Below are 55924 nucleotides of genomic sequence, written 5' to 3'. Positions count from 1 at the left end.
GAGATGGCGGCCGCGACGACGGCGGGGTACACGGAGGCGCGGCTGCACGCGGCCGGCGAGCTGCAGCAGCGGCGTACGCGGCTGGTCGATCTGCTCATCGCGGATCCGCCGGCTTCCGCCGCGGCCATCAGCGATCTCGCGCACACGGCGCAGTGGCCCGTACCGCGCACGCTGGCCGTGGTCGTCATCGACGACGGCGCGCGGGCCGGCGCGTCGCGACCCATCGTGCCGCCGGAGTTCCTGGCGCGGTTCGACGTACGGCCGGCCGTGCTGGTGGTGCCCGATCCGGAGGGTCCCGGGCGGGCGCGTGCGGTCGCCGGGGCGCTGCACGGGTTACGCGCCGTCATGGGGCCGAGCGTCGCGCTCCAGGAGGGCGCGAGGTCGCTGCGGTGGGCGGCCGAGGCGCTGGACCTGGCCCGGCGGGGTGTGCTGCCGGACACGGAGATGGTGCACTGCCGGGACCATCTGGCGACGCTGCTGCTGTTCCGCGACGAGGCTCTGGTGGAGGCGATGGCGGACCGGCATCTGCGCCCCTTGGACGCCATCCGCCCGCCCCAGCGTCAACGGCTCGCGGAGACACTCCTCAGCTGGCTCCAGTGCGGCCACAACGCCAGCGAGGTCGCCACGCGCCTCGCCGTGCACCCCCAGACGGTCCGCTACCGCATGCGCCAGCTCGACGAGCTGTTCGGCGACCGGCTGCATGACCCCACCACCCAGTTCGAGATGCAGCTGGCCCTGCGGGCGCTCAACCTCCGGCGGGCGGCGGAGTCGACATGACCGTTCCCGTGACGTGACCCATGAGCTCGCGGAGATTTCCTGGACAGGCGTCCATGTATGGTGGACACCTGTCCAGGAACATCTCTGAAGGAGCTCCCCACCATGCAAACGCTCGCGAACGTGCTGGTCGGCCTTGTCGCCGCCCTGCACGCGTACATCCTGGTTCTGGAGATGTTCCTGTGGGAGCGGAAGCCGGGGCGCGGGCTGCACGGGTTCGACCCGGAGATGGCGCGGGCCACGGCCGCGCTGGCCGCCAACCAGGGGCTCTACAACGGGTTTCTCGCGGCCGGCCTCGTATGGGGGCTGGTCGCCGATGAACCGACGGGGTTCCGCGCGCAGGTCTTCTTCCTGGTGTGCGTGATCGTCGCGGGCGTGTACGGGACGGTCACCGCGAACCGTCGCATCCTGTTCGCGCAGGCCCTGCCCGGCGCCCTCGCCCTCGCCGCCGTCCTCGCCGCACAGTGACCGCCGACCCCCGAGCCGAACGCACCCGGGCCAAACTGCGCCGGGCCCTCCTCGACGAGTGCGCCCGGCGCCCGCTCGCGGAGGTCAGCGTCGCGGCGCTGGTGCGCGGGGCCGGGGTCGGCCGGGCCACGTTCTATCTGCACTACGCCGACCTGGAGGCGCTGGCCGTCGACGCCTGCGCCGATGTCGTACGCGACGCCGTGGACGCCCTGCACGCGTGGCGGGGCAGGCCCGACCCCAGGTCGGCGCCGGCCGCCCTGCTCGCGTTCTTCGAAGGCCTGCCCCCGCACGCCCCGCTCTACCGCGCCCTGTTGAGCCCGGGCGGCGGCGGGCCGCTCGGCCGCGTACTGCACCAGGATCTGCGCGCCCGCAGCCTCGCCGAGCGGGAACTCGTCGGCGCGCCGGAGGCCCCGCTCATCGCCTCCGCCGTCGCCGCGACCTTCGCGGGCGTCCTCGCCGACTGGCTGCACGGGCTCGTCGAGGCCACGCCGGAGGAGATCGCCCACAAGGTGTGGCGCCTGCTCGTGGCCCTGCACGCCGCCCGGTAGCACATCGGTCGCGGCCCGGCCTAGCCGAACGTGAGTACCGGCTTGATCGTCTTGCCCGCCTTCATGTCCCGTACCGCCTGGTCGATTTCCGCGAACGGGTAGTAGCCGATCAGGCGGTCCAGCGGGAGGCGGCCGTCGCGGACGAGTTGGACCAGGGCGGGGATGCCGGTCTGGGTCTCGGTGTCGCCGAGGGTCAGGCCGACCACGCGCCGGCCGGGGAGCAACGCGTTGACGTCCAGGGCCACTTCGGTCCCGAAGGGCGGGGCGCCGACGACGACCAGGGTGCCGCGCGCGGCCAGCATGTCGGCTCCCTTGCGCAGTACGGCGACGTTGCCGGTGGTCTCCACGACGCCGTCGGCGCCCTGGCCGCCGGTGAGCTCCAGTACCGCCTCGGCGATATCGGCCTCCCCGGCGTTCACGGTGTGCGTGGCGCCCAACTCCCGGGCCAGCTCCAGGCGTTCGCCGACCTTGTCGATGGCGATGACCGTGGTCGCGGGGGTGAGGCGCGCGGCCATCACGGCGGACAGGCCGACGGCTCCGGCGCCGAGGACGACGAGAGTGCTGCCCGACTCGGGCTTGAGGACGTTCCAGACGGCGCCGACGCCGGTCTGTACGCCGCAGCCGAGCGGCGCGAGGGACTCCAGCGGCACGTCCTTGTCGACCTTGACGAGGCTGCGCTCGTCCACCAGCGCCCGCTCGGCGAAGGAGGACTGGCCGAAGAAGTGGCCCCCGATCGGGTTCCCGTCACGGCTGATCGTGGACGAGCCGTCGGCGCGACCGCCGCCGAGGAGGTTCAGCGGCAGCCAGGTGGCGCAGTACGCCGGGTGGCCGTCACGGCAGTTGCGGCAGGAGCCGCAGGAGGTGAAGGACAGCACGACGTGGTCGCCGGGCTCGACTCCGGTGACGTCCGCGCCGACCGCCTCGACGATGCCGGCTCCCTCGTGCCCCAGAACTCCGGGCAGCGGGAACGGCAGTCCGCCGCTCGCGACGCCGAGGTCCGTGTGGCACAGGCCCGCGGCCACGATGCGGACGAGGGCTTCATTGGCGCGGGGCTCGTCGAGCTCGACGTCGGCGAGGGCGAAGGGCGCTCCCCCGGACTCGACCACGGCTGCGCGAGTGGTGGTGGGCATAGTGCTAACTCCTTGCTTGATGGTGAGCCGCGGGAGAGCGACGGGGTCCAGAGCCGGTCGAGAGCCGAGACTGATGCTGATGCTGATGGACGCTCGGTCGAGCTCAGTCGAGCGAGATGACGACCGACTTGACCTTGGTGTAGGAGGCCAGCGCCTCGGGCCCGTACTCGCGGCCGAAGCCGGATGCCTTGACCCCGCCGAACGGCACCGCGGGGTCGAGCATCGCCCAGTCGTTGACCCATACGATGCCCGCCTGGAGCCGGTCGGCGACGCGGTGAGCGCGGGCCAGGTCGGTGGTCTGGAGGCCCGAAGCCAGGCCGTACGGAGTCGAGTTGGCCAGTTCGACGGCCTCGTCCTCGGAGTCGAAGGGCTGCACGGTGAGGACCGGCCCGAAGATCTCCTCCTGGACCACGCGGGAGTCGTTGGCCAGGCCCGCGATGACCGTGGGCTGGTAGTAGAAGCCCCCGTTCAGGTCCAGACGCTCGCCGCCGCAGACGACACGGCCGCCCTCCTTGCGGGCCAGGGCGACGTACTCCTCGACCTTGCGTACGTGCTTCTCGCCCGCCATCGGCCCGATGACGGTCCCCGGGTCCCGGGGATCGCCGATCGGTACACCGGGGACCGCGTCGGCGAGGATGCCCACCACCGTGTCGTAGAGGGGACGCGCGACGAGGAGTCGCGGGCCGCCCATGCAGAACTGGCCGGTGTTGAAGACGAAGCCCTTGATGACGGCGCCGACCGCCTTCTCCAGGTCGGCGTCCTCGAAGACGATGTTGGCCGCGTTGCCGCCCAGCTCCATCGTGACCGACTTGAGCGCCTCGCCGGCCACGCTCGCGGCGTGCCTGCCGATCGCGGTCGACCCGGTGAAGGCGACCTTGTCGACGCCGGGATTCCTGAGGAGCGCCTCGCCGGCGACCGGACCGGCACCGGTGACGACGTTGATGACGCCGTCCGGGACACCGGCCTTCTGGAGCAGCCGGGCCATGTAGAGGGCGCTCAGCGGGGTGTCGTCGGCGGGCTTGTGCACCACGACGTTGCCGGCCGCGAGGGCGGGGGCGAGCTTCGAGCTGGAAAGGATCAGCGGGAAGTTGAACGGCGTGATCGCCGCGACCACACCGATCGGCCCGCGCCGCGTGTACGCGTGGGCGTTCAACGGAGTGTCGCGGGTGGCCCCGTCCAGGGTCTGGGCGAGCGCCGCGCAGTACTCGTACTCGTCGGCGGCGGTCAGCACGTCCACCGGGAGGCACAGCGAGATCGGCTTGCCGACGTCGAGGCTCTCCAGAGCAGCGATCTCGTCGGCGTTCTCCCGGATCAGCTCCGAGACGCGGTGCAGCACCCGGCCGCGCTCACGTCCGCTCAGCTTCGCCCACGGGCCGTTGTCGAACGCCTCGCGGGCGGCGCGGACGGCCGCGTCGACGTCGGAGGCGGATGCCTCCGCGACGGTCGTGACCACCTCTCCGGTGGACGGATCGATCACGTCCGTACGCGCTCCGTCGGCCGCCTCGCGCCACTGTCCACCGATGAACAGCTGCCCGGGCCCGCCCTCAAAGGTGGTCGTCATTGCCCACTCCTCAGCCTTGCCAGTCTTGATCGCCAAGTTTTCAACCAACAGGATTCCTGTTGGTTCGCAGTCTCATTACAGACAGGTTTCCTGTCAATGCCCTAGGCTGAACCCATGGTCGTCACCAAGGCACCCCCGTCGCTCCTGTACATGGTCAAGCAGGTGGAACTCGTCGTCCGCTCACACCTTGACGACTTGCTGAAACCGGCGGGCATCACAGCTCTGCAATACACCTCGCTCACCGTCCTGGAGCGGCACGACGGCCTGTCCGCGGCACAGCTCGCACGTGACTCGTTCGTGACCGCGCAGTCCGTGGCCGATGTGGTCCGGGCCCTGGAGAACCGCGGCCTCGTGCGCCGCGAGCGCAATCCGCACAACCGCCGCGAGCTCCTGATCCTCCTCACCGAGTCTGGCCGCGATCTGCTCGCACAGCACGCCGAGGCCGTACAGGAACTCGAGGAGCGCATGGTCCGGGACCTCACCGCGCACCAGACCGACCAGTTCCGGCAGGCACTGTCGAAGGCGTGGCAGGCACTGTCCTAGGGCCGCCCTGCGGGCCCGGCAGCTGCCGCTCCGCGGGGCCCAGCAGTCGCCGCCCCGCGGGCCCGGCAGGCACTGTGCCGCGAGGCGGCCACGCGCTGCCCTGAAATCCGGTAGGCGACACGCCCCGCAAATCGAAGACATATGTCAATCGAACATGCTGAAATTCACTCCATCGAGGGTAACTTGCTGGGTGGGGAACGGTTTAGCGGCCTCCAGCGCCACAGTGCCGCGTCTACGCTCGCAGAACGACGTCACCCTGGCCCCCGGTGACCTTGTTGGAGGTGATGTCGTCGTGGGCGACGATTCCACGCCCCTCTCTCCTCACCTGCGCGTCCGCCAGGACCGCGGGCACACAGTGCTGGAGTTCCACGGCGAGATCGACATCCTCGCGGCGCTGGACATCATCCCGGTCCTGGACGCGGCGACGGGGCGTGCGGCCGCCCAGGTCGTGCTCGACCTGCGGAACATCGACTTCTTCGACTGCTCGGGCCTGCGCCTGCTGTACCGGGCCCGCCGCCGGGTCCTCGCGCAGGGCGGACAGCTGCACCTCGTATGCACCCATCCGCTGACCCTGCGCATTCTCAGCGTGACCGGGCTCGACGGGGTCATGCCTGCGCTGTCGAGCATGGACGAGGTCCTCGGACAGCACGAAACCACCTCGGGGTCCTTATGACGGCCCCAGGGGCTGATCAAGGATCTCGCCCCCGGGGCCACTCGGAGACACCGCCCTGCGGCTTGCTCGAGGAGCTTGCCCGGGGCTATTTGAGGATCTTGGTGACCTGACCGGCACCGACCGTCCTGCCGCCCTCCCGGATCGCGAACTTCAGCCCCTCCTCCATCGCGATCGGCTGGATCAGCTGGACGTGCATGGTCGTGTTGTCACCCGGCATGACCATCTCGGTGCCCTTGGGCAGCGTCACCACTCCCGTGACGTCCGTGGTGCGGAAGTAGAACTGCGGCCGGTAGTTGTGGAAGAAGGGCGTGTGCCGACCGCCCTCGTCCTTCGACAGGATGTACGCCCTCGCCTCGAACTCGGTGTGCGGGGTCACCGAGCCCGGCCGGATGACGACCTGCCCACGCTGGACGTCCTCGCGCTTCACCCCGCGCAGCAGCAGCCCGACGTTCTCCCCGGCCCGGCCCTCGTCGAGCAGTTTGCGGAACATCTCGATGCCCGTGACCGTCGTCTTCGTCTTCTCGTCGTGGATGCCGATGATGTCGACCTCCTGATTGACCTTCAGCACGCCGCGCTCGATGCGGCCGGTGACGACCGTGCCGCGGCCCGTGATGGTGAAGACGTCCTCGATCGGCATCAGGAACGGCCGGTCGACATCGCGTGCGGGCTCGGGGACGAACTCGTCGACGGCCGCGAGGAGTTCGAGCACCGACCCGGTCCACCGCTCGTCGCCTTCGAGGGCCTTGAGCGCGGAGACCCTGACGACCGGGACGTCGTCACCCGGGAACTCGTACTCGGTGAGCAGCTCGCGCACTTCGAGCTCGACGAGTTCGAGGATCTCCTCGTCGTCGACCATGTCGGTCTTGTTCAGGGCGACGACGATGTACGGGACGCCGACCTGGCGCGCGAGCAGAACGTGCTCCTTGGTCTGCGGCATCGGGCCGTCGGTCGCGGCGACCACCAGGATGGCGCCGTCCATCTGCGCCGCACCGGTGATCATGTTCTTGATGTAGTCCGCGTGCCCCGGGCAGTCGACGTGCGCGTAGTGCCGCCGCTCCGTCTGGTACTCGACATGCGCGATCGAGATCGTGATGCCGCGCTGGCGCTCCTCGGGTGCCTTGTCGATCTGCTCGAACGGCGTGTACGGATTGAGGTCGGGGAACCGGTCGTGCAAGACCTTCGTCACGGCCGCCGTGAGGGTCGTCTTGCCGTGGTCGATGTGACCGATCGTGCCGATGTTGACATGCGGCTTGGTCCGCTCGAACTTCGCCTTGGCCACTGCGAGCCCTCCTGATCACGGGGGTGACATGAGCGTGGTCCGCTTGGTCGTGTCGCTGGTTCTGTTCGCTTCGTCTCGCCAGGTCTGTCTCGCTAGGTCTATTCGGTACTGCCGTTCGCCCGCCGTGTCCACGGCCGGGAAACCGAGGTTGCGCCGCGGCGGGGAAAATCCGTTGCGGCCCACCGCTGCGAGCGCGCCATGAAGGGCTCGTACCCCCTTCCCGACTTCAGGAGCACGGAATGCGCCGAGTCCTCGGAACCCTTCGCCCCCATCGGACGACAGTTCTCGAGGACTCGACCACACATGCGTTCCCTGAACACCGCGCACACTCCGCGCAGCTCGAACACCCTGAACGTCGGCATCCTGACTCACGTCGACGCGGGTAGGACCAGACTCACCGAGCGGCTGCTCTTCGACGCCGGCGTCATCGACCGGCTCGGCAGCGAGGACGCCGGCGACACCCGCACGGACGACGGCGCGATCGAGCGGCGGCGCGGGATCACCATCCGCTCGGCCGTCGCCGCCTTCACTGTCGGCGGCGTCCAGATCAACCTCATCGACACTCCCGGGCACTTCGACGCCATCGCGGAGGTCGAACGCGCCTGGAGGTCCTCGACGGCGCGGTGCTGCTGCTGCCCGCCGTGGAGGGTGCGCGGACCCAGACCCGCGTTCCGACGAGGACGCTCCGGCAGCTTCGGCTGAACAACTGCAGACCGCCGAACCCCACGTCCCCCAAAGGCCCCAGCATCGCCCTAAATCGCCCAACAAAGCGGTCTGACAAGGGATTTGAAGGGCATTAGATAAGGGGAAGGAGGACGTTCCACATGACGACGTCCCTGAAGCGCCTGCCCGGATGGGCGAAGGTCTTGAGTGCGGTCGTGCTGGTTCTGGTGGTGCTCCTCGCCGGGCTGCGCCTGAGCCTGCTGCCCGGGCTGCGCGACGTGTTCCGCGAGGACACCTACGACCGGTCGGGACCCACACTCCTCAAGTCCATCCAGGACATCAGCCGTTACGACGCCGCCTCGGGCAACTTCCAGGTGGTGGTGGATCTCGAGAAGGACACCCAGTACCTGCCGGACGCGGTTCGCGGCACCCGCACCCTGTACGTGGGCGCGGGCACCGTGGACGCCTATGTCGACCTCGGAAAGATCGGCGAGAAGGACGTGACGGTCAACGACGACCGCACGTCGGCCACGCTCAGGCTCCCCCACGCCGCACTGGGCAAGCCCGCGCTCGACCCCGACCAGTCCTACGCCGTTTCCAAGCAGCGCGGCCTCCTCGACCGGCTCGGCGACATCTTCTCCGACAACCCGAACGACGAGCGCGCGGTCCAGCGGCTCGCCGCACGCCACATAGGCGACGCCGCGAAAGACAGTCAACTGACCGCCCGCGCCGAGGAGAACACCACCAGCATGCTCAAAGGACTGCTGGGCTCCCTGGGCTTCAAGAACGTACAGGTGACGTACGGGACCTGAGCCTCGACCGGCTCGAGCGACGTCACCGCCCACCTCGCCTCACCCGACTCACCACCTCACCCCAACCTCACCAACCTCACCAACCTCACCAACCTCACCCGGCGATGATGCCGGGAAGCGCCAGCGCTCCGAGCAGGGCGGCGCCCGCGAGCAGCCATGCCACGTAGTCGCCGATGTGCCCGGACTGGAGCCGCCGCAGCGGTCCGGTCCAGGCCTCGCCGAGCAGGCTCTTCGCTCGGGTGACGGCCAGCGCGGCGAGGACCACGGCCAGGAGTGTCGACGTGAGGCCGAGAAGCACTCCGGCCGTGGTCCAGTGGGGCGAGGTGAACGCCCCGCCGGATCCGGCCTCGCTCACCGAGTGGTCGACCACGGTGGCGAAGCCGGGGGCCACGCCGACGGCGAGCGCGGCGGCGAGCAGCACCGCGGGCACGGCCGTCATGGTGTCCGGTACGCGCGTCAGCCGCCGCCGGGTCTCGGGGCGTTCGCCGGCGCCGGTCGTCTCGTAGTGCTCTTCGGAGACGTCCTCCTCCGGTTTCGGCCCGAGGCCGAGGAACACCCGCGCGCCGACCCGCAGCACCGCACCCGCCGTCACCGTCGACACGGCCACGAACAGCACGGTCAGGGCAGGCCCCACCGCTTCCTCGGTGAGCGCCTTGCCCAGCCCGGTCCCGAACGGAGGCAGTCCGGCGAGCCCCAGCGCACCCACTCCGAAGAGCACCGCGACCCCGCGCGTCTTCCGGGCGCGCCCGTGCAGCGCGTGTTCGTCGACGCTGCCGTACCGGTCGAGGAGGATGCCCGTACAGGCAAAGAGGGCGGCCTTCACTCCGGCGTGGCCGAGGATGTAGAGCGCGACGCCGCCGTCGCCCTCCGGCTTGAGCACGCCGATTCCGATGAGGAACAGCCCTACGTGGGCGACCGTCGAGTACGCCAGCAGCCGCTTGATGTGCCGCTGGCACCAGCACAGCACGGCCCCGACCACGCCGGTCAGTGCGCCGAGCACCACCAGCGCGCGCTCCAGGTCCGCCGCCGGGATGCCGCCCGGCCCCGCGAAGACGTCCCCGTACACGCGCCAGACCCCGTAGACACCGAGTTCGACCATCACGCCGGACAGCAGCATGCACACCGGTGTCGGTGCGACCGCGTGCGCGTCCGGCAGCCAGAAGTGGAAGGGCACGGCGGCGGCCTTGACCAGCAGCCCGGTCAGGACGAGCACGAAGGCGGTGAGGACCAGCGCGTCGGGCGGGCCGTGCTCGTCGAGCCGCCGCCCGATCTGCGACATGGCGAGCTCGCCGGTGCGTGCGTACAGCAGCACGATGCCCATCAACATGGCATAGGCGCCGAGGGAGTTGACCACACCGAACGTCAGCGCGCCCTGTACCGCCCTGGCCTCCTCGACCCGGTGTCCCGTCAGCGCGTACGCCACGACGCTCATCAGCTCGAAGAAGACGAACGCGTTGAAGAGGTCCCCGGCGATCGCGAAGCCGCACATGCCTCCCTGGAAGAGCAGCATCAGGGCCGGGAAGGAGCCCGCGTGGCGGCGCGGCGGCTCGTCGAAGTAGCGCCAGGAGTACGCGAGTGCCGCCAGCGTCAGCAGGGAGGCGAGCGCGGCCATCCCGAGCCCCGGCCCGTCCCCGATCAGCATGATCCCCACGCTGACGCCGTCGCGGGGCACCCAGTCGCCGACCCACTCGACCATGGGCGGCGAGGACTGGAGCGCGAGAAAGATGGCGAGGCCCGCCGTGGCCCCGGAGACGACGCAGCCCGCCGTCTCGGCCACCGGGCGCGGGAGCCGGCGGCCTCCGGCGACGAGGAGGGCGGCGCCCAGCAGCGGTACGACGACGAGCAGCGGCAGCAGATGGTTCGGGTGGTCCATCAGCCACGCAGCTCGGAGAGTTCGTCCGGGTCGACCGTGCCGTGGCGTTTGGCGACCTGTAGAACGAGGGCGAGCAGCAGGGCCGTGACGGTGGCGCCGACGACCACGTCGGTGAGGGCCAGCGCCTGCACGACCGGGTCCACGACGGGCCGCGAGCCGGGTTCGATGTCGGAGTAGACCGGGGCGGTGGCGCCGTCGCGGTAGCCCACTGCCAGCAGCAGGACGTAGGTGGCCGCCTGGCAGACCGTCAGGCAGCCGACTGCGTGGATCAGGTTCCTGCTGGTGGCGAGGCCGTAGCAGCCGACGAGGAAGATCCACGCGGCGATCAGGTAGGGCAGTACGGACATCACGGTCGGCTCACTCCCCGCTCTCGGTTCTCGGCCCTCTCGACGGGCGGCTCACTTCCCGCTCTCCTCGATCTCGACGGCCTGGTCCAGGAATCGGGCGAGCAGCACGACGGCCGCGCAGGCGACCTCCATGCCGATGGCCGCGTTCAGCAGCGGGACGGCTCCGCCGGACGACAGCGTGTTGAACGTGCCGTGCGGGAGCAGCGTGTTGGCGAGGAACGCCGTCCCGGCCAGCACGCCCGCAAGCCCCAGCACGAGGTACGCGGACACGCCGAGCGCGTCGCCGACCTCGTACAGGCCGACCGGCCGGATGCGCTCCAGGGCGCCGTAGTCGGCGCCGAGATACAGCAGGTGCAGGGCGGTCGCCGCGACCACACCGCCCTGGAAGCCGCCGCCGGCGCTGAGTTGTCCGTGGGCGATGACGTAGAGGCCGGTGAGGAGGGCGACGGGGAGGGTGAGGAGCGCGTAGCGCCGTACCTGAGGGGCGACATGGGCGGGCGCGGGTTGCGCGCGGTGTTCGTCGCGGGTCTGCCGCAGCAGGACGACAGTGCCGAGGACCGCCGCGAAGAGGATGGCCATCTCGCCCATCGTGTCGAAGGCGCGCTGGTCGAAGTTGACGGACGACACCGTGTTGGCGGTCCGCTGAGCCAGGGATGTGCGTACCGCCCGGTCCCCGTACGGGTGCCGGTCGCCGCCGAAGTCGGGCATCCGCAGACAGGCGGCGACGAGGAGCGCCGCGAGGCCCCCTCCGCCGACGCCCAGGATCCAGAGCCGTACGCGCCTGCTCACTCCGTGCGTCCCTTCCGCTGCCGGCGTCGCCTCACCTTGCGTACGGAGAGCAGCAGCAACAGCGGGGTCAGGGCCGAGCCGACCGCGAGCTGCGAGAGGGCCACGTCGGGGGCCTGGAGCACGGTGAACAGCAGGGCCAGCGCCACGCCGAGGACGGCGAGTACGAGGGCCTGGTGCACGGGATCGCGTGTCACCACTGCCGCGGTGGCGGTGGCGGCGACCAGCAGCAGGGCGACGGTGATGAGAGCGTCATCCATGGCGCTCCTCGCCCGTCGGCATGCCGTGGGACAGGGCCCGGGACGCGACGAGGTTCCCGCAGATCAGCAGCACTCCGGTGACCAGGAGCTTGACCATGGCCCGCCCCGGCCCGGTGGCCACGCACACGGCCAGCACGACCGCCGCGCCGAAGCCCGCGGTCGCCCAGGTGAGCACCTGGGCGCGCGGCGGGTCCTCGTCCAGATCCTCGGCGAGCAGGCGGGCGAAGACGAGGGTTCCGATGGGGCCGAGGAGGGCGAGGACCAGCGCGACATCCACGTACGACGGCCTGGCGTAACCCTGGGCGAGCAGCAGGAGGCCGGCGCAGACCACCGTCGTGGACAGGTTCTGCGCCACGGCCCGGCGTCGCAGCGGGCCCGTGGACACGCCCCACACCGCGGCCGCGCCGCCCCCGCCGAGCGCGACCGTCGCCGTGACGGTCCAACCGTTCATCGCGCGCCCACCGCCCGTCGGGCGGCGCTCGCCGCGATCGCCCCGAGGAGGGAGGCGGCCGCTCCGACCGCCAGTTCCAGGGTGTCGACCGCGCTGATGAACATCAGCCAGAGGACGGCCAACGCGGCCCACCAGCCCAGGACTTCGAGCAAAGCACGGAAGAGCGTCGCACGCCCGACCATCACGTCACCTTTCACCCCATTTGACCTGCATATCCACGACATCATCCACCATCGCCCGAGACCGTCCGACGGCGGCGCGCGACGGGTATCTGCCCGAAGTGCCCCGGTAGCCCGAAGGGAAACCGGGCCGCCCTCGGCGGGGACAGACCACTCGGGTCCCGTGAACATCACACGTCCCGAACTTGGCGTCGGCCGCATCGTCGGCCTCTCCCGGGGGTAATCGCCCTTAACCGGACGTCAGTTGAAAACTGGAGGGTTGAATGGCCCGCACAGTGTTACGTCCACGTACCGCACTACGCTCCTCCTCCACCTCGCACTCCCAGTCCAAGAAGTCACGTCCTGGGTCCGCGAAGTCGGACTCCCGCCCGAAGTCGGACTCCGGCCCCAAAAAGCTCCCCTTTCTCGTACGGCTGCTGGTGATGCTGTGCGCTTTCGCGGCGATGGTGGCGTTCGCGGCGGCGCTCGCCCAGCTCACGCTGCAGCCGTCGCCGGCCTCCGAGTCGCTGACGCACAGCAATCTGCACCCGGGCCGTTCCCTGCGCGCCTATCTCGACCAGCCCGAACTGCGCGACGCGGCCAAGCAGATCGGCGGCAACCTGCTGCTGGGCATCCCCTTCGGGTTGCTGCTGCCCGTGCTCGTTCCCGGGGCGCGCGGGATTCTGCGGGTGCTCCTGCTGACCGCGGCGGTGATGCTGATGGTCGAGCTGGTTCAGGGTGCGTTGGTCACCGGGCGCGCCTTCGACGTCGACGACGTCATCCTCAACACCACGGGGGCGCTGGTCGGTTACCTGCTCCTGGGCCGACGACTGAACCGTGCGGTGCATCCGCGGGAGCCCCGCCGGAAGCGATGAAGGCACACGGGGCCTTCCGCACCCCGGGGCCATTGGTCCGTACCAAACTCTTGACGCCCCGTTACCTCACTACTTAAATCAAGAGGCGAAGCGCGCACCCCCTACCTCAGTCGGCCCGTCCCCCACCGGGATCGCCATACGGAAGGGAGAGTCGTGGATTCCCCACGTCCGCTCCGCAGACGCCTCTGCACCGTCCTGTCAGCCGCACTCCTCGCGTCACTCCTCGCGTCCGCCGCCGTCGCTCCCGCGCGGGCCGATCCCGAGCCCGGGGCCGCCGCGGCCGTGACGTTCTCCGACACCTTCGACGGGCCCGCCGGTTCGGCCGTCGACTCCTCGAAATGGCAGATCGAGACCGGCGACAACGTCAACAACCACGAGCGGCAGTACTACACGCCCGGCACCAACAACGCGGTCCTGGACGGCCAGGGCCGTCTGGTGATCACGGCCCGCCGCGAGAACCCGAACAACTACCAGTGCTGGTACGGGCGTTGTGAGTACACCTCGGCCCGTCTCAACACCGCGGGCAGGTTCACCACGACCTACGGACGGGTCGAGGCCCGGCTGAAGGTGCCGCGCGGACAGGGCATGTGGCCCGCCTTCTGGATGCTCGGCAACGACATCGGGCAGGTCGGCTGGCCGAACTCGGGCGAGATCGACGTCATGGAGAACGTCGGCTTCGAGCCCTCGACGGTGCACGGCACCCTGCACGGGCCGGGGTACTCCGGCACGGGCGGCATCGGCGCCGCCTACTCGCTGCCCGGCGGCCAGGCCTTCGCGGACGCCTTCCACACCTTCGCCGTCGACTGGACGCCCGACGCGATCACCTGGTCCGTGGACGGCACGGTCTACCAGCGGCGCACGCCCGCCGATCTCGGCGGCAGGCAGTGGGTGTTCAACAAGCCGTTCTTCCTGATCCTCAATCTCGCGGTGGGCGGCTACTGGCCGGGCGACCCGGACGGCTCGACCGTGTTCCCGCAGCAGCTGGTCGTCGACGAGGTGAAGGTGACGACGAGCGGCTGAGGAGGAAGAAACGGCTTGCCGACGCGGGACGCCCGGACGGCCGACGCGGGAGGTCGGCCCCGGAGCCCGGCCGGGTCCAGCCCGGCCGGGCTCCGTCCCGCGGCTCCGCCGCGATGGGGTCCCCCGCTCATGGGGTCCCCGCTCGAGCGAAGCCGAGAGTGGGGGAGTAGCCGAGAGCGGGGGAGTAGCCGAGAGCGGGGGAGCGACCAGCCCCCACCGCCCGCGCACGCGGCGGAGCCCCGCATATCGACACACCAGCACCGTTCTGCCGGCGGAGCGCTCAGCGGGGATACCAGGTGAGCTTGTCGCCGCCGACCCAGCGGACCACTTCCGGGTCGTCGGCGTCGTGCACCGGGATGCCGTATGCCGCGGCGGCCGTCAGGACGTCCGTGAAGCTCCTGGCCTCGCCGACGACGTCACCGTCGATCTCCACGATACGGAAGGGCGGATCGGCGGGCTGGACGCCCAGCACCGTGATCCGCGGGTGCGAGATGCGGGGGCTTGCGCTTTCGGTCATGTTCCCACCGGTTCCACACGTGTGCCGCCGGTATGCCTGCCGGGCGGCAAGGTCGGTCGTCGTGGCACTCGGTGACGCCGACGTGGCCGGCGTCCGAACGAGGTTCGCACTTCATGGTGGCACAGCGAGGCCCCGGTGGCTGCCGTGCGGGCCGTGGCCGCCGTGCGGGCCGGAGCGGGCTGCGCGACGCTGGAGGCATGGACCCGGTCGAGGCCCTGGACCGGATCGCGTTCCTGCTGGAGCGGTCCCTGGCCCCCACGTATCGCGTACGGGCGTTCCGCACGGCGGCGGACGCGGTCACGGCGCTGCCCGCCGACGAGGTGGCGCGGCGGACGGCCGAGGGGTCGCTGGAGTCGCTGAAGGGCATCGGACCGAAGACCGCTCAGGTGGTGCGCGAGGCGCTGGCCGGACAGGTGCCGGGCTATCTGGAGAAGCTGGAAGGGGAGGCCGCGGGCCGCCAGGTCCACGGCGAGGAGCTGCGGGCGCTGCTGCGCGGCGACTGCCACCTGCACTCGGACTGGTCGGACGGCGGCAGCCCCATCGAGGACATGGGCCGGACGGCGGCGCGGCTCGGGCACGAGTGGGCGGTGCTCACCGACCACTCACCGCGCCTCACGGTGGCGCGCGGGCTGTCCGCCGAGCGGCTCAGGGAGCAGCTCGGCGTCGTCGCGGAGCTCAACGCACGCTGGGCTCCCTTTCGGCTGCTCACCGGCATCGAGTGCGACATTCTCGACGACGGCTCGCTGGACCAGGATCCGGAGTTGCTGGACCGGCTCGATGTCGTGGTGGTGTCCGTGCACTCCAAGCTGCGTATGGACGCGGCCGCGATGACACGCCGGATGGTCGCCGCCGTACACAATCCGCACTCCGACGTGCTGGGTCACTGCACAGGACGGCTGATAACAGGGCGCGGGCGGCCCGAATCGGAGTTCGACGCGGACGCGGTCTTCGCCGCCTGCGCCGAATCGGGGACGGCCCTCGAGATCAACAGCCGTCCCGAACGGCTCGATCCACCGCGACGGCTGCTGCGCCGGGCCGTCGAGGCGGGCCTCCTGTTCTCCGTGGACACCGACGCGCACGCACCCGGACAGCTCGACTGGCAGGTGTACGGGTGTGCGCGGGCCGAGGAGTGCGGAGTGCCTCCGGAGCGGGTGGTCACCACCTGGTCGGCGGACGAGCTGCTGGCCTGGGCACGGCATCGCGAGACGCCGTCCGGCGTGCACGGTCGATGAGGCTCGCCGGTCGTGACGCACCTCACGGGGCACTGCTGCGGACCTGGGAACACCCGCCAGTGGTTTCCCGTTAAATCAGACGTGGGTGCGGATGGGACAGTGTCCCCGGGCCTCACCTCACGCCCACAGGGACGATCGTTCGGCTGAAGCCCTGTGGAGCACATCGCCGAGAGGCGACCGCCATCCGTGGCCACCCACAGACGGCCCCGACCGTGATTCCCCCGTCCGGTCGGGGCCTTTCGCGTTCCCGCTCGTTCCCATGTGCCGCGCTCGGCCGAGTTTGGCCTCGGCCGAGTTTGACTTCGAGAGCGCTTCAATTCGTAGCGTCAGCGGCATGACCACCGCACAGCACAAGATCGGTTCTGGATTCGGCCGCCGGAGCACCACGGACGACGTTCTGCGAGGGAACGACCTCTCCGGGAAGCTCGCGATCGTGACCGGCGGCTACTCAGGGCTGGGCCTGGAGACCACGCACGCCCTCGCCGAGGCGGGTGCCCGTGTGATCGTCCCGGCGCGCCGCCGCGAGGTCGCCGAGAAGGCCGTCGACGGCATCGAAGGCGTCGAGGTCGACGAACTCGACCTCAGCGACCTCGTCAGCGTCCGCGGCTTCGCCCAGCGTTTCCTCGCCTCGGACCGCACCATCGACATCCTCATCAACAGCGCTGGGATCATGGCCTGCCCGGAGACCCGCGTCGGCCCCGGCTGGGAGAACCACTTCGCGACCAACCACCTGGGTCACTTCGCACTCGTCAACCGGCTCTGGCCCGCTCTCGCGCCCGGCGGCGCCCGGGTCGTCTCCGTGTCGTCCCGGGGCCACCACCTCTCGGACATCCGGTGGGACGACCCCCACTGGGAGGACGGCACGTACGACAAGTGGCAGGCGTACGGCCAGTCGAAGACCGCCAACGTGCTGTTCGCCGTCCACCTGGACCGGCTCGGCCGGGAGTCCGGAGTACGAGCCTTCTCACTGCACCCCGGCGAGATCCGAACGGAACTGGTCCGCCACGTCTCCAGGGAGGAGATGCTCGAGCTTGGCTGGATCGACGCGGACGGCACACTGAGCGGCAGCTTCAAGACCCCTGAGCAGGGCGCCGCGACACAGGTGTGGGCGGCCACCTCATCCCAGCTCGACGGCATGGGCGGTGTCTACTGCGAGGACTGCGACATCGCCGAGCCCCCTCCGGCCGGACACGCGTCGCTCGGCGACATGTTGCCCGGCGTACGGGACTACGCGATCGACCCGGCGGCCGCCGCCCGCCTGTGGGCCCTGTCTGCGGAGCTCACCGGGGTCAACGCCTTCGCCTGAGAGTGGTTGGCCCGAGCGCTGTCACTCGTGGCGTCCGGCGAGCGGTTCGGGCCGGTCCGGGCCCGTCGGTTCAGGCGGGCGACTCCTCCGGTCCGGGATGCTCAGGGTGAACGGTGCCCGAGCGCGGGGCACCCTGCCGGCCGGTGCCCGCCTCGTCGGTGTCGGGGACGTCGGTGTCCGGATCCGTCACGTCCTCGTCGGTGTCCTCACGCCGCTTCGGATCGGCGGGGGTGACGTCCCAGTGGTCGTCGCTCTCCTGGACCTGCTGGTCCGGCAGGTCCCGAGGTACGGGGCCACCGTTCTCCTCGGGCCTCTCCTCACGGTGTTCGGTCACGGCGTGCTCCCCTCCTCGTCGCGCGGAACTCCTCGGGTGAAACTCCTCGCCGAACTGGTGCGAGTACCTGACACCGCGAGCGCCGAAACCCCGGGGGCCTCAGTGCCCGGCCCGCTCCTCCAGTGCCGCGCGCCACGCGGGGAGCCGGGCCTCGCCCGCCACCGAGCCCGCGCGCCGCCCGCCGTGTGCGAAGAAGTCGGCCAGCGGAAGGCTCGCGGCGCCCACCGTCACCGCGTCCGGACCGAGAACTCCGAGGCCGATGGTGACCCGCTCGGCGGGATGGCGCAGGGCGTACGAGACAGCGTGTTCGCGGACGGCGGGCAGAAAACGGGGGCCCAGCAGGAGTCCGGCCCAGCCGCCGATGAGGATGCGCTCGGGCCGGAAGAGGTTGATCAGGTCGGACAGGCCCGCGCCCACGTACTCGGCCGCCTCCTCCAGCACGGCGACCGCAACCGGGTCCCCCGCCGCACCGCCGGCGGGGTGGGCGGCGGCGAGCATCGCGGCGAGCGCGGTCTCCTCGTCGACTCCCTCCGGTGGCTTCCCGCCCTCCTCCCGCCAGCGGTCGAGCAGGGCTTCGGCCCCCGCGTACGCCTCCAGGCAGCCGAGCGCCCCGCACCGGCAGCGGCGCCCTCTGACGCGTACCGTGAGATGTCCCCATTCGACGGCCCGGCCGTGCTCCGCGTCGTCCGAGACGAGGCAGGCGCCGACGCCCGAGCCGAAGAGGACCACGACCGCACTGTGCGCGCCGCGTCCGGCGCCGAACCACATCTCGGCCTGGCCCAGGGTCTTGGCGCCGTTGTCGATGAAGTACGGGACGCTGTCCGGGAGTTGGCAGCCGGTGCGCAGCAGCGCCTCCAGCGGGACGGCCTCCCAGCCGATGGTCTGGCCGTGCACCACGGCGCCCCGCGCCGGGGTGTGGTCCACGATGCCGGGTACTCCGATGCCGACGCCGAGCAGTCGCTCGGGGGCGATCTTCGCTGCGGCGAGGACCTCCGTGATGCCGTCGCGGATGTGGCCGACGACGACGTCGACGTCGTACCCCTGATGCTCCAAGGGCCGTTCGGCGCGGGCGAGTTCGGTGAGGGTCAGGTCGAAGAGCTCGACGCGTACGCGGGTCTCGCCGACGTCCACGCCGATCATGTGGCCGCCGGCGGGCGCGACGCGCAGCAGGGTGCGCGGGCGGCCGCCGTCGGAGTCGACGCTGCCCGCGTCCTCCACCAGGCCCTCGGCGACGAGTTCGGAGACGACGTTGCTGATGGAGCCGGAACTCAGCCCGGTGGCCGGTCCGAGTGCCAAGCGGCTCGTCGGCCCGTCGAAGTACAGCCGTTGCAGCACGGCGGTGCGATTGGCCCGCCGCAGGTCACGCACCGTGCGCCGGTTCCGCTCCGCCATCCGGTCCCCCTCTGGCCTGCCCTCGACCTGCCCCGACCTGCCCCGACCTGCCCCGACCTGCAAGATACCGCCGGGTCGGCCGGAGAGTTCACTGGCCGAGTTCGTCCAGCGCCGCGGTGAGTTCCGGGGCCACGCGTTCCCTGACCCAGGCGAGCTGCTCGGCTCCGGCCGCCCGTGGGACCGTCTCCGTCAGCATGATCAGATAGAGGTAGCTGCGGTACAGGGCGAGCCGCAGGCGGGCCGAGGGTGTGAACTCCGCCAGTCCTCCGACCTCTTGATAGCCCGTCAAGAAGTCCTGGTCCTGCTTGATGTCGCCCAGCAGCGCCAGGGAGACGAAGTCCGCCAGCGGATCTCCCCAGAACATGCGCTCGCCGTCGATGAGTCCGCCGATGCTTGGCAGGCCGTTGGCGCTCGGCAGCCCGTCGACGCCTGGCTCGCCGCCACCCCCTGGGCGGCCGCTCTGTGTGCGTTCGACCAGGATGTTCCCCCGCCACAGGTCGAAGTGCACCAGGCGCGGGACGGCGACCTCGTCGAGGGCGTCGTACGCGGACTTGGCCGTCCGGGTCACCTCGTCCACCGGGCGGGGCAGCCAGGCCTCGTAGCGGCGGGCGTCGTCCAGGACGGCTTCGTACATGACGGTGAAGGCCGTACGCCAGTCGGCGGCCAAGGGGCCGAGGGCGCCGGACGGGTAGCCGAAACCGGGGCCGGTCACCCGGTGGAGGCGGGCCACATGGCGCCCCAACTCACGTCGCAGCAAAACCTCTTCGTCGTCCTGGAAGGTGTCCCACATGTCACCGGGACAGGCCGTCATCAGGAGATGACGGCCTGTGGATGCGGACGCGTCATGGCAGACGGCCACGACACGCGGCGCGGGCACGTCGACGGTGGCGGCGGCGCGGTAGAACTCCGCCTCCGAGACGAGGAGCTCACGCTCATGGGCCAACCCGGCGGCGTTCGGCGGCGGCGGGATCTTCAGGACGTACCGGCTGCCGTCGGAGAGTACGAGTTCCTCGACGGTGTTGTACGTCCCGCCGTCCAGCGGGCGGCAGTGGGCGAGGCGGTCGGACGGGAGCCCCGCCGCCTCCAGGATCTGTCGGGCCCGCTCCTCTGACATCCCGTACCCACCCCGTCTCTTGGTCACGGTCTCTTCGTTACGGCACTCACACAGCCGCTCGTTACGGCACTCACACAGCCGCGTACACGTCGCCGGCGTCCGGCGTGCGATCCCCGTACAGCGTACGGAAGGCGTCGCGTTCGCCGGGTGCCATCCGTCCGGTCAGGGGCGCGGGGAACTGCGCGACAAGCCCAAGACAACCCGCACATATCCACCGTCCCCCACCCCTCAGGGGCCGCAGGCTGTGACATTTGCGACTCCGTCGCGTGGGCGCGAGCAACCAAGCCGACCCGCACCTCACACCCGGCGGCCAAGCGGAGCGCTTAGGCTCGCGCGCATGGAACAGAGCGAGATCATCCTGCGGGCGATCGGGGTCCTGACCGAGACTCAGGAAATGGTGCGCAGGCTCAACGAGGAGGCCGAGGTCGACATCGACGCGGGCGAGGCCCAGCTCGGCCGGCTGGTGACGGAGGTGTTCCCGTCGGTCGAGGTCCCGGGCGACGCGACCCCCGCCGAGGCGGGCCAGGCCGTCGTCGACGCGCTGATGCCCGCCGCGATCTCACTGGTGGGCGCCTTCGCCTTCCTCTTCTCGGAACTCGCCGAGGTGCACGACACGGGCCGGACCGACATCAAGAGCACCGAACTCCTGCGCACGCTCGCACTCCGCCTGTCGAACACGGCCACAGACACGGACACGGACGACAACGAGGACAGCGACAACCACAACGACGACTGACGCCTTCGGTTGGGGTGACGTCATGTCGGGGCCGGGATCAGTCGGGTCTCGGTGATGAATCCGTCGAGCAGGCCGGGTTGGTACTGCATCCGCCTGCATCCGCTTCAGGCGGATGCAGGCCGGCGCGGCGAGCTCGACGAGGCCGCACGGGGCACCGCTGGAACGCGGCCGACCGTACGGAACCCGTACCGCGCCTGAGCGCCCTCGGCGTCCTCACCCCCGACGCGTGGCCGCGTGCCGTCGTTCCCCTCTCCCGGCAGGCGCCCCGAACCTGGCAAGGCAGTGCCAGACCTTCTTCAGGTCCTGCGGGTCGTGACGGCCCGTGCGGGCCGCGTCGCCGATGAGCCGCGGATCGAGGTGCCCGTCCTCGGCGATCCGCACCCCCAGCTCGACGTACTCCGGACCGCGGAACTCCGGATGGCGTCGCAACTCCTCGACGGAGAGCCGGTATCCGGGGTGCCACTCGACCGGGCAGGGCAGCCGCCGGGCCGCGGTCTCGACGGGGGTGCCGCGGTAGCAGGGGTCCAGGACCAGCGCCTCCATGTCCCGCTCCAGGACGACGCGTCCGTGAACCTGCGCCTCGATGTACTCGTCGAGGGCGTCCCGGTCGTCCGCCTCCGCCAGGCCGATGAGCGACATACCGTCGGCGACCCCGAACGCCGTCGGGTCGACGGAACTGTCCGGATAGCAGAACGTGGCCCGCCGCAGAGCGTCTCCGCCGAGCCGGAAGTGCGCGGAACCGAACCTCGGTGCGGCGCCGATCACCTGGTGGCGGAAGTCCAGGGCGCCGTACACGGGCCGCTCGTGCGCGGCCGCCGTGTCGTACGCCCCACCGAACATGCGGCTCTCCCACCGCCAGCGGTCACCGCCCGGGTGCGCGGTGAGCCCGCCGTTGCTGGTGCCCGTGACGAACTGGGAGTGGTACGTGCCGTCCTCGGCCAGCGCTTCCAGGATCGGCCGCCCGTCCACCAGGCGGTCCGGGTGCAGGTTCAGGGTCACCCGCAGCGTCGGGTCGACGGCGGGCCCGGACGACAGCGCCGCGACGTGGCGCAGGGCCCGGGCCTGCGGTGAACGGGTGTCCCCGACGTCCATTCGATCTCCTCGTCACGGGTGTGCGGCCCGGGTCGAGGAGAGCCTAGGCCTGTTTCTGAACCCCCGTCGTCCGCGCGGTGCGCAGGCGGGGGTTCAGAAACAGGCTCTGCCTATCGGCCCCGCAGTCCCGACGCCTCGACCTTGTGCAGGTGGATGAGGATGTCGTGGGTGGCGGCGAGTGCGATGTCGCGCTCGGCCTCCGGGAATTCGGTGCCTATGCTGCGCGTCGGCCTCGGCGTGGACAGCCAGGTGCGGGCCGCGGACGGGGCTGTGCGCAGGTCGAGTACGTAGTCTCGGTGGCGGACGCGGTCCAGGGTCGCCTCGTTGCTGCCGGGGCGTGCCGGGCCCACCGTGAAACGCTGCACCTTGCCGTCCGGACCGGTGGCGTTGAACGAGCCCTGATGGAAAGTGAATCCGGCGCTCACGTACGCGCTGCCCAGCTGATCGCGCAGGAACTCGCCCTGCATCTTCGGGTAGTACTGCGGTTCGTGTGTCACGTAACCGACGTGGGCGTTGTGCGCCGACAGCAGGACCTTTGTGCCGGTGTGCCGCTGCCACCAGGCGACGTTGTCCGCCATGAGCTGGTCACGGTAGAGCATGCAGGCGGCGACCTGCGCGGGGTCCTCCACGTCGAAGGCGTACCCCCGGGCGGTCTGGTCGACGGCTGTGGCGTGCTGGACAGCCCAGTCGTACGCCTTCGTGCCGTCACCAGCGCCTTTCAGCAGGTCAAGTGCCCGACCGGTCCGTACCGCCATCTCCTTGCGCTCGGCGAGCGGCCGGTTCAGATACTGCTCGATGTACTCGCCGGCCTGGACGGTCGGGCGCAGGCCGCGGTAGAGCCTGTTGACGCGTTCGAGCAGCTCGGGGTGGTTGCGGGCCACATAGTCGGTGACCTTGTCGTACAGCTCGGGTCCGTTGTAGGCGAAGTCGTCGCCCATGAAGCGCACGGGATCCTGCGGGTGTTGGCGGTTGTACGAGCGCATCCACTCCACGAGGCCCAGGTACTCGGTGTTGTTCCACAGCTGGTAGTCGCGCTGGAACTCGTCCCGCATGATGCGCCGCGGGTCGCCCGTGCCGTACAGGACGTAGTCGTTCAGGCGCAGGCCCGTGCTCCAGCTGGCCTCCAGGGCGAAGGTGCGGAAGCCCTTCTCCTCGACGAGGTGGCGGAAGACGCGGTGTTTCATGGCGAAGAAGTCGTGCGAGCTGTGCGTGGCCTCGCCCAGGCCCACGACCCGTGCGTCGCCGATCATGCGGGCGAGGGGGCGGAGATCGCTGGTGTCGCCCCGAGGCTCGACGGTTCGCAGGGGATGGGCCTGGCGTTGGAGGGCCTCGACGACTTGTGTGTCCGTGGTCGCGGCTTCTGTGTCCGTCGTCGCGGCCTGTGTGTCCGTGGCCGACGCGGGTGTTGTGCCGGACACCACGATGCCGAGGCAGATGAGCAGGGCTAAGACGAATCCTGACCGGTGCCATGTCATGGTCCAAGGCTTGTGTGCGCGTGGGGGCGCGGTCCATCCGGCCCACCCCCGGTCCCGAGTGGGGACAGCCGCGTACGCACGACGGGGGTTTTCCTCAGGGCCCCGTTCCCGGCCGTGTCAGACTGGCCGCTCGGCCTGTGCCCTTGTCGTCGTCTCGGGTGAGCTGCGCCGTCTGGACGAGTTCGGTGCGGCTGTTGAACGGGAAGTCCCCAAGGATGCGAGATGTACGTGAGGCGTGGGCGGCCGGTGGCGCCCGGGTGACGAAGTGGCGCCAGGATCCCGTGATCGTCCAGACGGTCCGCTCGGCGGCGGCCGCGACGATCGCGTACGTGGTCGCGCTGCGCTTCAGCCCCGAGGCGGCCCCGCTCACCGCTCCCCTGACCGCGCTCCTCGTCGTGCAGGTCACGCTCTACTCCACGCTCACCACCGGCATACGACGGGTCAACTCGGTCGTGGCCGGCGTTCTCGTCGCCATCGGGTTCAGTGTCCTCGTGGGGCTGACGTGGTGGAGCCTGGGCCTGCTCATCCTCGCCTCGCTGGCCGTCGGGCATCTGGTGCGGGTCAGCGAGTTCGTGCCCGAGGTGGCGATCAGCGCCATGCTGGTCCTCGGCGTCACCAGGGTCGGTGACACGGCCTGGGCGCGGATCCTGGAGACGGTGATCGGTGCCGTGGTCGGGCTCGGCTGCAATCTGCTCTTCGCTCCCCCGGTGTGGGTCGGCGCGGCCGGCGAGTCCATCGAGGATCTGGCACGCCGGATGCGGCAGTTGATGCTGCTCATCGGCGAGGAGGCCGCCAGCCGCACACCCGTGACCCTCGCGGCCGAGCGGCTCCACGAGGCCCGGCGGCTCGACCACGACATCGTCGAGGTGGACGCGGCCCTCAAGCAGGCCGAGGACAGCCTGCGGCTCAATCCGCGTGTACGGGAAGGGCTGCTGCACCGGGTCGTCCTGCGCACCGGCCTGGACACACTGGAGATCTGCACGGTGGTTCTGCGGGTCCTCGCGCGCAGTCTCACCGACCTGGCCAAGGAGCGCGTCCCGGATCCGCTGTTCGAGCCGGAGATCGGGAGGACCCTGGAGCGGCTCCTGGCCGAAGTCGGTGACGCCGTGGTCAGCTTCGCCGTCCTGGTCACCACCGACGTCAGCCACAGCGCCGAGTCGGCGGAGTCCCGGCTCGCCTCCGAAATCACCGCCGCGACCGCCACCCGCGACAAGCTGGCCCAACTTCTCCTGGAGGGGGTCCAGCGGGACGCACGCCGCTGGCAGTTGCACGGCGCCGTACTGACCGAGGTGACCCGGCTCCTCGACGAGCTCGACATGGAGCACCGCTCACGCCGGCTCCTGGAGGAACTGGACCGCTGCACGCGCGAGGAGCGAGACCGCATGCCCCGGCTGAACCGTTTCCGCGAGCGGCTGCGCCCCGCACGACGGAACCGTACCGCCGCCTCGAATCGTGCTACGTGACGTACTGGGCGTAGTGCTCGACATATCGCTGGGCCTGGTGGACATAGTGCTGGACGTAGTGACTGCCGCGTGACGTACTGGCACGGGGACGACGAAGACACCAGGGGAGTTCGGATGGCCGACGGCACCGTGCGAATCGACGGAAACTCACTGCGGCTGCCGGGCGGTGTGCGGATTCGGTTCATCCGCACCCTGCGCCTGCCCGAGACGGGGACGCATCCGCTGCCTCCGGGGCTCGGCGAGTTCCCGCTGCGGCGCGTGGAGGACTACCCGGACACGGTGCCGGCCCAGTGGCTGGCACGTGGCGGGGTGATGCTGCCGGTGTATCTGCGCGAGGCGATGTGGCTGAGCTTCGGCGGTACCTCGGAACCGGCCGCCCTGCAGGTGGGCGTGGGCAAGGTGTGCGCGGTCTCCGGCAAACCGTGGAGCGCCCGGCTGGGGCGGAAGCCGCAGAACTATGTCGTGCTGCCCCGCCAGCCGTGGCTCGACGGCATCAATTCAGGTAAGGGCGCGGTCCGCCAGTTCGTGGCGGTTCCGCTCGGGCTGGGTGCGACGGTCGAGGGCCAGGTCACCGGTGAGGAGGTGTGGGGCGGCGTACAGCTGCAGTCGTTCCAGCTGAACGAGGGCGTGCTGGCCGCGTGGCGCGAGGAGCAGCGCCTTCGGGCGGAGCTCGAAGCACGACGGCGCGAGAGCCTGTCGGCGGGCGGTTACGGCGCGGCGTTCCCGATGGCAGCGCCAGGCATGGCCACGCCCGGTTCGCCGCCCCCGGCGGGCGGTCCCATGCGAGCTGCGACGGGCGCTCCACCACGGGCTCCCGCGGCGATGGGCCTCGGCGTCGGCGGTTCGATGCGCCAGGAGGTCTACAAGGACGACCGCCCGCTCTCGGACTGGGCCACCGCGGCGGCCGGCCGCGTCTTCGTGCACCTCGTGACGCCGCCCGAGTGGCGCCGGATCACCGGCGAGGCGCCCCCGCCGTCGCCCGTCGACCGCGCGGCCTACACGCGGGCCGGGCTGCCGTGGTTCGACTACTACGACGAGGAGGCGGCGGACCTCGACCCCACGGACACGCTCGACGCGGTCAAGCCGGTCGGCGACTGGCTCGGCGACGACCACACACCGTGGCAGCCGCCGTCACCCCAGCAGGTGAAGCCGCTGGGGGACGCGCCGGGTAAACCGGTCGGCGACGGGACCTGGTGAGGCCGGCTCCGGCCCGAGGCCGGACCGGTCGCGTCATGCGTCTCCTTCCGTGCGCTGCCGCTGCAGCGCACGGGGGCAGCTCGCGGCGCTCGCCTGCGTGAGCAGGACGTGCATGCGCTCGGTCAGCTGCCCGAGGTCGTCGGCGGGCCGGTGGAAGGGCAGCCGTACGTCGCCGTGGGTGCGCGCGCGCTCGATGCGCAGCGTCAGTCCGTGCCGGTCGACTGCGAGCGGCTGGACGCGGACGGCGCCGTGCAGGGTGTCGGGGTCGATGAGCCGGGTGAGCCGCTCGACCGCGTCCGGGTGGGCGTCGGCGAGATGCGTCAGCAGCTGGGCCTCCGCCAGGGCCAGCGGATCGGGTTCGGCGATGGCGAACTCGTCGAGGTCGATCACCACCGCACCGCCGAGCTCGCGCAGCACGGCGCGTGTCGGGCGGAACGCCAGTTGTCCCTCCTCGGACGCGAACCAGCCGGCCATCCAGAGCCGGGCGCGGATACGGCTCCGTACGGGGACGGGCGCGACATCGGCGAACTCCAGGACGGCGGAGGGCTCTCCGCGTGGCGCGCAGACCGCGGCCGCGGCGAGCGTGCTGTCTTCCGGCAGGTGCAGCAGCACCCGCCCGTCCTCGGCGACGGTGTGTACGCCGATGAACTCCTCGCGACCGCCCTCGGCGGTCACCGCGCAGGACCACGCCGCGGCGAGCACGGACCGGGCACGTTGTGCCGTGGCCGGCGCGGCCGTCCAGCTGTGACGGTCACCCATCCCAAACCTCCATTAGGTAAGCCTTGCCTAACCTATCGAAGATCGGGGTGTACGCCAACCACGCGGCCACGCCACGCCACCTTTGTGACGGCGAATTTACGCGGCGACGACTCCCAACAGCGTCCCTGCGCACTGACGATGCTCCCCCCGAGCCCGAGCCCGAGCCCGAGCCCGAGCCGTCAACGCAGCCGGAGATGCCAGAGGACGCGTCGGAGGCGTCGTCGGCTTCATCCTGTCCAGTGACCGGGGCGAGTGAGTGACGCCGGAAGCCTGGTGCCGGCACTGCCCTTGGCGGCGTTGAGCTGAGGCTGGGTGAGGAAGAGGGCGCCGGTCAGGTCGGCGTCCGTGAGGTCGGTGTCGCGCAGGTCGGCACCGATCAGGTCCGCGTCCCGCAGATCCGCGCCCGTCAGGTCGGCGGCGATGAGATAGGCGCCGCGGAGGTTGGCACCCCTCAGGTCGGCGCCCTTGAGGCGGGCGCCCATGAGGTCGGCGCCCCGGCGCTCCTTCTTCTTGCCGCGGCCGAGGCCGGCGCGGGCCAGTTCGCTGGTGCGCAGCAGGAGGGCGTTGACGTCCTGACGGACCGTGGGCACGTCCAACTCGGCCAGTTCTTCCGGGGTTCGGCGAGTGAGCGCCTCGGTGGTGTCGAGCGCGCGGCGCAGTTCCGGGTGGATCGGGCGGGCCGCGGGCAGCTCCAGCGCCTCGGTGAGGTACCAGAGCAGTTCCTGGAGGTGTCGTACGACCGGGAACACGTCGGCCATCAGCCGGGCGTGCTCCCGCGTGCCCGAGCGCCAGTCCGCGCCGCCGAAGGTGACCTGCGAGACCTTCTGCCCGGCGCCGAAGCAGTCGTAGACCGTACAGCCGTTGAAGCCACGCTGCCGCAGCTCCGTGTGGATGCCGCAGCGGAAGTCCGTCCGGAGGTTCTGGCAGGGGCTCCCGGCGGCCTTGTCGATCGCGAAGTCCGCCGAGGCGGCGAAGGGCAACGCGACACAGCACAGCCCGAAGCACTGGGCGCAGTCCGCCTGGAGTTCGGTTCGGGCGGATGCTGCCGTGCCTGGTTCGTCTTGCATGCCGTCCAGCCTACGTAGTGCGCGAGCCTGGGCAGTGCGCGAGCCTGGGCAGTGCGCGAGCAGGTGACCACCGGTCTTCGGCCGACGTCCGGTTTCACTCCGAGTCCGACCCATCCAACTCCCTTGCCGGGCACGAACTCACCGATGAGTTTCCGCTCGCGGAGAGGTCCCTAATACAACTGAAAACAAACTCCGCTACCACAGAGGAACGAGCTCCTTCACAGACCCCGGAGAGACGTCATGTGCACCCACTGGCCCACGTGCCCCACCGCCGACAGTCCCGATCACCACGCCGCCGTGATCGTGTCCGCCCACCCCGAACAGGGTTGGAGCCTGCTGTGCAACGGCACGATCGTCTTCGACGACACTGGCGAACTCCTGCCGGACGGCTCCGTCGTGAGCCCCCTGCACACGACGCTCGTGGACCGCCCGGAGCCCGTGCCCGCCTGAGGAGTGACGTCGGCCCTGCGCCACTGCCGGCCGGAGTCACGGTCGGTCCTCAGGCCAGGAGCCCTCCGAGGTCGAGCCGCGCCAGCCGCTCCGGGTCCGAGAGGATGTCCATGGCGACGATCTTCCCGTCCACGATCGTGAGAGCCGTGACCGACATCGGCTGCCCGTCGGGCGCGGTGACCATGCCCACCGCGCCGTTGACGAGGACGGGCCGGGCGTGAACGGCGAACCGCCGGAACAGGAACGCCTGTTGAGCCACCGCCCTCGCACCGCGGACCAGCTTGGACGCGGCCGCGCCGCCGACGAGGGCGCCGGAGTCGGCGCGCAGCACGGCGTCCGGGTGGAGGACCGCGACGAGCGCTTCGAAGTCGCCGCCGCGCGAGGCGGCGAGGAACGCGTCGAGGACCCTCCGCTGACGGGACAGATCGGGGTCGGGTGTCGGCGCCGCGCCCCGCACCCGCCGCCGGGCGCGGCTGGCGAGCTGGCGCGTGGCGGCCGAACTGCGCTCCACGACGGGCGCGATGTCGTCGAACGGCACCGCGAACATGTCGTGCAGCACGAACGCCAGCCGCTCGGCGGGCTCGAGGGTCTCCAGGACGATGAGCAGGGCGAGTCCGACCGAGTCCGCTTGGACCGCCTCTTCCTCAGGACTGATCCGGGTCACCACCGGGTCCGGCACGTGGGTGTCGAGGGACTCCTCTCGGCGTGAGGTGCGCGAACGCAGCATGTCGAGACAGATCCGGCCGACCACGGTGGTCAGCCAGCCCCCGAGATTTTTCACCTCGGAGATGTCGGAGCGGCTGATCCTGAGCCAGGTCTCCTGGACGGCGTCGTCGGCCTCACTGAGCGAGCCGAGCATCCGGTACGCCACGGCCCGGAGGTGACGGCGGTGTGTCTCGAAGCTCCGCGCGAGGAGATCGCTCATCGGCTCGCCGGCACGTACACGATCTCCCGGCCGCCGTCCGTCCAGGCGGCGATGGCACAGCCCTTCGTCCTTGAACGGGCGGTCACTGAAGGTGCGCTGCGCGCCATCAGGCCTCGTCCCGCGACAGTGCGATCAGCCGGTCCAGTACGCGCGGGCCGCCCGCCCGTACTCCGTCGTGCTCGAACTCGTCGGTGACGTACGTCCGCAGACCGCGGATGGTCCTGGCCGTGCTCAGTGCGTGCTCGGTGTCGACGTACATGTCGTCGTGGTAGACGGCCGCGGCGACGGGGACCTCGTTGGCGGCGAGGCTGGCGGGGTCGTACAGCGGGGCCCAGTCGGTGCGTTCGGCGAGGAGGTCGGCGGTCTCGCGCAGCGGGCGCAGGGCCGGGTCGCAGTCGAAGGTCCAGGGGTGTACGGACTCGCCGGTGAACAGCAACGGGCCATCGCCCGCGAGGGTCTTGGCCGCGTCGAACTGCGGGAAGTCGGCGCGGACCCGCTCGGCGGACCAGGCGGTGGGGCGACCGCCCTGGGCATAGCAGGCCTCGTGGACCAGCGCGTACAGCGGGTGTCCCGCGAACGAGAGGGTGGCCTGGACGTCTTCCTGGAAGGCATCGGAGAGGGCCGGGCCCTGGGCGGTGCGGACGAAGGCGTGTTCCAGGAGGTAGTGCAGACGGTGGCTGCCCTCGCTGCCGCCGAGGAGGATGCCGAGGGACTGGAAGGCCTCGACGGTGAGACGGTAGCCACCGTTCAGGACGGGCTCGTGGCGCAGCAGGTACTCGGCGATCCGCCGGGCCCGCTCGATGTCCTGGGGGTAGCGCTCGTAGTGGGCGGTGACCTTGCGCTCGATGCGCGGGTACGCGGCCCGGTAGATGTCGTCGGCGTGACCGTCGAGGGAGGGCAGGCCGCCGGTGATCAGGGCGGCGGCCAGGCCTTCGGGCGCGGTGGACAGGTAGTGGGTCGCGCAGAAGCCGCCGAAGCTCTGGCCGAGAACGGTCCAGGGGGCGCCGCCGGTGACGGCCGGGCGGATCGCCTCGCAGTCGCGGACGATGGAGTCGGCGCGGAACAGCGCGAGGTAGTCGGCCTGTTCGCGGGGGCCGCCGCGCAGCGGGAGGGTCTGCCGGTTGGCGGGCGTGGAGCTGCCGGTGCCGCGCTGGTCGAGGAGCAGAACGCGATAGTCCTTGAGGGCGCGGCCGAGCCAGGCCTGCTTGCCGACGAAGCGGTTGGCGCCGAAGCCGGGCCCGCCCTGGAGGTACACCAGCCAGGGCAGGTCCTGGTTCGCCTTGTCGCTCGCGACCACTTCACGGGCGTACAGCTCGATCGTCTCCCCTGACGGGTCGTCGTGATCGAGGGGCACGGTGAAGTGGCGGTCGCTGAGAACGACACCGGGCTGACGGTAGCTGACGCTCAAGGGGGTCTCCCGAGACGAACGGATTGCAGGATGCGACCCAGTTCAGCACAAGTTCTCCGGCGAGCCGAGCCCGGGGATCAAGAAATCTGCGCGGTCCGGCCACTCAGGCCGGGAACTGACTGCGTGCCGCACAACCGCTTGCCCACGGAATGATCGTTCAGCGCGGCGGGAGGCTCGAGCGTCGCACCACGAGCTCCGGCTGGAGCACCACACGCCGGTGCTCGTGCGCGACCGGCGCGGTCTCGGCCTCGGTCTCCTCCAGCAGGAGCGCCGCCGCGAGCGCGCCCATGGTGACGGCGGGCTGCCGTACGGAGGTCAGCGGGACGGCCGCCGCGGCCGCGAACTCGATGTCGTCGTAGCCGACGATGGCGAGGTCGTCCGGGACGCCGACGCCGGCCGCGAACATGGCCTGGAGGACGCCGAGGGCGAGCAGGTCGTTGGCGCAGAACACGGCGGTCGGGCGGTCGGCGAGACCGAGGAGGCGGGCTCCGGCGTCGCGGCCCGCGGCCACGTCGAGCCGCTCGGTGGGCAGTTCCCGCAGGGAGTCCGGGCCGAGTCCCGCCTCGTCGAGGGCGTTCAGGGCGCCCGTGCGGCGGTCCCTGACCTGATTCAGGCCTGGCGGCCCGCTCACGTACGCGATGGAGCGGTGGCCGGCGTCGATGAGATGCCGTACGGCCAGTGCGCCGCCCGCCACGTCGTCGACCGACACCGAGCACTCGGTGGTGCCCTCGGCGACCCGGTCGACGAGCACGAAGGGGATGCCGTGGCGGCGGAACGCCTCAATGTTGCGCCCGGTCGCGTCGGCGGGGGTCAGCAGGACGCCCCGTACGCGCTGTTCGGCGAAGAGCGACAGGTAGTCGGCCTCCTCCGCCGCGCTCTGTCCGCTGTTGCAGACCATCACGCCGACCCCGGCCTCCCGCGCGGCCCGCTCGGCGCCGCGTGCGACGTCCACGAAGAAGGGGTTGCCCATGTCGAGGACGAGCAGGCCCATGATCCGGCTGCGTCCGGCGCGTAGCTGCCGCGCCGACTCGCTGCGGACGTATCCGAGCCGGTCTATGGCCGAGAGCACCCGGGCGCGGGTCTCGGAGGCGACCGTGTCCGGGCGGTTGATGACGTTCGAGACCGTGCCCACCGAGACTCCGGCGACGCGGGCGACGTCCTTTATACCCACCGACTGGGCCATCAGGCACGGACCTCCAAAAGTGACGGGGGGTGGTGGGCAGGCCTCACATTACCGGCCTGACCACCACCGATGGCTGCGGTCAGGCGGGCAGACTGAAGTTGACCGAGCGGAGCGCCGAGGGCGTCGTACCGCTGGACTTCTCCTGGTACATGATCGACAGGAAGTTGTCCTGCCAGATCCGGGACTCGTCGATCACGACCTCACCGAAGGCGTTCAGCCCGGCGCCGTCGAACAGGATCCTCCAGTCGGTGTACCCGGATGCCTTGGATGCCGCGGCGATACGGCAGAAGGGGAAGATCGCGTACGCGTTGTCGTACTTGTCGAGGATGAGCTTGGTGCGCTGGCTGGAGTTCAGGGGCACCGGTATCTCGGTCTTCTGCCAGGCGCCCGAAGAGTTCTTGCGGACGTGGAAGACACGGCCGTTGGCCGTGCGGTTGTTGACGTAGTTCGTCGTGCACTGGCCGAAGCGGCCGGGTACGTAGCTGATGAGCGCGTGCGGCTGACCGGCGGAGTCCGTGAACTGGCTCTCCTGGTTCATCAGCGAGTGGTCCGGGTTGAGCGCGTCGACGACCAGTCCGGCGTCGGTGACGGAGACCCGGTCAGAGCTGCCGGTGGTGCCGACGACGGCGCCCGCGTTGTTGCGCCAGGTGCGGCCGCGGTCGTCCGAGTAGACGTAGCCCGTGTCGTGGTTGGTGATACCGCCGCTGTTGCACATCACGGCGCCGTTCTGCTCACGCCAGGTGAAGAAGGAGTGCAGGCGGCCGTTCTTGTCGTAGTCGATGCCGTGCAGGTACATGTTGCGGGCCGTGCTGGAACCGTGCTCGCTGGTGTACGTGCCGGTGGAGCTGGTCCACTCGCCGAGGTTGGTCCAGGACGTGCCGTCGTACTCGGCGAGGGCGTTGCGGCCGTTGCCCGAGATGGCGACGCGGTAGCTCAGCTGGAGCCGGCCCTCGGGCGTCGAGACGAACTGCGGGTAGGTGAACTGCGAGGTGAGCGCGAGCCCGTCGAGCGTGGACTGGGGGGCGCCGAAGCGGCTCGTGGTCCAGCTCAGTCCGGCGGGGTTGTCCATGAGCCCCGCCACCGACTTCACGTAGGTGAAGCCGTCGCTGTGGGAGTCCATGTTGAGGTGCAGCCGGCCGTCGACCTTGGAGATGCCCATGGAGATGACATTGTGCGAGTCGTTGTACCGGAGGGTGTGGCCGACCTTGACGGTGGACCAGGTGTTCGAGCCGAACACGCGACGGCCGACGACGGCGTTGCGGTCGGCGGTGTACCAGACGGCGTACTGGTAGCCCTTGTAGGTCAGCAGACCGTTCTTCTGGAACGAGTTGTTGTTGACCAGGCCGTCGTAGGAGACGAAGAAGAGGGCCTGGTTGTCGAGCGTGGTGCTGCCGGTCTGGGTGAGCGAGGGGCCGGGGTCGGCGGCCCGGGCGATACCGGCGAGGCCGGGGGTGGCCACGGTGCTCAGCAGGGCGGCCGTCAGCAGCGTGCGTCTTTTCATGTCCGGGGGGCTCCTGTGCGGGAGGGGGCGAACGAGGCAGGGGACGGGCTAAGGCGGTCAAGACAGATGGAACACTTCGGTGAGGGGTTTCATGGCTTCGTCGGGCCTGGCGCCGTCCAACGATTCGAAGAACGGCGCCATTTCGGCCTGCCAGCGGGCGTTGACCTCGGCGGCCTCCATGCCGGCCTGCGCGGCCGCGAAGTCCTCGGTCTCCAAGTAGCCGACCAGCAGGCCGTCTTCCCGCAGGAAGAGCGAGTAGTTGTGCCAGCCGGTGGCCGAGAGTGCTTCGAGCATCTCGGGCCACACGGCGGCATGCCGCTCGCGGTACTCGTCGAGGCGTTCCGCCCTGACCTTCAGCAGGAAACACACGCGCTGCATCAACGACCCTCCGGGATCTTGGAAGTTGAACAACTCGACGTCGAACGGCCAAGGGCCCGACGGCTAGAAGTTGAACTGGTCGATGTTCTCCTTGTTGAACACGGTCGGCTTGCCGAGGTTGATCACGCCGTCCTTGCCGATGGTGAACTCGCCCATGTCGCCGGCCTTGAAGGACTCGCCCTCCTTGCCGGTGATCTGGCCGGAGACCAGCGCGACCGAGGTGCGGGCGGCCAGCTCACCGAGCTTCGCCGGGTCCCACAGCTCGAAGCCCTCGACGGTGCCGTTCTTGACGTACTTGCGCATGTCGTTCGGGGTGCCGAGGCCGGTCAGCTTGACCTTGCCCTTGTACTTCGAGCCGGACAGGTACTGGGCGGCCGCCTTGATGCCGACCGTGGTCGGGGAGATGATCCCCTTGAGGTTCGGGTACTCCTGGAGCAGGCCCTGGGTCTGCTGGAAGGACTTCTGCGCGTCGTCGTCACCGTAGGCGACCTTGACGAGCTTCATGTCCTTGTACTTGGGATCCTTGAGCTCCTCCTCCATGAAGTCGATCCAGACGTTCTGGTTCGTCGCGGTCTGCGCGGCGGAAAGGATCGCGATCTCGCCCTTGTAACCGATCTGCTCGGCGAGCAGCTGCACCTCGGTGCGGCCGAGGTCCTCGGCACTGGCCTGCGAGACGAAGGCGTTGCGGCAGTCGGCCTTGGTGTCGGAGTCGTAGGTGACGACCTTGATGTCGTTCTTCATGGCCTGCTTGAGCGCGGTGCACAGGGCGCCCGGGTCCTGAGCCGAGACGGCCATCGCGTCGACCTGCTGCTGGGTGAGCGTGTTGACGTAGGACACCTGGCCGGAGGTGTCGGTGGCGCTGCTCGGGCCGACCTCCTTGTAGGTGGAGCCCAGCTCCTTGACGGCCTTCTCGCCGCCCTTGTCGGCGCTGGTGAAGTACGGGTTGTTGACCTGCTTGGGCAGGAAGCCGATGGTCAGACCCTTCTTCAGTTCGGCACCCGCGTCGGCCTTGCCGGTCGCGGCGGCGGAGGCGCCGTCCTTGCTCACGTCCTCTTTGGTGGTACCGCCGCACGCGGTGGCGGCGAGGGCGAGGGAGGTGACGGCGGCGAGGGCCACGCCGGTACGGCGGATCGATGACTTGCGCATGACTGTTTCCTTACGAGGGTGAGTTTGAGGGGCTACAGGGTGGGAGTTACTGGGCCGTGGATGGGATTTACACGGTCGGCGTGGGGGCCTTGGACACCGGCGCTGAGGCGGCTCTGCGCCCGGCCCTCGCGACGGAGATCTGACGTGCGACCCGAGGGCCGAGCACGGAGAGGACGAGCAGAACGCCGGTGACGACGATCTGCGACTGGGCGGAGACGTCCTGGAGGCTCATCACGTTCTGCAGCGCGCCGAGCAGGAAGACTCCCGCGATCGCGCCGCCGAGCGTGCCCTTGCCGCCGTCGAAGTCGATGCCGCCGAGCAGTACGGCCGCCACGACGGAGAGTTCGAGTCCCGTGGCGTTGTCGAAGCGGGCGCTGGCGTAGTGCAGCGCCCAGAAGATGCCGGTCAGTGAAGCCATCAGCCCGGTCACGGTGAACAGGATGAGCTTCTGCCGCTTGACGCGGATGCCGGCGAACCGCGCGGCCTCCTCGTTGGCGCCCACCGCGAACAGGGAGCGCCCGAACGGCGTGGCGTGCAGCACGATCACGGCGATCGCCAGCAGCGCGAGGAAGGGCAGGAACGCGTACGGGATGAAGGTGTCGCTGATGCGTCCGGCCGCGAAGTCCAGGTACTGGGTGGGGAAGTCGGTCACCGCGTCCGAGCCGAGCACGATCTGCGCGATGCCCCGGTAGGCGGCGAGGGTACCGATGGTGACGGCGAGGGACGGCAGTCCGAGCCGCGTCACCAGCAGGCCGTTGATCAGCCCGCACACCACGCCGAGGAGCAGGCAGATCGGGATGATCACCTCGATCGTCATGCCCTGGTTCCACAGCGCGCCCATCACCGCGCCGGACAGACCGGCCGTGGAGGCGACCGACAGGTCGATCTCGCCCGACACCACGAGCAGGGTCATCGGCAGGGCGATCAGTGCGATGGGCAGCGTGTTGCCGAGCAGGAAGGACAGGTTGAGGGCGTTGCCGAAGCCGTCCACGGTCCCGAAGGACAGCAGCAGTACGACGATGAGGAGGGCGCCGACGACCGTGTCCCAGCGGACGGCGCGCGCGAGAGCGGAGTCAGCCATGGCGGGCGTTCCTCTTCTTCAGGGCGGACGCCACGCGCAGGGCGACGATCCGGTCGACCGCGATGGCGAGGATGAGCAGGATGCCGTTGATGGCGAGCACCCACACGGAGCTGACGCCGAGGGCGGGCAGCACGCTGTTGATGGAGGTGAGGAGCAGCGCGCCGAGAGCCGCGCCGTAGACGCTGCCGGAGCCGCCGGTGAAGACGACGCCGCCGACCACGACCGCGCTGACGACGGTGAGTTCGTAGCCGTTGCCCGTGCCGGAGTCGACGTTGCCGAACCGGGCGAGGTACAGCGCGCCCGCGAGTCCCGCGAGGGCACCGCAGAAGGTGTACGCGGCCAGGATCCGCTTGCGCACGGGGATGCCGGCGAGGCGGGCGGCCTCGGGGTTGGAGCCGAGCGCGTACAGCTCGCGCCCGCTGCCGAAGTGCTTGAGGTAGTACGCGGTCGCGATCAGCACCACCAGCGCGATCATCGCAAGCCACGGCACGGCCGAGATGCCGCCGGAGCCGAAGTCGATGAAGCCGTCCGGGAGGTTGGCCGCCGTGATCTGCCGGGAGCCGACCCAGATGGAGTCGATGCCGCGGATGATGTAGAGCGTGCCGAGGGTGACGACGAGGGCGGGCACCTGGCCGAGGCTGACGAGCAGCCCGTTCACCAGTCCCCAGCCGATCCCGAGCAGGATCGCGAGGACCACCGCGACGACGGGGTTTCCGCCGCCCTGCAGATACGTACCGGCCGCGAAGGCGCTGATGCCGAGCGTCGAGCCGACCGACAGGTCGACGTTCCGGGTGATCACGACCAGCGACTGACCGGTGGCGACCAGCATCAGGATCGTGGCGTTCAGCAGCAGGTCCTTGATGCCCTGCTCGGACAGGAACTCGCTGTTGCCCATCTGGGTGATGACGATCATCACCAGGAAGACGAGCAGGATGGCGAGTTCACGCATCTTGAAGACGCGGTCGACCAGCCGGGTGCCGCTGGACTTGGGCACCTCGGCGGCGGGGGCGGGGTTCGGGGCAGTCACCGTCATGCGGCGGCCCTCCCGGTGGCTGCGGCCATCACGGTTTCCTCGGTGGCTTCGGAGCGTGGGATCTCGGCGGTGAGGCGGCCCTCGTGCATGACGAGGACGCGGTCGGCCATGCCGAGGATCTCGGGCAGATCGGAGGAGATCATCAGGACGGCCACGCCGTCGGCGGCCAGCTGGCTGAGCAGCCGGTGCACCTCGGCCTTCGTACCGACGTCGATGCCACGGGTCGGCTCGTCGACGATCAGCACCTTCGGGCCGGTGGCCAGCCACTTGGCGAGGACGACCTTCTGCTGGTTGCCGCCGGACAGCGTCGACACGGTGTCGGCGATCCGCGCGTACTTGACCTGGAGCTTGACCGCCCAGTCGAGTGAGCGGCTGCGCTCGGCGCCGCGGTCCATGAAGCCCGCCTTGACCGTCTTGCGCAGCCCGGTCAGGCCGATGTTGCGCTCGATGGACATGTCCATCACCAGGCCCTGGGCGCGCCGGTCCTCGGGGACGAGGGCGAGCCCGGCAGCCATCGCGGTGGACGGGGCGCCGTTCGTCAGCGTCCGTCCGTCGATCTCCACCTCACCGGCGTCCCAGCGGTCGACGCCGAAGACGGCCCGGGCGACCTCCGTGCGCCCGGCGCCGACGAGCCCGGCGAGACCGACGATCTCACCACGCCGGACGTCGAAGGAGACGTCGGTGAAGACACCCTCGCGGGTCAGCCGCCGCACGCTCAGGGCGACTTCACCCGCCTCTACGTCCTGCTTGGGGTAGAGCTCGTCGAGATCGCGGCCGACCATGCGGCGTACGAGGTCGTCCTCGGTCATGCCGTCCAGCGGTTCGCTGGAGATCAGGGCGCCGTCGCGCAGGGTGGTGACGCTCTGGCAGATCTGGAAGATCTCCTCCAGACGGTGCGAGATGAACAGCACGGCCGAGCCCTGCTCGCGCAGGGTGCGGACGACCCCGAAGAGGCGGGCCACCTCGCTGCCGGTGAGGGCGGCGGTCGGCTCGTCCATGATCAGGACGCGGGCGTCGAAGGAGAGCGCCTTGGCGATCTCGACGATCTGCTGGTCGGCGATGGACAGGCCGCGCGCCGGGCGGTCGGGGTCCAGTTCGACACCGAGACGCTTCATCAGGGCCAGGGTCGCGGCGTGCGTGGCCTTGTGGTCGATCCGGCCGAGCGTGCGATGGGGCTGGCGGCCCATGAAGATGTTCTCGGCGATCGAGAGATCGGGGAAGAGAGTGGGCTCCTGGTAGATCACCGCGATGCCCGCGCCCCGGGCATCGGCGGGACCGTGGAAGACGGTGGGCTCGCCGTCGAGCAGCACCTGACCGGCATCCGGTCGGTGCACGCCGGCGAGCGTCTTGATGAGGGTCGACTTGCCCGCGCCGTTCTCACCGGCGAGTGCGTGCACTTCGCCGGGGAACAGTTCAAGGGACACGTCCCGCAGGGCGCGTACTGCACCGAAGGACTTCGAGATGTCCTTGAGTGCCAGCACGGGTGCCGGACCCGCGTCGGACCGGTGGGTCATGGGAGCTCCTCAACGACGCGGGCGGAGAGGCCTCACGACGTCGTGAAAGGTTTCAACTAGGTTGCCGGGACGTTAGGCAGGTCACGCAGGTCACGTCAATGGGTCCCGACCGAAATTTTCGATACCCAAAGGTCACAACAGAGTCACGGAGAGCCGTATTGACCGGAGGGGTTGACAGCCCTTCGGGTGGCTCATAGCTTCAGCCTGCTGAATCGTTTCAGAGTGCAGTCGTACTGAAGGCGTTCAGACCCGATGTCACCACTGAAGTCACAGGAGCCCTGAAGTGACCGAGCTTGCCGCGGTGAAGGCCGCTCTCAAGACACAGGCAATCGAGACGCCGTCGTGGGCGTACGGGAACTCGGGAACCCGCTTCAAGGTGTTCGCGCAGCCGGGAGTCCCGCGTAATCCTTTCGAGAAGCTGGACGACGCCGCGAAGGTGCACGAGTACACCGGGGTCGCGCCGACCGTGGCGTTGCACATCCCGTGGGACAAGGTCGACGACTACGCGGCCCTGGCGAAGTACGCCGAGGAGCGCGGCCTGAGGCTGGGCGCGATCAACTCCAACACTTTCCAGGACGACGACTACAAGCTCGGCAGCATCTGCCACCCCGATGCCACGGTGCGCCGTAAGGCCCTTGACCACTTGATCGAGTGCGTCGACATCATGGACGCGACGGGTTCGAAGGACCTGAAGCTGTGGTTCGCGGACGGCACGAACTATCCCGGTCAGGACGACATCCGCGAGCGCCAGGACCGGCTCGCCGAGGGTCTGGCGAAGGTCTACGAGCGGCTCGGGGACGACCAGCGAATGCTGCTGGAGTACAAGTTCTTCGAGCCCGCCTTCTATACGACGGACGTCCCGGACTGGGGTACGGCGTACGCGCACTGCCTCAAGCTCGGCCCCAAGGCGCAGGTCGTCGTCGACACCGGGCACCACGCTCCGGGCACCAACATCGAGTTCATCGTCGCCACGCTGCTGCGGGAGGGGAAGCTCGGAGCGTTCGACTTCAACTCGCGCTTCTACGCGGACGACGACCTGATGGTCGGTTCGGCCGATCCCTTCCAGCTGTTCCGGATCATGTACGAGGTGATTCGTGGGGGTGGGTTCACGCCGGACGTCGCGTTCATGCTCGACCAGTGCCACAACATCGAGGCGAAGATCCCGGCGATCATTCGTTCGGTGATGAATGTCCAGGAGGCCACCGCGAAGGCACTGCTCGTCGACGCGGAAGCCTTGGCGGTGGCGCAGCGGTCCGGTGACGTGCTCGGGGCCAATGCCGTGGTGATGGACGCGTACAACACGGACGTGCGGCCGTTGGTGGCGGAGGTTCGGGGGGAGCTGGGGCTGGATGGTGACCCGATCACCGCGTATCGCCGTTCCGGGTGGGCGGAGAAGATCGCTGAGGAGCGGGTGGGCGGACAGCAGGCTGGATGGGGGGCGTGATCGCTGCGTCTCGTCTGGCACGCGAGGACCGTTGCGGGCTGCGGGCCGCATGGGGCTGGTCGCGCCCACGCGGCGGAGCCGCATATGTCACAGTCCCGCGCCCCTGACGGGGCGCGCCCCGCTCCCGCGCCGCTGAAGGGGCGCTCTCCTCGCCCCTTGAACACACGTACACACTCTTCTAAGGACTAGGAACATGGCACCCCATCCCGAAGCCGCCGCTCTGCTGGCCCGCTCGCACCGGCTCGGCGCCGATCCGCGTAACACCAACTACGCGGGCGGCAACACGTCCGCGAAGGGCACCGACACCGACCCCGTGACCGGCGGCGACGTCGAGCTGATGTGGGTGAAGGGGTCGGGCGGCGACCTGGGCACCCTGACCGAGTCCGGTCTCGCCGCGCTGCGGCTGGACCGGCTGCGGGCGATGACGGACGTGTACCCGGGGGTGGAGCGCGAGGACGAGATGGTCGCCGCGTTCGACTACTGCCTGCACGGCAAGGGCGGGGCGGCTCCGTCGATCGACACGGCGATGCACGGGCTGGTGGACGCCGCCCATGTCGACCACCTGCACCCCGACTCCGGTATCGCGCTGGCCTGCGCGGCCGACGGTGAGAAGCTGACGGCCGAGTGTTTCGGTGACAGCGTGGTGTGGGTGCCGTGGCGTCGGCCCGGGTTCCAGCTCGGCCTGGACATCGCGGCGGTCAAGGCGGCCAACCCGCAGGCCATCGGCTGCGTCCTCGGCGGCCACGGCATCACGGCGTGGGGTGACACGTCGGAGGAGTGCGAGCGCAACTCGCTGCACATCATCCGTACCGCCGAGGCCTTCCTCGCCGAGCGCGGGAAGCCCGAGCCCTTCGGTCCGGTCATCGAGGGGTACGCGGCTCTCGGCGCCGGCGAGCGCCGGGACCGGGCCGCGGCGCTCGCGCCGGTGATCCGGTCGCTGGCCTCCCAGGACCGGCCTCAGGTCGGCCATTTCACCGACTCCGGGGTCGTCCTCGACTTCCTCGCGAGCGCCGAGCACCCGCGTCTCGCCGCCCTCGGCACCTCCTGCCCGGACCACTTCCTCCGTACGAAGGTCAGGCCGCTCGTCCTCGACCTGCCGCCGACGGCGGAGCTCGCCGAGGCGATCGCCCGGCTGAAGGAACTGCACGCCGAGTACCGCGAGGAGTACGCGGCCTACTACCAGCGGCACGCCGACGCGGACTCCCCCGCGATGCGCGGCGCGGATCCGGCGATCGTGCTGATCCCCGGTGTCGGCATGTTCTCCTTCGGCAAGGACAAGCAGACCTCGCGTGTGGCCGGCGAGTTCTACGTCAACGCGATCAACGTGATGCGCGGTGCCGAGGCCGTCTCGACGTACGCGCCGATCGAGGAGTCCGAGAAGTTCCGCATCGAGTACTGGGCTCTCGAGGAGGCCAAGCTCCAGCGGATGCCGAAGCCCAAGCCGCTCGCCACCCGTGTGGCGCTGGTGACGGGTGCGGGCAGCGGTATCGGCAAGGCGATCGCCGAGCGGCTGGTGGCCGAGGGTGCCTGCGTGGTCATCGCGGACCTGAACGGGGAGAACGCGTCCGAGGTCGCCTCGGCGCTGGGCGGTCCCGACAAGGCCGCCGCCGTCACCGTCGACGTGACCTCCGAGGAGCAGATCACCGAAGCCTTCAAGGTGGCGGTACTCGCCTTCGGCGGCGTCGACCTCGTCGTGAACAACGCCGGCATCTCCATCTCCAAGCCCCTCCTCGAGACCACCGCCAAGGACTGGGACCTCCAGCACGACATCATGGCCCGCGGCTCGTTCCTCGTCTCGCGCGAGGCGGCCCGGGTGATGGTCCAGCAGCGGCTGGGCGGCGACATCATCTACATCGCGTCCAAGAACGCCGTCTTCGCCGGTCCGAACAACATCGCGTACTCCGCGACCAAGGCCGACCAGGCCCACCAGGTCCGGCTGCTGGCCGCCGAGCTGGGCGAGCACGGCATCCGGGTCAACGGCGTCAACCCCGACGGAGTCGTCCGCGGCTCCGGGATCTTCGCGGGCGGCTGGGGCGCTCAGCGCGCGGCCACGTACGGCATTGAAGAGGAGAAGCTCGGCGAGTTCTACGCCCAGCGGACCATCCTCAAGCGCGAAGTACTGCCCGAGCACGTCGCCAACGCCGTCTTCGCCCTGACGGGCGGCGACCTGACGCACACCACCGGTCTGCACGTCCCGGTCGACGCCGGCGTCGCCGCCGCGTTCCTCCGGTGACGCGGGTGACCGCTGTGAAGTCGTACGCCGCGGTCGACCTCGGCGCGTCCAGCGGGCGCGTCATGGTCGGCCGCGTGGGCCCCGAGTCGCTGGAACTGACCGAGGCGCACCGCTTCCCGAACCGGCCGGTCCGGGTCCCCGAGGGCCTGCGCTGGGACATCCTCTCCCTGTACGGGGGCATTCTCGACGGGCTGCGCGCGGCGGGCGCCCACTGCGGTGGACGGCTCGACTCGGTCGGCATCGACAGCTGGGCCGTGGACTACGGCCTGCTCGACGCGGACGGGGCGCTGCTCGGCAACCCGGTGCACTACCGGGACACCCGTACGCAGGGCGTCGCGGAGAAGGTGTGGGCCACCGTGCCCGCCGCCGAGCTGTACGCCGCGACCGGGCTCCAGTACGCGCCCTTCAACACGCTGTACCAGCTGGTGGCGGCCCGTTCGTCGGCCCAACTGGCGCACGCGAGCCGCCTGTTGCTCATCCCCGACCTACTGACGTACTGGCTCACGGGCGAGGCCGGCACCGAGCTCACCAACGCCTCGACCACCCAGCTGATCGACCCGCGCACCCGCGACTGGTCGCATGATGTCGCGGCACGCCTCGGCATCGACCTGGAGCTGTTCGCCCCCCTGCGGCGTCCCGGCGATCCGGCGGGTCTCCTCCAGCAGCGCGTGCTGGACGAGACCGGGCTGACCGGCCCGGTGCCGGTGACTGCCGTCGGCTCGCACGACACCGCTTCCGCGGTGGCCGCCGTGCCGGCCGTGGGCAACGAACGCTTCGCCTACATCTGCACCGGCACCTGGTCCCTCGCGGGCCTGGAGTTGGAAGCGCCCGTCCTCACCGAGGCGAGCCGCTCGGCCAACTTCACCAACGAGCTGGGCCTGGACGGGACAGTCCGCTATTTGCGGAACATCATGGGGCTGTGGCTGCTTCAGGAGTGCGTACGGGAATGGGGCAGCCCGGACCTGTCCATATTGCTGAGGGAGGCTGCCGAGGTCCCGCCACTGCGGTCCGTCGTGGACGCCGGCGACGCGACCTTCCTGGCCCCCGGCCGGATGCCGTCCCGGATTTCCGAGGCCTGCCGAGACTCGGGGCAGCCTGTACCGGAGTCGCCCGCCGAGATCACGCGCTGCATCCTCGACTCGCTCGCGCTCGCCCACCGCCGGGCGATCCGCGAGGCGGAGTCGCTCGCCGACCACCCGGTCGACGTCGTGCACATCGTCGGCGGCGGCACCCGCAACGCCCTGCTGTGCCGGCTGACCGCCGACGCCTGCGGCCTGCCGGTCGTGGCGGGCCCGGCGGAGGCGGCGGCGCTGGGCAACATCCTCGTTCAGGCCCGGGCACATGGCCAAGTCGGCGACCGTGCGTCGATGCGCGAACTGCTGGTCCGTACGCAGCCGTTGGAGCGGTACGAGCCACGGGGCACCACCGCGGCATGGCAGGCGGCCGAAGCCCGACTCGCCGGGCGATGACACAGAAGCCCGCCCCAGCACCCGCGCCTCTGAGGGGCGCGGTGCGCTATCGATCTGCGGCTCCGCCGCGGGGCGCGCCCAGGCACAAACGCCCCGCGGTCGACGCACCTCATTCCAGCAAAGCGCCTCGCCGCGTACCCTGCACTCATCCGATGATCGATCCCAAGGAGCTGCGATGCGTGTCGCCCTGTTCCTGACCTGTGTCAACGACACGCTCTATCCGGATACCGGCCGCGCAGTGGTGAAACTGCTGACCAGGCTGGGCGTCGACGTCGACTTCCCGATGGCGCAGACGTGCTGCGGGCAGGCGCACTACAACACCGGGTATCGGCATGAGGCCGAGCCGCTGGCTCGGCATTTCTCCGATGTATTCGGTGAGTACGAAGCGATCGTGACGCCTTCCGGGTCGTGCGGCGCGATGGTGCGGGAGCTGTATCCGAGGATGGGCGAGCGAGCGCGCGCCGAGGGCCGGGGGGACACCCTCGCGGCCACGCTCGCGCCGGTCGTGCCGAAGACGTACGAGCTCACGGAGTTCCTGGTGGACGTGCTGGGCGTGACGGACGTGGGCGCGTACTACCCGCACACCGTCACCTACCACCCCACCTGTCACGGCCTGCGCAGCCTGGGCCTCGGCGACCGGCCTCGCCGGCTTCTGCAGTCCGTCAAGGGACTTGAGCTGAAGGAGCTGCCCGGCGCCGACGAGTGCTGCGGCTTCGGCGGCACGTTCGCCGTCAAGAACTCCGATGTATCGGCGGCGATGGGTGCCGACAAGGTGCGTAACGCCGAGTCGACGGGCGCCGAGGTGCTGTGTGCCGCCGACAACTCCTGTCTCATGCACATCGGGGGCACCATGACCCGGCTCAGGACGGACCTGCGGCCGGTGCACATCGCGGAGATCCTGGCGAGCACGGAAGAGGAGCCGCTGGTATGAGCGGGAACAGCGGAAGTGGAGAGGAGCCGAGCGCATGAGCGGTGGCACTTTCGTCGGCATGCCGTCCTTCCCGAAGGCCGCGCACGAAGCCGTCCACAACCAGACGCTGCGCGGCAACCTGCGCCACGCCACCCACACGATCCGCGCCAAGCGTGCCACCGCGGTCGCGGAGGTGTCCGACTGGGCCGAGCTGCGCGAGGCCGGCAAGCAGATCAAGGACCACACACTCCGTCATCTCGACCGGTATCTCGTCCAGTTGGAGGAGTCCGTCACGGCGGCCGGCGGCACCGTGCACTGGGCCGCCGACGCGGACGAGGCCAACCGGATCGTGACCTATCTCGTCAAGGCGACCGGCGAGACGGAGGTCGTCAAGGTCAAGTCGATGGCCACGCAGGAGATCGGCCTCAACGAGGCACTCGAGGCCGAGGGCATCAACGCCTACGAGACCGATCTCGCCGAACTCATCGTGCAGTTGGGCAAGGACCGGCCGTCCCACATCCTCGTCCCGGCCATCCACCGCAACCGCGGCGAGATCCGCGACATCTTCACGAGCGAGATGAGCGAGTGGGGCCGCCCGGCTCCCGAGGGCCTGACCGACACGCCGGCTGAGCTGGCGGAAGCCGCACGCCTCCACCTGCGCGAGAAGTTCCTGCGCGCCAAGGTCGGCGTCTCCGGCGCCAACTTCATGGTCGCCGAGACCGGCACGATGGTCGTCGTGGAGTCCGAGGGCAACGGCCGTATGTGCCTCACCCTCCCCGAGACGCTGATCTCGGTCGTGGGCATCGAGAAGATCGTGCCCCGCTGGCAGGACCTGGAGGTCTTCTTCCAGACGCTCCCCCGCTCCTCGACGGCCGAGCGCATGAACCCGTACACCTCCACGTGGACGGGCACGACCGACGAGGACGGCCCCCAGACCTTCCACCTGGTCCTGATCGACAACGGCCGCACCGACACGCTGGCCGACGAGGTCGGCCGCCAGGCCCTGCGCTGTATCCGCTGCTCGGCGTGTCTCAACGTCTGCCCGGTGTACGAGCGGGCCGGCGGCCATGCGTACGGCTCGGTCTACCCTGGCCCGATCGGCGCCATTCTCAGCCCTCAACTCCGGGGCACGGAAAGCGAGATCGACGCGTCACTCCCGTACGCGTCGTCGCTGTGCGGGGCCTGCTACGACGTGTGCCCGGTCGCCATCGACATCCCGGAGGTGCTGGTGCACCTGCGGGAACGGGTCGTCGAGGGCGGTCCCGCGACCCGGGACGGGGCCAAGGTCGTGCTGAAGCCCGCGAAGGGCCACGCCGCCGAGCGGGCGGCGATGCGTGCCGCACGCTGGGCCTTCAGCCACCCGGGCGCGCTGCGCACCGGCCAGCGGCTGGCGTCCCGGACGCGCCGCTTCCATCCGCGGACGCTGCCCGGGCCCGGCAAGGCGTGGAGCGGCACCCGTGATCTGCCGACGGTACCGGCGGAGCCCTTCCGCGACTGGTGGAAACGTACGAACGGCGGAAAGGACGCGAAGTGAGCAGCAGAGAGCTGATCCTGGCCCGGGTGCGGCGCGCGCTCGCCGATGTCCCACGGGACGACACGCCGTACGACCAGGCGTTTGAGCGCGGGTATCTGCGCGAGCACGGGGACCGGAGTGTCGAGGAGACGGTCGAGCTGCTGGCCGAGAACCTGGCGGACTATCGGGCGATCGTGCACCGCTGCGACACCGACGGACTGGCAGAGGTGATCGCCGGGCTGCTCTCCGCACGAGGCTCGATGTCGGTGCTCGTACCGGTCGGCCTGGACGAGGGCTGGCTGGCGGCGACGGACGTCACCCGTGTTCCGGACCGGCTCGACAGTACGGCGGCGGAACTGGACCGCGTGGACAGCGTCATCACCGCCTGCGCGGTGGCGATCGCCGAGACCGGCACCATCGTGCTGGACGGCGGCCCGGACCAGGGCCGCCGCCGTATCACGCTGGTCCCGGATCACCACGTCTGTGTCGTGCGGGTTCCCGACCAGGTCGTCTCCTCGGTGCCCCAGGGCCTGGAGCGCCTCGACCCGGCCCGCCCGCTGACCTGGATCTCCGGTCCGTCGGCGACCAGCGACATCGAGCTGGACCGCGTCGAGGGGGTGCACGGTCCGCGCACCCTGGAGGTGGTGCTGGTGAGCGGTCGGCCCAGGGCGGACGTCACGTCGTAGAGGGCGAGTGCTGAACCGCGGTGCCGAACGGCGGGCGTGGGAGGCGGCGTTGAACGGACGTCGCGTGTTCCCCGTACTTCAGGGGCAGCGGGCCGGACCGGATCAACGGGACTGCCCCCGCACGCCGTGCCGAGGAGGAGATCCGCCGCATGACCTCACACCGCACCGCCGCTCTCGTCGGAGTGGCCCCGCTCCTGCTCACGGTGTGGGCCGCCGCGCCCGCCGCCGCGCACGGGGCACCGACGGATCCGGTCAGCCGGGTGGTGGCCTGCTCCCCCGACGGCGGGCAGCAGGCGGGGTCGGCGGCCTGCCGGGCGGCCATCGCCTCCGGAGTCGCCGCCTTCGACAACCTGCGCCTCGCCGGTGTCGGCGGCCGGGACCGGGAGGTCGTTCCCGACGGCGAGCTGTGCAGTGGGGGACTCGACGCCTACCGGGGCCTCGACCTGGCCCGCGCCGACTGGCCCGCGACACGGCTCACCGCGGGGGAGAACCTCACGCTCACCTACCGGTCGACGATTCCGCACACGGGCACGTTCAAGCTGTATCTGACGAAGGACGGCTACGACCCGACGAAGCCGCTCACCTGGTCGGACCTGCCGTCCCAGCCCTTCGCGACGGCCACCGACCCGGCGCTCGTGAACGGCGCCTACCGCATCCGGGCGAAGCTGCCGTCCGACCGGACCGGGCGCCATCTGCTCTACACGATCTGGCAGAACACGAGCACGCCGGACACGTACTACTCCTGCTCGGACGTGGTCTTCCCCGGAGCCGAGGAGGGCACTGGTGCGGGAGAGGGCTCCGGTGCCGAGGAGGAGGTGGGTGCCGGGCAGGACGAGGCCGCCGCCCCGGCAACGGAGACGCCCGCGGCGCCGCCGACGAAGCCCGCCCCGGCGGAGGTCACGGGCAAGCCCGCTCCTCCCTCGAAGTCCCCGGCCGACGTCACCGGCACTCCGGTGGAGCCGTCGGACGACGACGTGACCAGCGCACCCGGCGAGGCCGTCTCCTCCGCCAGCTCCGACGACGGCCGAAGTGCTCTGGCCCTGCCCCTCATCGCGGGCGGCACGGCGGGCCTCCTGATCACGGCGGGCGCCGCGTTCACGCTGCGCCGGCGCCGGTGAAGCGCGTGGCTGTGGCGGCGGCAGAAGTCGTACGGCCTCTGAAAATTACGTAACCTCCGGCCTCGTCGGGCGCCTGCGTCACGATCAACTCGCCCGTTCCTTCAAGGACTTGGCGCTCCTTGATCCCGGCCTGGTCTCCGTCGCCCAGTGGGGCCCCGGACCGGCGGAATCCGGCAGCGCCACGGACGACCGTCCCCGCGAGGTCGGCGGCTTCGGCGGAGTGGCACGCAAGCCGTAGAGTGCCTGTTCGGACAGCACGATGTCGATGGCCCCAGTCGGCTCGACTGGCACTCGGTGCGTCCCTTTCGTTATGACAATTGGCTATCTCATGGGGAATACGCGTGCAAACCTGGCGGAGTTGTCTGGAATCGGCGGACGCGCACCGGGGCGAACTGCGGGACGACTACATGAAGGTCGCGCGGTTCATGCGGCGCAGGGAGCCGGCCGCGTATCTGGCGGTGCGGTTGATGGCGCCCGCCTCCTTCCAGCCTCATGTGCTGGCCGGATACGCGTTCGCGTCGTTCACCGATGACATCTGTGACCGGGGAACGGTCCAGGAACGCACGCGCCGCTATGAAGTGTGGGCCGAGCAGGTACGTGCGGCGCTGAGTTCGGGGAGTGCCCGGCATCCGTTGCTGCGTGCGTTCCTTCACACCGCGTCGGCGCGTGAACTGCCGCACCGATGGGTCGACTCGTACCTGACCGGTGCGCGGATCGACCTCGACTTCCAAGGGTTCGCCACCGAGGCCGACTACCAACGGTATGTGGAGCAGCTCAGCTGGCCGTTCCTGATGATCACGTCGGGGCTCGTCCACCGCGGTGGCGGCAGCGCCGAGTTCGCCGCCGCCTGTCGGCTGTTCGCCGACGCGGGCCAGCGTACGGACATCCTGACCGACCTGGCGGAGGACCTGCGGGACGGACGCATGTACCTGCCCGTCAGCGATCTCGACCGGTACGGCATCACACGCTCCGATCTCGAAAAGGGACACGACCTGCCGGGAGTCCGTGCGCTGGTCTCGGCCACAGCCGAAGCCGCGCGCGCCACACTCCGCGAGGCCGGCGTGATTCTCGGTCTCTTCCCGGACGAGCACCAGAGGCTGATCCGTTTCGTGGTGAACCTGCACCATCAGCGACTGGAGTCCGTGACCGCTCTGGGCGCGGCGATCGCCCGGCGTCCGGTGCGGGACCGCCCGGTGGCGTGCCTGCGTCTGCTGGCCGGGCGGTCCCGGTGAGCGCTTCCCCTACGTTGTTCTGCGGGACGTGGTGAGCCCCTCGTATGGTTGGCCCGCCCAGGGGTGCCGGGTGTGGCTGTGAGCGCTTTGCCGCTGGTGGCTTCAACTGATTGGCCGCCCGGCGCCCCACGACGACTCGGCTGCCAATTAGGAATTGCGAATGATCGCTCCGTAGGGAATCGACAGCGAGGTCGTCCGTCGGGAAGCACCAGCAACACCACCGGCATCATCGGCTGCGGCGGCGAGCACGGCGCCATGAGCGAATACCTCCTCATCGAAAACGCCGCCGTCGGCGAGAGCGTCGCCGTCTTCCCCGACACCGTCCCCTACCACGTCGCCGCCCTCAACGAACCCATGGCCGTCGCCCGCCACTGCGTCAACCGCTCCCAAGCCGGCCCCACCGACACCGTCGTCGTCTTCGGCGCCGGACCCATCGGCCTCGGCGCCACCATCTGGCTCAAACTCCGCGGCGTACAGCACGTCGTGGTCGCCGACGTCATCCCCGAACGCCTGCAGACCGCCCTCGCCATCGGCGCCGACGCGGTCATCAACTCCGCCACCGAAGACATCACCGCCCGCCTGACCGAACTGCACGGCCCCGCCGCCAACGCCCTCGGCCAGCCCCGCGCCGGCACCGACATCTACATCGACGCCGCCGGCGCCCCCGCCGTCTTCAACGCCACCATCGCCGCAGCCAAATGGGGCGCCAAAATGGTCATGGTCGCCGTCCAGAAGAAATCCGACACCATCGACCTCGGCGGCATGCTCCGCAGCGAACTCACCCTCATCGCCTCCCAGGGCTACCCCACAGAAATCTTCGAAGTCACCCCCGAACTCGCCCAACACCACGAACGCTTCGCCCAACTCATCAGCCACCGCGTCCGCTTCACCGACGTCGAACAAGCCTTCCTCCTCGCCACCACCCCCGGCGCCGCCGAAAAAATCGTCGTCACCTTCGACGACGAGGACTGAGCCCCAAAGCGACCGGAGAGCCCCCCGCCCAAGGACGGGGGGCCTCGGCGCACTCTGGGCGCGGCGGTCGGCGCAAGCGGGTACCGGTGTCGTGGCGGGCCTTCAGGCCGAGGTGGTTTCAGCGGGCCTTCAAGCCGAGCGCGTCGGCGACACAGCAGTCCGGGCCTTCCAGCTCTCGGCGCAACCCCCAGGCCATCAGGTCATCTGTCCGGGACTCTTGACTCTGTTTGCGACAGTCGCGATCCTCATCCCATTGCTTGTGCGAGTCATGACAATCAATCGTGAGTCGCCATGCCCCTGACAGTCACCCACAGTCACAACGCCCCTGACAGTCACGCTCATCGACTGCGCCCTCCACCGACCGAAGACGTGAGGGATGACCATGACCGGACAGCCGCACCGCAGGCGTAAACCCATCACGGTTCTGTCGTTGCTCCTCATCCTGATGGCCATGACGCTCGGCACCACGTCCAGTTCCGCGGCCGAGACGGACTGGTGGAACCCGGTCGCGCGGCCCGCACCGGACTCCCAGATCAATGCCACCGGTGAGCCCTTCAAGGGAACCGACCCCCAGGGGCAAGTACGGGGCTTGGTCGACGCGCACAACCACCTGATGTCCAACGAGGCGTTCGGCGGCCGGCTCATCTGTGGAAAGCCGTTCTCCGAACTGGGGGTCGCCGACGCGCTCAAGGACTGCCCCGAGCACTATCCCGACGGCTCGCTCGCGGTCTTCGACTTCATCACCAAGGGCGGCGACGGCAGGCACGACCCGGACGGATGGCCGACGTTCAAGGACTGGCCGGCCTATGACTCGATGACCCACCAGCAGAACTACTACGCCTGGGTCGAAAGGGCCTGGCGCGGCGGTCAGCGGGTGCTCGTCAACGACCTGGTCACCAACGGCGTGATCTGCTCGGTCTACTTCTTCAAGGACCGCGGCTGCGACGAGATGACCTCGATCCGCCTGCAGGCGAAGCTGACGTATGACATGCAGGCGTACATCGACAAGATGTACGGCGGGACGGGCAAGGGCTGGTTCAGGATCGTCACCGACAGCGCGCAGGCCCGCTCGGTCGTCCAGCAGGGCAAACTGGCCGTCATTCTGGGCGTCGAGACCTCCGAGCCGTTCGGCTGCAAGCAGATCCTGGACGTTCCGCAGTGCAGCAAGGCCGATATCGACCGCGGCCTGGACGAGCTGCACGAGCTGGGCGTGCGCAGCATGTTCCTGTGCCACAAGTTCGACAATGCCCTGTGCGGGGTCCGTTTCGACGAGGAAGGTCTCGGTACGGCGATCAACGTCGGCCAGTTCCTGTCGACCGGCACTTTCTGGCAGACGGAGAAGTGCACCGGTCCGCAGCACGACAACCCCATCGGGGGCGCGGCGGCACCCGAGGCGGAGAAGGAATTGCCGGACGGTGTGGAGGTCCCGTCGTACGCCGGGGACGCGCAGTGCAACACCCGCGGTCTCACCGAACTCGGCGAGTACGCCGTACGCGGCATGATGAAACGCAAGATGATGCTGGAGATCGACCACATGGGCGTCAAGGCCACCGGCCAGGCCCTCGACATCCTCGAGTCCGAGTCGTACCCCGGTGTGCTCTCCTCGCACAGCTGGATGGACCTGAACTGGACCGAGCGGGTCTACCGTCTCGGCGGCTTCATCGCCCAGTACATGCACGGCTCCGAGGACTTCGTCGAGGAAGCGAAGCGCACGGAGGCGCTGCGCGACAAGTACAACGTCGGCTATGGCTACGGCACCGACATGAACGGCATCGGCGGCTGGCCGGCCCCCCGGGGCGCGGACACCCCGAACCCCGTGCAGTACCCCTTCCGCAGCGCCGACGGCAGTGCCGTCCTCGACAAGCAGACCACCGGCGAGCGCACCTGGAACCTCAACACCGACGGCGCCGCGCACTACGGCCTGGTCCCGGACTGGGTGGAGGACATACGGCTCGTCGGCGGCCAGGGCGTCGTGGACGACCTCCTGCGGGGCGCCGAGTCCTACCTCGGCACCTGGGGGGCGTCCGAGAACCACAAGGCCGGGGTCAACCTTGCCAACGGCTCGTCCGTGTCGGCCAGTTCCTCGGAGTCGAACCCGTTCACCAGTTACGCCCCCGGCAGGGCCGTGGACGGCGACACGGGCACCCGCTGGGCGAGCGACTGGAGCGACGACCAGTGGCTCCGCCTCGACCTCGGGTCCGCACGTCTCGTCAAGCGCGTCACCCTCGACTGGGAGCGTGCCTACGGGAAGGCCTATCGCGTCGAGCTCTCCACCGACGGCACGAACTGGCGGTCCGTATGGTCCACGACCACGGGTGACGGCGGCCTGGACACGGCTAGCTTCACCGGCGTGTCGGCCCGCTATGTCCGCGTCCACGGGCTGGATCGCGGCACCGAATGGGGCTACTCCCTCCAGGAAGTGGGCGTCTACAGCAACTGACAGCACCGAGGTAGGGTCCAGGCCGGGGCGGCCGGATCAGGTCTTCTGATCCCCCCCCCCCCCCCCCGGCCGCCTCCCCCTGCGGGACACGAAAGCGAAGGAAACCCACATGGCCCGGATGCCGTCGGCCGAGCGGCGTCGGCAGCTGACCGAAGCTGCGATCCGCGCGATGACCCGAGACGGTGTCTCCAGGACGACGACCCGGTCCATCGCCGCCGAGGCGGGCGTGTCACTGAGCGTCTTCCACTACTGCTTCGACTCCAAGCAGGCCCTGATCGAGTCCGTCATCACCACGATCACCGATGACTACGTCACGGTGGTGAAGGAAGCGATCCGGCCGAAGTCCACCCTTCGCGAGACTGTCCGGGCCGGCTTCCAGGCCTACTGGGACCATGTGTCCGCCCATCCCGGCGAGCACATGCTCACGTACGAACTGACGCAGTACGCCCTGCGCCAGCCGGGGTTCGAGCATCTGGCACGACGGCAGTACGAGCTGTACTCCGACACCTACGGCGACCTCATCGAACAGCTCCGGCACAGCATGAACTTCGAACTGCGCGTGCCCGTCCCCGTGCTGGCCCGCTACCTGGCCGCCATGACGGACGGACTGACTCTGAACTTCCTCGTTCTCGGCGACGACGCGGCCTGGGCCGACATTCTCGACACGATCACCGACCACGTCGCCGGCCTCGTCCGCGACGAGGCCGAAGTCCGGCAAGAAGTCTGACGCCACGCCACGGCCTTCAACAGTGCCACCCGGCCACAGCACGGCACAGGGTGGACTTGCCGACGCCGGGGTGCTCCCGATCACGGCGACGAGGTGCACGGGAATGACGGCAGTTTCGCACCAGTTCGCTGCCTCTCCTCCTGCCCCTTCCTCGCCCTCCGGACTGGTCACTTCCGGTGGCGGTGGCGGTGGCCCGGCGGCCGTGGCAGGGTCAGCACAACCGTGAACGTGCCGTGGGTGAGGGGAAGTCAGTGGACACGCAGGTGTGGGACGCACTGGTCGCATCGATGAAGAACGCGTACACCGCGGGCCTGGGCGAGGGAGCGGTGCCCCGCCCGGTCATCATGCCGCTGGTGCGCGGCGAGTTGGTCGGCCTGATCCGGGTACGCCCCACCACGGTCGGGCAGGACGCGCTCACCGGCATCGCCGAGCTCTCGAACATCGCCGCGGCGGCCGACGCCGACGAAGTCGTCCTCACTTGGGAGACCCATGACGTCGCCACCGCCTGCGGGCTGCCGGTCGTCGGCCCGGCGCCCTGCCTGAACATGGTGCACGCCACGAAAGAGGGCCACGTCCTCCACCAGTTCCCCTACTCCGAGCAACTCCTGTCCCGCTCCCCCGAGGACGGGACCTCGGCCGAGCCCCAGTGGCTTCCCGCGCTCGCCCCGCGACCGGGCGGCGAGCTGGTCCCGCCGATCCAGGCCGCGGTCAGCTTCTCCTTCACCCCGCTGGAGCTGGACCACCCGTCCCCCTTCGGCGTCACCGTCCTCCTGATGGAAGACGACGGCTACAGCGTGCGCCTGACCGAGACATTCGCCCTCTGACCCGGCGCCGGGGGCGGGCAGTCGGCGGGCCGGACGTCGGCAGCGCCGGGAGTGTCCTTCTCGGGCGCAAGTAGCTAACGCTCTGGCCTCGTCTCCAGGCCCGGGGGCCCGCCGAGCGCACCCTCGGCCGGAAGGCTGGTGGGCCGGGTGCGGAGCACCTCTTCGACGGAGGAGAGGGCGAAGCGGACCGCGCCGGTGATCACGGCCTCGTCTCCCAGGGCGGACAGCCGCCACTGCGGCAGATCGACGAGGAGACTGCCGGCTTCCTCCTCGGCGGCACCCAGGAGGAGTTCCGCCGCCGGAAGCAGTCCGGGGACAGGGAAGAGGCTGGTGCCCAGCACCACGAGCGCCGGGTCCAGTGCGAGCAGCACCGGGGCGATCCCGGCGGCCAGCCTCCGCCCGTACGACGTGATGGCCGCGACCGCTTCCGGATCCCCCGAAGCGGCGCCGCGGACGATGTCGGCACCGGTGTGACGCGCTGGGCCGGCCGGGCCCGGGGCGACGGCGTCCGGGACCAGGGGTTCGAGGCCGGGCTGCGCCGAGGCGCTGCCGGGGAAGCGGATGAAGCCGATCTCACCGGCCGCACCGCGGTGTCCGCGCAGCAGGCGTCCCCCGGTGATGACGCCCGCACCGAGGCGTTCGCCGAGCAGGACGAAGACCATCTCGTCGGCCGCGCCGCCGACTCCGCGCCACTGCTCGCCGAGCGCGGCGAGGTTGGCGTCGTTCTCCACGGCGACCGGGCAGCCCAGGGTGTCGCGGAGAGTTGTGACGATGTCCGCCTCGGCCCAGCCCTTGAGGTTGTCTGCCTGCCGGATACGGGTGTTGCTCCGGTCCACCAGGCCGGGGGTGCCCACCGTCGCGGCCCACACTCGGCGGACGTCGGCTCCGGAGCGGTCGATCGCGCGTCGCACCACCGCGGTCACCGCGCGGGCGCGGGCCGGGCCGCCCAGGTCGGCGCGCACCGCCTTGCGTTCGACGGCCACCGCCTGGCCGTCGAGGTCGGCCAGGCAGGCGCTCACCGAGCGGGCTCGTACGTCCACGCCGATGACGAAGCCCGCGTGCGGGCGGAAGCGGAACCGGCGGGCCGGGCGGCCGGGCGACCGCTGGCCACGGGCGGACACGGCCGGGGCGACCTCGATGAGGCCGCGGTCGGTGAGTTCCTCGACGATCGCCTCAACTGTGGGGCGGGAGAGCTTGGTTGCCTCGGCCAGTGTGGAGAGCCGGGGGTGCGGATCGGTCGAGCGGACAGCGGCGAGGATGGCCGCGGCGTTCGTGGCACGCAGGTCCGCGACGCCCACCACCGCGGGCAGTTCGCGCCCGGGAGAGCTCGGCTCCGGCAGCCCGCCGAGCGGCCACAGCGCCTGCGCGGCGGGGGCCGTGGAAGGGGAGCGGTCCCTGGACGTGGCCAATGATCAACCTCCTGTGGAGCGGCACAACGGGACCGGTTCGGACCGCCCCGACGATAACAATCCAGCCATGAGTCCTTGACGCGTGCCTGGCTCCCTCCGATTATAAAACGCAACTGCGTTATCGAACTACGAGACCCTGCGCCGCCCGCGGGACCCACCGCGATCCCGGCCCCGTCCACGGCGTCCTCATACCCTCCTCGCGCCGCCTCCGTCGCGCCGCACACCATCGCGGCCTCATGCACCACGTCTCCCCCACCGGCCGGCCCCGCCGTCAGCTCCCCCGTCCCGTCACGCCTAGGAGTCTCAATGACGAAGTCAAGCCGCTTGTGTGACCGGCGGGGTGGAGGTGAAGACCCGTCCGTCACGCAGCAGTGCCCACAGAACGCTCGCCCGTCGCCGGGCCAGCGCGATGACCGCCTGGAT

The 55924-nt window shown here is 70.1% G+C and carries 52 protein-coding genes and 3 pseudogenes (1 of these 55 cut by a window edge); 28 read left to right on the top strand and 27 right to left on the bottom strand.

Features of this window, described 5'->3' with window-relative positions:
- The 3 genes from ACTWQR_RS16475 to ACTWQR_RS16465 all read left to right on the top strand — a co-directional run.
- A protein-coding gene (locus ACTWQR_RS16475; RefSeq protein ID WP_443227810.1) for a PucR family transcriptional regulator crosses the window boundary here: on the top strand, positions 1-777 show its 3' portion. Its footprint begins 471 nt before the window's first position; only the last 777 of its 1248 coding nucleotides appear in the window; its start codon lies off the left edge, out of view; the stop codon is at positions 775-777.
- A 102-nt stretch (positions 778-879) separates the two neighbouring features.
- The gene (locus tag ACTWQR_RS16470) at positions 880-1242 is read left to right on the top strand and encodes a DUF1304 domain-containing protein (protein ID WP_443227809.1); all 363 of its coding nucleotides are present in this window, start codon (positions 880-882) and stop codon (positions 1240-1242) included.
- The gene (locus ACTWQR_RS16465) at positions 1239-1790 is read left to right on the top strand and encodes a TetR/AcrR family transcriptional regulator (protein ID WP_443227808.1); all 552 of its coding nucleotides are present in this window, start codon (positions 1239-1241) and stop codon (positions 1788-1790) included. The genes ACTWQR_RS16470 and ACTWQR_RS16465 overlap by 4 nt, the downstream gene beginning before the upstream one ends.
- A gap of 20 nt (positions 1791-1810) precedes the next feature.
- On the opposite strand, the gene ACTWQR_RS16460 is transcribed toward ACTWQR_RS16465, so the two are convergent.
- Positions 1811-2920, bottom strand: a complete 1110-nt coding sequence (locus ACTWQR_RS16460; protein ID WP_443227807.1) for an NAD(P)-dependent alcohol dehydrogenase — start codon at positions 2918-2920, stop codon at positions 1811-1813.
- Between the two features lie 103 nt (positions 2921-3023).
- Positions 3024-4481, bottom strand: coding sequence for an aldehyde dehydrogenase family protein (locus tag ACTWQR_RS16455; RefSeq protein ID WP_443227806.1), 1458 nt, complete (start codon positions 4479-4481; stop codon positions 3024-3026).
- Positions 4482-4595: 114 nt separating this feature from the next.
- On the opposite strand from ACTWQR_RS16455, the gene ACTWQR_RS16450 reads away from it, so the two are divergent.
- Complete coding sequence (locus ACTWQR_RS16450) at positions 4596-5024, top strand: MarR family winged helix-turn-helix transcriptional regulator (RefSeq protein WP_443227805.1); 429 nt, start codon at positions 4596-4598, stop codon at positions 5022-5024.
- A 292-nt stretch (positions 5025-5316) separates the two neighbouring features.
- On the top strand, positions 5317-5697 hold the full coding sequence (locus tag ACTWQR_RS16445; protein ID WP_443227804.1) for an anti-sigma factor antagonist: 381 nt from the start codon (positions 5317-5319) through the stop codon (positions 5695-5697).
- An 85-nt stretch (positions 5698-5782) separates the two neighbouring features.
- Here the strand turns inward: ACTWQR_RS16445 and tuf are convergent, their stop codons facing one another.
- Entirely contained in the window at positions 5783-6976 is a 1194-nt protein-coding gene (gene tuf, locus ACTWQR_RS16440; RefSeq protein ID WP_443227803.1) for an elongation factor Tu, read from the bottom strand.
- 303 nt (positions 6977-7279) lie between these two features.
- Here tuf and ACTWQR_RS16435 point away from each other — a divergent pair.
- Together ACTWQR_RS16435 and ACTWQR_RS16430 are read left to right on the top strand one after the other, a co-directional pair.
- Positions 7280-7677 (top strand): annotated as a pseudogene (locus ACTWQR_RS16435) (GTP-binding protein); the annotation flags it as partial.
- A 123-nt stretch (positions 7678-7800) separates the two neighbouring features.
- Positions 7801-8451 carry a DUF4230 domain-containing protein gene (locus tag ACTWQR_RS16430; protein ID WP_443227802.1) on the top strand — a complete coding sequence of 217 codons (651 nt, stop codon included), beginning with the start codon at positions 7801-7803 and terminating at the stop codon, positions 8449-8451.
- A 94-nt stretch (positions 8452-8545) separates the two neighbouring features.
- On the opposite strand, the gene ACTWQR_RS16425 is transcribed toward ACTWQR_RS16430, so the two are convergent.
- From ACTWQR_RS16425 to ACTWQR_RS16400, 6 genes are read right to left on the bottom strand one after another with little or no spacing between them, the layout of a single operon-like run.
- Complete coding sequence (locus ACTWQR_RS16425) at positions 8546-10324, bottom strand: complex I subunit 5 family protein (RefSeq protein WP_443227801.1); 1779 nt, start codon at positions 10322-10324, stop codon at positions 8546-8548.
- On the bottom strand, positions 10324-10671 hold the full coding sequence (locus ACTWQR_RS16420; protein ID WP_443227800.1) for a sodium:proton antiporter: 348 nt from the start codon (positions 10669-10671) through the stop codon (positions 10324-10326). Before ACTWQR_RS16420 ends, ACTWQR_RS16425 begins: the two co-directional genes overlap by 1 nt.
- Positions 10672-10722: 51 nt before the next feature.
- Positions 10723-11460 (bottom strand): MnhB domain-containing protein, encoded by a 738-nt coding sequence (locus tag ACTWQR_RS16415; RefSeq protein ID WP_443227799.1) that lies wholly within the window; start codon positions 11458-11460, stop codon positions 10723-10725.
- Entirely contained in the window at positions 11457-11717 is a 261-nt protein-coding gene (locus tag ACTWQR_RS16410; RefSeq protein ID WP_443227798.1) for a Na(+)/H(+) antiporter subunit B, read from the bottom strand. Before ACTWQR_RS16410 ends, ACTWQR_RS16415 begins: the two co-directional genes overlap by 4 nt.
- Positions 11710-12168 carry an MrpF/PhaF family protein gene (locus tag ACTWQR_RS16405; RefSeq protein ID WP_443227797.1) on the bottom strand — a complete coding sequence of 153 codons (459 nt, stop codon included), beginning with the start codon at positions 12166-12168 and terminating at the stop codon, positions 11710-11712. Before ACTWQR_RS16405 ends, ACTWQR_RS16410 begins: the two co-directional genes overlap by 8 nt.
- Positions 12165-12350, bottom strand: a complete 186-nt coding sequence (locus ACTWQR_RS16400; RefSeq protein ID WP_443227796.1) for a hypothetical protein — start codon at positions 12348-12350, stop codon at positions 12165-12167. The genes ACTWQR_RS16405 and ACTWQR_RS16400 overlap by 4 nt, the downstream gene beginning before the upstream one ends.
- A gap of 260 nt (positions 12351-12610) precedes the next feature.
- Between ACTWQR_RS16400 and ACTWQR_RS16395 the strand changes: the two genes are divergently transcribed.
- Together ACTWQR_RS16395 and ACTWQR_RS16390 are read left to right on the top strand one after the other, a co-directional pair.
- A complete protein-coding gene (locus tag ACTWQR_RS16395) occupies positions 12611-13201 on the top strand; it encodes a VanZ family protein (RefSeq protein WP_443227795.1) in 591 nt (196 codons plus the stop codon).
- A gap of 153 nt (positions 13202-13354) precedes the next feature.
- A pseudogene (locus ACTWQR_RS16390) lies at positions 13355-14215 on the top strand (glycoside hydrolase family 16 protein); the annotation flags it as partial.
- Between the two features lie 286 nt (positions 14216-14501).
- On the opposite strand, the gene ACTWQR_RS16385 reads toward ACTWQR_RS16390, so the two are convergent.
- Positions 14502-14738 carry a hypothetical protein gene (locus tag ACTWQR_RS16385; protein WP_443227794.1) on the bottom strand — a complete coding sequence of 79 codons (237 nt, stop codon included), beginning with the start codon at positions 14736-14738 and terminating at the stop codon, positions 14502-14504.
- Between the two features lie 197 nt (positions 14739-14935).
- Here ACTWQR_RS16385 and ACTWQR_RS16380 point away from each other — a divergent pair, with 197 nt between their 5' ends.
- Positions 14936-15970: a PHP domain-containing protein gene (locus ACTWQR_RS16380; RefSeq protein ID WP_443227793.1), complete on the top strand. Its 1035-nt coding sequence runs from the start codon at positions 14936-14938 to the stop codon at positions 15968-15970.
- A 334-nt stretch (positions 15971-16304) separates the two neighbouring features.
- Positions 16305-17276, top strand: a complete 972-nt coding sequence (locus tag ACTWQR_RS16375; protein ID WP_443227792.1) for an SDR family NAD(P)-dependent oxidoreductase — start codon at positions 16305-16307, stop codon at positions 17274-17276.
- 70 nt (positions 17277-17346) lie between these two features.
- Here the strand turns inward: ACTWQR_RS16375 and ACTWQR_RS16370 are convergent, their stop codons facing one another.
- From ACTWQR_RS16370 to ACTWQR_RS16360, 3 genes are all read right to left on the bottom strand, one after another.
- Complete coding sequence (locus tag ACTWQR_RS16370) at positions 17347-17610, bottom strand: hypothetical protein (RefSeq protein ID WP_443227791.1); 264 nt, start codon at positions 17608-17610, stop codon at positions 17347-17349.
- Between the two features lie 99 nt (positions 17611-17709).
- Positions 17710-19002, bottom strand: a complete 1293-nt coding sequence (locus ACTWQR_RS16365; RefSeq protein ID WP_443227790.1) for an ROK family protein — start codon at positions 19000-19002, stop codon at positions 17710-17712.
- An 88-nt stretch (positions 19003-19090) separates the two neighbouring features.
- Positions 19091-20116, bottom strand: coding sequence for a phosphotransferase family protein (locus ACTWQR_RS16360; protein WP_443227895.1), 1026 nt, complete (start codon positions 20114-20116; stop codon positions 19091-19093).
- A 337-nt stretch (positions 20117-20453) separates the two neighbouring features.
- Between ACTWQR_RS16360 and ACTWQR_RS16355 the strand changes: the two genes are divergently transcribed.
- On the top strand, positions 20454-20852 hold the full coding sequence (locus ACTWQR_RS16355; RefSeq protein WP_443227789.1) for a hypothetical protein: 399 nt from the start codon (positions 20454-20456) through the stop codon (positions 20850-20852).
- A 213-nt stretch (positions 20853-21065) separates the two neighbouring features.
- Here the strand turns inward: ACTWQR_RS16355 and ACTWQR_RS16350 are convergent, their stop codons facing one another.
- Both ACTWQR_RS16350 and ACTWQR_RS16345 read right to left on the bottom strand, forming a co-directional pair.
- A complete protein-coding gene (locus ACTWQR_RS16350; protein WP_443227788.1) occupies positions 21066-21944 on the bottom strand; it encodes a DUF3626 domain-containing protein in 879 nt (292 codons plus the stop codon).
- Positions 21945-22054: 110 nt separating this feature from the next.
- A complete protein-coding gene (locus tag ACTWQR_RS16345; protein WP_443227787.1) occupies positions 22055-23419 on the bottom strand; it encodes an erythromycin esterase family protein in 1365 nt (454 codons plus the stop codon).
- A gap of 215 nt (positions 23420-23634) precedes the next feature.
- Here ACTWQR_RS16345 and ACTWQR_RS16340 point away from each other — a divergent pair, with 215 nt between their 5' ends.
- Together ACTWQR_RS16340 and ACTWQR_RS16335 are read left to right on the top strand one after the other, a co-directional pair.
- Complete coding sequence (locus ACTWQR_RS16340) at positions 23635-24882, top strand: FUSC family protein (protein WP_443227786.1); 1248 nt, start codon at positions 23635-23637, stop codon at positions 24880-24882.
- Positions 24883-24996: 114 nt separating this feature from the next.
- Positions 24997-26079, top strand: a complete 1083-nt coding sequence (locus ACTWQR_RS16335; RefSeq protein WP_443227785.1) for a hypothetical protein — start codon at positions 24997-24999, stop codon at positions 26077-26079.
- A gap of 33 nt (positions 26080-26112) precedes the next feature.
- Here ACTWQR_RS16335 and ACTWQR_RS16330 read toward each other — a convergent pair whose 3' ends face one another.
- Together ACTWQR_RS16330 and ACTWQR_RS16325 are read right to left on the bottom strand one after the other, a co-directional pair.
- Positions 26113-26838 (bottom strand): DUF2470 domain-containing protein, encoded by a 726-nt coding sequence (locus ACTWQR_RS16330; RefSeq protein WP_443227784.1) that lies wholly within the window; start codon positions 26836-26838, stop codon positions 26113-26115.
- 227 nt (positions 26839-27065) lie between these two features.
- Entirely contained in the window at positions 27066-27905 is an 840-nt protein-coding gene (locus ACTWQR_RS16325) for a pentapeptide repeat-containing protein (RefSeq protein ID WP_443227783.1), read from the bottom strand.
- Between the two features lie 240 nt (positions 27906-28145).
- On the opposite strand from ACTWQR_RS16325, the gene ACTWQR_RS16320 reads away from it, so the two are divergent.
- Positions 28146-28355, top strand: a complete 210-nt coding sequence (locus ACTWQR_RS16320; protein WP_443227782.1) for a DUF5999 family protein — start codon at positions 28146-28148, stop codon at positions 28353-28355.
- A 49-nt stretch (positions 28356-28404) separates the two neighbouring features.
- Here the strand turns inward: ACTWQR_RS16320 and sigJ are convergent, their stop codons facing one another.
- From sigJ to ACTWQR_RS16275, 9 genes are all read right to left on the bottom strand, one after another.
- On the bottom strand, positions 28405-29280 hold the full coding sequence (gene sigJ, locus ACTWQR_RS16315; protein ID WP_443227781.1) for an RNA polymerase sigma factor SigJ: 876 nt from the start codon (positions 29278-29280) through the stop codon (positions 28405-28407).
- Positions 29281-29386: 106 nt separating this feature from the next.
- Positions 29387-30688, bottom strand: a complete 1302-nt coding sequence (locus ACTWQR_RS16310) for an alpha/beta fold hydrolase (protein WP_443227780.1) — start codon at positions 30686-30688, stop codon at positions 29387-29389.
- A 157-nt stretch (positions 30689-30845) separates the two neighbouring features.
- Complete coding sequence (locus ACTWQR_RS16305) at positions 30846-31871, bottom strand: LacI family DNA-binding transcriptional regulator (protein ID WP_443227779.1); 1026 nt, start codon at positions 31869-31871, stop codon at positions 30846-30848.
- Positions 31872-31950: 79 nt separating this feature from the next.
- Complete coding sequence (locus tag ACTWQR_RS16300) at positions 31951-33372, bottom strand: BNR repeat-containing protein (protein WP_443227778.1); 1422 nt, start codon at positions 33370-33372, stop codon at positions 31951-31953.
- Positions 33373-33429: 57 nt separating this feature from the next.
- Complete coding sequence (locus ACTWQR_RS16295; protein ID WP_443227777.1) at positions 33430-33750, bottom strand: L-rhamnose mutarotase; 321 nt, start codon at positions 33748-33750, stop codon at positions 33430-33432.
- Positions 33751-33813: 63 nt separating this feature from the next.
- Complete coding sequence (gene rhaS, locus ACTWQR_RS16290; protein WP_443227776.1) at positions 33814-34896, bottom strand: rhamnose ABC transporter substrate-binding protein; 1083 nt, start codon at positions 34894-34896, stop codon at positions 33814-33816.
- 67 nt (positions 34897-34963) lie between these two features.
- Complete coding sequence (locus ACTWQR_RS16285) at positions 34964-35977, bottom strand: ABC transporter permease (protein WP_443227775.1); 1014 nt, start codon at positions 35975-35977, stop codon at positions 34964-34966.
- Positions 35970-37010, bottom strand: coding sequence for an ABC transporter permease (locus ACTWQR_RS16280; RefSeq protein ID WP_443227774.1), 1041 nt, complete (start codon positions 37008-37010; stop codon positions 35970-35972). The genes ACTWQR_RS16285 and ACTWQR_RS16280 overlap by 8 nt, the downstream gene beginning before the upstream one ends.
- Complete coding sequence (locus ACTWQR_RS16275; protein WP_443227773.1) at positions 37007-38524, bottom strand: sugar ABC transporter ATP-binding protein; 1518 nt, start codon at positions 38522-38524, stop codon at positions 37007-37009. Before ACTWQR_RS16275 ends, ACTWQR_RS16280 begins: the two co-directional genes overlap by 4 nt.
- 283 nt (positions 38525-38807) lie before the next feature.
- On the opposite strand from ACTWQR_RS16275, the gene rhaI reads away from it, so the two are divergent.
- The 13 genes and pseudogenes from rhaI to ACTWQR_RS16210 all read left to right on the top strand — a co-directional run bounded on the left by rhaI (position 38808) and on the right by ACTWQR_RS16210 (position 54092).
- Positions 38808-39968, top strand: coding sequence for an L-rhamnose isomerase (gene rhaI, locus ACTWQR_RS16270; RefSeq protein ID WP_443227772.1), 1161 nt, complete (start codon positions 38808-38810; stop codon positions 39966-39968).
- 193 nt (positions 39969-40161) lie between these two features.
- On the top strand, positions 40162-42201 hold the full coding sequence (locus ACTWQR_RS16265; protein ID WP_443227771.1) for a bifunctional aldolase/short-chain dehydrogenase: 2040 nt from the start codon (positions 40162-40164) through the stop codon (positions 42199-42201).
- Positions 42202-42215: 14 nt separating this feature from the next.
- Positions 42216-43670, top strand: a complete 1455-nt coding sequence (locus tag ACTWQR_RS16260) for a rhamnulokinase (RefSeq protein WP_443227894.1) — start codon at positions 42216-42218, stop codon at positions 43668-43670.
- A gap of 175 nt (positions 43671-43845) precedes the next feature.
- Positions 43846-44601, top strand: coding sequence for a (Fe-S)-binding protein (locus ACTWQR_RS16255; protein WP_443227770.1), 756 nt, complete (start codon positions 43846-43848; stop codon positions 44599-44601).
- Positions 44602-44635: 34 nt separating this feature from the next.
- The gene (locus ACTWQR_RS16250) at positions 44636-46114 is read left to right on the top strand and encodes a LutB/LldF family L-lactate oxidation iron-sulfur protein (protein ID WP_443227769.1); all 1479 of its coding nucleotides are present in this window, start codon (positions 44636-44638) and stop codon (positions 46112-46114) included.
- A complete protein-coding gene (locus ACTWQR_RS16245) occupies positions 46111-46779 on the top strand; it encodes a LutC/YkgG family protein (protein WP_443227768.1) in 669 nt (222 codons plus the stop codon). The genes ACTWQR_RS16250 and ACTWQR_RS16245 overlap by 4 nt, the downstream gene beginning before the upstream one ends.
- Before the next feature lie 149 nt (positions 46780-46928).
- A complete protein-coding gene (locus tag ACTWQR_RS16240) occupies positions 46929-47897 on the top strand; it encodes a lytic polysaccharide monooxygenase auxiliary activity family 9 protein (RefSeq protein ID WP_443227767.1) in 969 nt (322 codons plus the stop codon).
- 40 nt (positions 47898-47937) lie between these two features.
- Positions 47938-48135, top strand: a pseudogene (locus ACTWQR_RS16235) (SAM-dependent methyltransferase); the annotation flags it as partial.
- Positions 48136-48238: 103 nt separating this feature from the next.
- Positions 48239-49129: a squalene/phytoene synthase family protein gene (locus tag ACTWQR_RS16230; protein WP_443227766.1), complete on the top strand. Its 891-nt coding sequence runs from the start codon at positions 48239-48241 to the stop codon at positions 49127-49129.
- A gap of 255 nt (positions 49130-49384) precedes the next feature.
- The gene (locus ACTWQR_RS16225) at positions 49385-50101 is read left to right on the top strand and encodes a zinc-dependent alcohol dehydrogenase (protein ID WP_443227765.1); all 717 of its coding nucleotides are present in this window, start codon (positions 49385-49387) and stop codon (positions 50099-50101) included.
- 376 nt (positions 50102-50477) lie between these two features.
- Positions 50478-52541 (top strand): galactose-binding domain-containing protein, encoded by a 2064-nt coding sequence (locus tag ACTWQR_RS16220; protein ID WP_443227764.1) that lies wholly within the window; start codon positions 50478-50480, stop codon positions 52539-52541.
- Positions 52542-52650: 109 nt separating this feature from the next.
- A complete protein-coding gene (locus ACTWQR_RS16215; protein WP_443227763.1) occupies positions 52651-53268 on the top strand; it encodes a TetR/AcrR family transcriptional regulator in 618 nt (205 codons plus the stop codon).
- Between the two features lie 251 nt (positions 53269-53519).
- Entirely contained in the window at positions 53520-54092 is a 573-nt protein-coding gene (locus tag ACTWQR_RS16210; RefSeq protein WP_443227762.1) for a hypothetical protein, read from the top strand.
- Positions 54093-54166: 74 nt separating this feature from the next.
- Here ACTWQR_RS16210 and ACTWQR_RS16205 read toward each other — a convergent pair whose 3' ends face one another.
- The gene (locus ACTWQR_RS16205; RefSeq protein ID WP_443227761.1) at positions 54167-55501 is read right to left on the bottom strand and encodes an ROK family transcriptional regulator; all 1335 of its coding nucleotides are present in this window, start codon (positions 55499-55501) and stop codon (positions 54167-54169) included.
- Between the last annotated feature and the right edge of the window lie 423 nt (positions 55502-55924).

Source organism: Streptomyces sp. 2A115, assembly GCF_052245575.1.
Taxonomy (GTDB): domain Bacteria; phylum Actinomycetota; class Actinomycetes; order Streptomycetales; family Streptomycetaceae; genus Streptomyces.
This window is presented reverse-complemented; position numbering and strand designations above follow the sequence as displayed.

Excerpts from the sequence above, each read along its gene's own strand:
- ACTWQR_RS16470 (WP_443227809.1), top strand. The coding sequence starts at position 880 with ATGCAAACGCTCGCGAACGTGCTGGTCGGCCTTGTCGCCGCCCTGCAC.
- ACTWQR_RS16460 (WP_443227807.1), bottom strand. The coding sequence starts at position 2,920 with ATGCCCACCACCACTCGCGCAGCCGTGGTCGAGTCCGGGGGAGCGCCC.
- ACTWQR_RS16455 (WP_443227806.1), bottom strand. The coding sequence starts at position 4,481 with ATGACGACCACCTTTGAGGGCGGGCCCGGGCAGCTGTTCATCGGTGGA.
- ACTWQR_RS16450 (WP_443227805.1), top strand. The coding sequence starts at position 4,596 with ATGGTCGTCACCAAGGCACCCCCGTCGCTCCTGTACATGGTCAAGCAG.
- ACTWQR_RS16430 (WP_443227802.1), top strand. The coding sequence starts at position 7,801 with ATGACGACGTCCCTGAAGCGCCTGCCCGGATGGGCGAAGGTCTTGAGT.
- ACTWQR_RS16425 (WP_443227801.1), bottom strand. The coding sequence starts at position 10,324 with ATGGACCACCCGAACCATCTGCTGCCGCTGCTCGTCGTCGTACCGCTG.
- ACTWQR_RS16420 (WP_443227800.1), bottom strand. The coding sequence starts at position 10,671 with ATGTCCGTACTGCCCTACCTGATCGCCGCGTGGATCTTCCTCGTCGGC.
- ACTWQR_RS16410 (WP_443227798.1), bottom strand. The coding sequence starts at position 11,717 with ATGGATGACGCTCTCATCACCGTCGCCCTGCTGCTGGTCGCCGCCACC.
- ACTWQR_RS16405 (WP_443227797.1), bottom strand. The coding sequence starts at position 12,168 with ATGAACGGTTGGACCGTCACGGCGACGGTCGCGCTCGGCGGGGGCGGC.
- ACTWQR_RS16400 (WP_443227796.1), bottom strand. The coding sequence starts at position 12,350 with ATGGTCGGGCGTGCGACGCTCTTCCGTGCTTTGCTCGAAGTCCTGGGC.
- ACTWQR_RS16395 (WP_443227795.1), top strand. The coding sequence starts at position 12,611 with ATGGCCCGCACAGTGTTACGTCCACGTACCGCACTACGCTCCTCCTCC.
- ACTWQR_RS16385 (WP_443227794.1), bottom strand. The coding sequence starts at position 14,738 with ATGACCGAAAGCGCAAGCCCCCGCATCTCGCACCCGCGGATCACGGTG.
- ACTWQR_RS16380 (WP_443227793.1), top strand. The coding sequence starts at position 14,936 with ATGGACCCGGTCGAGGCCCTGGACCGGATCGCGTTCCTGCTGGAGCGG.
- ACTWQR_RS16375 (WP_443227792.1), top strand. The coding sequence starts at position 16,305 with ATGACCACCGCACAGCACAAGATCGGTTCTGGATTCGGCCGCCGGAGC.
- ACTWQR_RS16365 (WP_443227790.1), bottom strand. The coding sequence starts at position 19,002 with ATGGCGGAGCGGAACCGGCGCACGGTGCGTGACCTGCGGCGGGCCAAT.
- ACTWQR_RS16360 (WP_443227895.1), bottom strand. The coding sequence starts at position 20,116 with ATGTCAGAGGAGCGGGCCCGACAGATCCTGGAGGCGGCGGGGCTCCCG.
- ACTWQR_RS16355 (WP_443227789.1), top strand. The coding sequence starts at position 20,454 with ATGGAACAGAGCGAGATCATCCTGCGGGCGATCGGGGTCCTGACCGAG.
- ACTWQR_RS16350 (WP_443227788.1), bottom strand. The coding sequence starts at position 21,944 with ATGGACGTCGGGGACACCCGTTCACCGCAGGCCCGGGCCCTGCGCCAC.
- ACTWQR_RS16345 (WP_443227787.1), bottom strand. The coding sequence starts at position 23,419 with ATGACATGGCACCGGTCAGGATTCGTCTTAGCCCTGCTCATCTGCCTC.
- ACTWQR_RS16340 (WP_443227786.1), top strand. The coding sequence starts at position 23,635 with ATGCGAGATGTACGTGAGGCGTGGGCGGCCGGTGGCGCCCGGGTGACG.
- ACTWQR_RS16335 (WP_443227785.1), top strand. The coding sequence starts at position 24,997 with ATGGCCGACGGCACCGTGCGAATCGACGGAAACTCACTGCGGCTGCCG.
- ACTWQR_RS16330 (WP_443227784.1), bottom strand. The coding sequence starts at position 26,838 with ATGGGTGACCGTCACAGCTGGACGGCCGCGCCGGCCACGGCACAACGT.
- ACTWQR_RS16325 (WP_443227783.1), bottom strand. The coding sequence starts at position 27,905 with ATGCAAGACGAACCAGGCACGGCAGCATCCGCCCGAACCGAACTCCAG.
- ACTWQR_RS16320 (WP_443227782.1), top strand. The coding sequence starts at position 28,146 with ATGTGCACCCACTGGCCCACGTGCCCCACCGCCGACAGTCCCGATCAC.
- sigJ (WP_443227781.1), bottom strand. The coding sequence starts at position 29,280 with ATGAGCGATCTCCTCGCGCGGAGCTTCGAGACACACCGCCGTCACCTC.
- ACTWQR_RS16305 (WP_443227779.1), bottom strand. The coding sequence starts at position 31,871 with ATGGCCCAGTCGGTGGGTATAAAGGACGTCGCCCGCGTCGCCGGAGTC.
- ACTWQR_RS16300 (WP_443227778.1), bottom strand. The coding sequence starts at position 33,372 with ATGAAAAGACGCACGCTGCTGACGGCCGCCCTGCTGAGCACCGTGGCC.
- ACTWQR_RS16295 (WP_443227777.1), bottom strand. The coding sequence starts at position 33,750 with ATGCAGCGCGTGTGTTTCCTGCTGAAGGTCAGGGCGGAACGCCTCGAC.
- rhaS (WP_443227776.1), bottom strand. The coding sequence starts at position 34,896 with ATGCGCAAGTCATCGATCCGCCGTACCGGCGTGGCCCTCGCCGCCGTC.
- ACTWQR_RS16285 (WP_443227775.1), bottom strand. The coding sequence starts at position 35,977 with ATGGCTGACTCCGCTCTCGCGCGCGCCGTCCGCTGGGACACGGTCGTC.
- ACTWQR_RS16280 (WP_443227774.1), bottom strand. The coding sequence starts at position 37,010 with ATGACGGTGACTGCCCCGAACCCCGCCCCCGCCGCCGAGGTGCCCAAG.
- ACTWQR_RS16275 (WP_443227773.1), bottom strand. The coding sequence starts at position 38,524 with ATGACCCACCGGTCCGACGCGGGTCCGGCACCCGTGCTGGCACTCAAG.
- ACTWQR_RS16265 (WP_443227771.1), top strand. The coding sequence starts at position 40,162 with ATGGCACCCCATCCCGAAGCCGCCGCTCTGCTGGCCCGCTCGCACCGG.
- ACTWQR_RS16255 (WP_443227770.1), top strand. The coding sequence starts at position 43,846 with ATGCGTGTCGCCCTGTTCCTGACCTGTGTCAACGACACGCTCTATCCG.
- ACTWQR_RS16250 (WP_443227769.1), top strand. The coding sequence starts at position 44,636 with ATGAGCGGTGGCACTTTCGTCGGCATGCCGTCCTTCCCGAAGGCCGCG.
- ACTWQR_RS16240 (WP_443227767.1), top strand. The coding sequence starts at position 46,929 with ATGACCTCACACCGCACCGCCGCTCTCGTCGGAGTGGCCCCGCTCCTG.
- ACTWQR_RS16225 (WP_443227765.1), top strand. The coding sequence starts at position 49,385 with ATGAGCGAATACCTCCTCATCGAAAACGCCGCCGTCGGCGAGAGCGTC.
- ACTWQR_RS16220 (WP_443227764.1), top strand. The coding sequence starts at position 50,478 with ATGACCATGACCGGACAGCCGCACCGCAGGCGTAAACCCATCACGGTT.
- ACTWQR_RS16215 (WP_443227763.1), top strand. The coding sequence starts at position 52,651 with ATGGCCCGGATGCCGTCGGCCGAGCGGCGTCGGCAGCTGACCGAAGCT.